Annotated in this window: 50 protein-coding genes and 1 riboswitch (1 of these 51 cut by a window edge); of the genes, 18 read left to right on the plus strand and 32 right to left on the minus strand. The window is 61.9% G+C overall.

Annotated features, from left to right (window positions below):
• On the minus strand, positions 1-185 hold the 5' end (the start) of the coding sequence (locus H585_RS0112565; RefSeq protein WP_027368082.1) for an RsbRD N-terminal domain-containing protein. Its footprint begins 361 nt before the window's first position; only the first 185 of its 546 coding nucleotides appear in the window; it begins with the start codon at positions 183-185; the stop codon falls past the left edge of the window.
• 351 nt (positions 186-536) lie between these two features.
• On the opposite strand from H585_RS0112565, the gene H585_RS0112570 reads away from it, so the two are divergent.
• Positions 537-1133, plus strand: a complete 597-nt coding sequence (locus tag H585_RS0112570; protein WP_027368083.1) for a VOC family protein — start codon at positions 537-539, stop codon at positions 1131-1133.
• Between the two features lie 33 nt (positions 1134-1166).
• Entirely contained in the window at positions 1167-1874 is a 708-nt protein-coding gene (sfsA, locus tag H585_RS0112575; RefSeq protein WP_027368084.1) for a DNA/RNA nuclease SfsA, read from the plus strand.
• Positions 1875-1922: 48 nt separating this feature from the next.
• Here sfsA and csgH read toward each other — a convergent pair whose 3' ends face one another.
• The 6 genes from csgH to H585_RS0112605 all read right to left on the minus strand — a co-directional run bounded on the left by csgH (position 1923) and on the right by H585_RS0112605 (position 9976).
• Positions 1923-2204: a curli-like amyloid fiber formation chaperone CsgH gene (gene csgH / locus H585_RS0112580; RefSeq protein ID WP_244432540.1), complete on the minus strand. Its 282-nt coding sequence runs from the start codon at positions 2202-2204 to the stop codon at positions 1923-1925.
• 115 nt (positions 2205-2319) lie between these two features.
• Positions 2320-3519, minus strand: coding sequence for a CsgG/HfaB family protein (locus H585_RS0112585; RefSeq protein ID WP_027368086.1), 1200 nt, complete (start codon positions 3517-3519; stop codon positions 2320-2322).
• Positions 3520-3563: 44 nt separating this feature from the next.
• Positions 3564-3974, minus strand: coding sequence for a curli production assembly/transport component CsgF (locus H585_RS0112590; protein WP_027368087.1), 411 nt, complete (start codon positions 3972-3974; stop codon positions 3564-3566).
• A 19-nt stretch (positions 3975-3993) separates the two neighbouring features.
• Entirely contained in the window at positions 3994-4398 is a 405-nt protein-coding gene (locus tag H585_RS0112595; protein ID WP_027368088.1) for a CsgE family curli-type amyloid fiber assembly protein, read from the minus strand.
• Between the two features lie 481 nt (positions 4399-4879).
• Positions 4880-7561, minus strand: coding sequence for a valine--tRNA ligase (locus H585_RS0112600; RefSeq protein WP_027368089.1), 2682 nt, complete (start codon positions 7559-7561; stop codon positions 4880-4882).
• Positions 7562-7972: 411 nt separating this feature from the next.
• Positions 7973-9976, minus strand: coding sequence for a methyl-accepting chemotaxis protein (locus tag H585_RS0112605; RefSeq protein ID WP_027368090.1), 2004 nt, complete (start codon positions 9974-9976; stop codon positions 7973-7975).
• Between the two features lie 558 nt (positions 9977-10534).
• Here H585_RS0112605 and H585_RS0112610 point away from each other — a divergent pair.
• Together H585_RS0112610 and H585_RS0112615 are read left to right on the plus strand one after the other, a co-directional pair.
• Positions 10535-10768: a SlyX family protein gene (locus tag H585_RS0112610; RefSeq protein ID WP_014259580.1), complete on the plus strand. Its 234-nt coding sequence runs from the start codon at positions 10535-10537 to the stop codon at positions 10766-10768.
• Positions 10769-10793: 25 nt separating this feature from the next.
• Positions 10794-11810: an alpha-hydroxy-acid oxidizing protein gene (locus H585_RS0112615; RefSeq protein WP_014259579.1), complete on the plus strand. Its 1017-nt coding sequence runs from the start codon at positions 10794-10796 to the stop codon at positions 11808-11810.
• A 249-nt stretch (positions 11811-12059) separates the two neighbouring features.
• Here the strand turns inward: H585_RS0112615 and H585_RS0112620 are convergent, their stop codons facing one another.
• Both H585_RS0112620 and rfaD read right to left on the minus strand, forming a co-directional pair.
• Entirely contained in the window at positions 12060-13307 is a 1248-nt protein-coding gene (locus H585_RS0112620) for a BPL-N domain-containing protein (protein WP_027368092.1), read from the minus strand.
• Positions 13308-13572: 265 nt separating this feature from the next.
• Positions 13573-14559, minus strand: coding sequence for an ADP-glyceromanno-heptose 6-epimerase (rfaD, locus tag H585_RS0112625; RefSeq protein WP_027368093.1), 987 nt, complete (start codon positions 14557-14559; stop codon positions 13573-13575).
• Between the two features lie 190 nt (positions 14560-14749).
• On the opposite strand from rfaD, the gene hisH reads away from it, so the two are divergent.
• Together hisH and hisF are read left to right on the plus strand one after the other, a co-directional pair.
• Entirely contained in the window at positions 14750-15391 is a 642-nt protein-coding gene (hisH, locus tag H585_RS0112630; protein WP_014259575.1) for an imidazole glycerol phosphate synthase subunit HisH, read from the plus strand.
• Entirely contained in the window at positions 15381-16160 is a 780-nt protein-coding gene (gene hisF, locus H585_RS0112635; protein WP_014259574.1) for an imidazole glycerol phosphate synthase subunit HisF, read from the plus strand. The genes hisH and hisF overlap by 11 nt, the downstream gene beginning before the upstream one ends.
• 275 nt (positions 16161-16435) lie before the next feature.
• Here the strand turns inward: hisF and H585_RS0112640 are convergent, their stop codons facing one another.
• Positions 16436-17428, minus strand: coding sequence for a membrane protein (locus H585_RS0112640; protein WP_027368094.1), 993 nt, complete (start codon positions 17426-17428; stop codon positions 16436-16438).
• Between the two features lie 117 nt (positions 17429-17545).
• Positions 17546-17914, minus strand: a complete 369-nt coding sequence (locus tag H585_RS0112645; protein WP_014259572.1) for a response regulator transcription factor — start codon at positions 17912-17914, stop codon at positions 17546-17548.
• Between the two features lie 140 nt (positions 17915-18054).
• Between H585_RS0112645 and H585_RS0112650 the strand changes: the two genes are divergently transcribed.
• A complete protein-coding gene (locus H585_RS0112650; protein WP_244432541.1) occupies positions 18055-18375 on the plus strand; it encodes a hypothetical protein in 321 nt (106 codons plus the stop codon).
• Here the strand turns inward: H585_RS0112650 and H585_RS0112655 are convergent.
• The 7 genes from H585_RS0112655 to H585_RS0112685 form a co-directional block, all read right to left on the minus strand.
• Entirely contained in the window at positions 18372-21296 is a 2925-nt protein-coding gene (locus tag H585_RS0112655; protein ID WP_027368096.1) for a response regulator, read from the minus strand. The genes H585_RS0112650 and H585_RS0112655 overlap by 4 nt on opposite strands.
• A 39-nt stretch (positions 21297-21335) precedes the next feature.
• Positions 21336-22412, minus strand: coding sequence for a chemotaxis-specific protein-glutamate methyltransferase CheB (cheB, locus tag H585_RS0112660; RefSeq protein ID WP_027368097.1), 1077 nt, complete (start codon positions 22410-22412; stop codon positions 21336-21338).
• 391 nt (positions 22413-22803) lie between these two features.
• On the minus strand, positions 22804-25137 hold the full coding sequence (locus H585_RS0112665) for a hybrid sensor histidine kinase/response regulator (RefSeq protein WP_027368098.1): 2334 nt from the start codon (positions 25135-25137) through the stop codon (positions 22804-22806).
• A gap of 4 nt (positions 25138-25141) precedes the next feature.
• Positions 25142-26917, minus strand: coding sequence for a methyl-accepting chemotaxis protein (locus H585_RS0112670; RefSeq protein WP_027368099.1), 1776 nt, complete (start codon positions 26915-26917; stop codon positions 25142-25144).
• A 207-nt stretch (positions 26918-27124) separates the two neighbouring features.
• On the minus strand, positions 27125-27655 hold the full coding sequence (locus H585_RS0112675; protein ID WP_014259566.1) for a chemotaxis protein CheW: 531 nt from the start codon (positions 27653-27655) through the stop codon (positions 27125-27127).
• A 12-nt stretch (positions 27656-27667) separates the two neighbouring features.
• Complete coding sequence (locus H585_RS0112680; RefSeq protein WP_027368100.1) at positions 27668-29164, minus strand: CheR family methyltransferase; 1497 nt, start codon at positions 29162-29164, stop codon at positions 27668-27670.
• Between the two features lie 4 nt (positions 29165-29168).
• Positions 29169-29648 carry a chemotaxis protein CheW gene (locus H585_RS0112685; RefSeq protein WP_014259564.1) on the minus strand — a complete coding sequence of 160 codons (480 nt, stop codon included), beginning with the start codon at positions 29646-29648 and terminating at the stop codon, positions 29169-29171.
• Positions 29649-29840: 192 nt separating this feature from the next.
• On the opposite strand from H585_RS0112685, the gene H585_RS0112690 reads away from it, so the two are divergent.
• Positions 29841-31484, plus strand: coding sequence for an NAD+ synthase (locus H585_RS0112690; protein ID WP_027368101.1), 1644 nt, complete (start codon positions 29841-29843; stop codon positions 31482-31484).
• A gap of 200 nt (positions 31485-31684) precedes the next feature.
• Here H585_RS0112690 and H585_RS0112695 read toward each other — a convergent pair whose 3' ends face one another.
• Positions 31685-33187, minus strand: coding sequence for an ATP-binding protein (locus H585_RS0112695; protein WP_027368102.1), 1503 nt, complete (start codon positions 33185-33187; stop codon positions 31685-31687).
• Positions 33188-33529: 342 nt separating this feature from the next.
• Here H585_RS0112695 and H585_RS0112700 point away from each other — a divergent pair, with 342 nt between their 5' ends.
• Positions 33530-33712, plus strand: a complete 183-nt coding sequence (locus H585_RS0112700; RefSeq protein WP_027368103.1) for a hypothetical protein — start codon at positions 33530-33532, stop codon at positions 33710-33712.
• A gap of 141 nt (positions 33713-33853) precedes the next feature.
• On the opposite strand, the gene H585_RS0112705 is transcribed toward H585_RS0112700, so the two are convergent.
• From H585_RS0112705 to H585_RS22560, 3 genes are all read right to left on the minus strand, one after another.
• Positions 33854-34303 (minus strand): SRPBCC family protein, encoded by a 450-nt coding sequence (locus H585_RS0112705; protein WP_027368104.1) that lies wholly within the window; start codon positions 34301-34303, stop codon positions 33854-33856.
• A 38-nt stretch (positions 34304-34341) separates the two neighbouring features.
• The gene (locus H585_RS0112710) at positions 34342-34749 is read right to left on the minus strand and encodes a VOC family protein (protein ID WP_027368105.1); all 408 of its coding nucleotides are present in this window, start codon (positions 34747-34749) and stop codon (positions 34342-34344) included.
• Positions 34750-34957: 208 nt separating this feature from the next.
• The gene (locus H585_RS22560) at positions 34958-35248 is read right to left on the minus strand and encodes a hypothetical protein (RefSeq protein WP_027368106.1); all 291 of its coding nucleotides are present in this window, start codon (positions 35246-35248) and stop codon (positions 34958-34960) included.
• Between the two features lie 258 nt (positions 35249-35506).
• On the opposite strand from H585_RS22560, the gene H585_RS0112720 reads away from it, so the two are divergent.
• Both H585_RS0112720 and H585_RS0112725 read left to right on the plus strand, forming a co-directional pair.
• Positions 35507-35734, plus strand: a complete 228-nt coding sequence (locus tag H585_RS0112720) for a type II toxin-antitoxin system Phd/YefM family antitoxin (protein WP_027368107.1) — start codon at positions 35507-35509, stop codon at positions 35732-35734.
• On the plus strand, positions 35724-36110 hold the full coding sequence (locus tag H585_RS0112725) for a type II toxin-antitoxin system VapC family toxin (RefSeq protein WP_034627974.1): 387 nt from the start codon (positions 35724-35726) through the stop codon (positions 36108-36110). Before H585_RS0112720 ends, H585_RS0112725 begins: the two co-directional genes overlap by 11 nt.
• Before the next feature lie 32 nt (positions 36111-36142).
• Here the strand turns inward: H585_RS0112725 and H585_RS0112730 are convergent, their stop codons facing one another.
• From H585_RS0112730 to H585_RS22565, 3 genes are all read right to left on the minus strand, one after another.
• The gene (locus H585_RS0112730; protein WP_027368109.1) at positions 36143-36874 is read right to left on the minus strand and encodes a DUF5677 domain-containing protein; all 732 of its coding nucleotides are present in this window, start codon (positions 36872-36874) and stop codon (positions 36143-36145) included.
• A gap of 74 nt (positions 36875-36948) precedes the next feature.
• Positions 36949-38973 (minus strand): ribonucleoside triphosphate reductase, encoded by a 2025-nt coding sequence (locus tag H585_RS0112735; RefSeq protein WP_244432544.1) that lies wholly within the window; start codon positions 38971-38973, stop codon positions 36949-36951.
• Positions 38867-39673: a radical SAM protein gene (locus H585_RS22565; RefSeq protein ID WP_244432542.1), complete on the minus strand. Its 807-nt coding sequence runs from the start codon at positions 39671-39673 to the stop codon at positions 38867-38869. The genes H585_RS0112735 and H585_RS22565 overlap by 107 nt, the downstream gene beginning before the upstream one ends.
• A 16-nt stretch (positions 39674-39689) precedes the next feature.
• Positions 39690-39869, minus strand: a riboswitch (cobalamin riboswitch).
• Between the two features lie 673 nt (positions 39870-40542).
• Between H585_RS22565 and H585_RS0112745 the strand changes: the two genes are divergently transcribed.
• Together H585_RS0112745 and H585_RS0112750 are read left to right on the plus strand one after the other, a co-directional pair.
• The gene (locus tag H585_RS0112745; protein WP_027368111.1) at positions 40543-41016 is read left to right on the plus strand and encodes a Fur family transcriptional regulator; all 474 of its coding nucleotides are present in this window, start codon (positions 40543-40545) and stop codon (positions 41014-41016) included.
• Between the two features lie 92 nt (positions 41017-41108).
• A complete protein-coding gene (locus H585_RS0112750) occupies positions 41109-41603 on the plus strand; it encodes a rubrerythrin family protein (protein ID WP_027368112.1) in 495 nt (164 codons plus the stop codon).
• 188 nt (positions 41604-41791) lie between these two features.
• Here the strand turns inward: H585_RS0112750 and H585_RS22570 are convergent, their stop codons facing one another.
• From H585_RS22570 to H585_RS0112770, 3 genes are all read right to left on the minus strand, one after another.
• Positions 41792-43027, minus strand: a complete 1236-nt coding sequence (locus H585_RS22570) for a tetratricopeptide repeat protein (protein ID WP_081678658.1) — start codon at positions 43025-43027, stop codon at positions 41792-41794.
• Positions 43028-43341: 314 nt separating this feature from the next.
• A complete protein-coding gene (locus H585_RS0112765) occupies positions 43342-45396 on the minus strand; it encodes a putative bifunctional diguanylate cyclase/phosphodiesterase (protein WP_027368113.1) in 2055 nt (684 codons plus the stop codon).
• A gap of 91 nt (positions 45397-45487) precedes the next feature.
• A complete protein-coding gene (locus H585_RS0112770; protein ID WP_005989359.1) occupies positions 45488-45883 on the minus strand; it encodes an FxsA family protein in 396 nt (131 codons plus the stop codon).
• 97 nt (positions 45884-45980) lie between these two features.
• Between H585_RS0112770 and corA the strand changes: the two genes are divergently transcribed.
• From corA to H585_RS23415, 5 genes are all read left to right on the plus strand, one after another.
• Complete coding sequence (gene corA, locus H585_RS0112775) at positions 45981-47045, plus strand: magnesium/cobalt transporter CorA (protein WP_027368114.1); 1065 nt, start codon at positions 45981-45983, stop codon at positions 47043-47045.
• Positions 47046-47071: 26 nt separating this feature from the next.
• Positions 47072-47278, plus strand: a complete 207-nt coding sequence (locus H585_RS0112780; RefSeq protein ID WP_005989363.1) for a hypothetical protein — start codon at positions 47072-47074, stop codon at positions 47276-47278.
• 160 nt (positions 47279-47438) lie between these two features.
• On the plus strand, positions 47439-47834 hold the full coding sequence (locus tag H585_RS0112785) for a response regulator (RefSeq protein ID WP_014259547.1): 396 nt from the start codon (positions 47439-47441) through the stop codon (positions 47832-47834).
• A 203-nt stretch (positions 47835-48037) separates the two neighbouring features.
• Entirely contained in the window at positions 48038-49114 is a 1077-nt protein-coding gene (locus tag H585_RS0112795; RefSeq protein ID WP_027368115.1) for an aldo/keto reductase, read from the plus strand.
• On the plus strand, positions 49101-49442 hold the full coding sequence (locus tag H585_RS23415; protein WP_138708189.1) for a hypothetical protein: 342 nt from the start codon (positions 49101-49103) through the stop codon (positions 49440-49442). Before H585_RS0112795 ends, H585_RS23415 begins: the two co-directional genes overlap by 14 nt.
• A gap of 48 nt (positions 49443-49490) precedes the next feature.
• Here the strand turns inward: H585_RS23415 and H585_RS0112805 are convergent, their stop codons facing one another.
• The 4 genes from H585_RS0112805 to H585_RS0112820 are packed head-to-tail and all read right to left on the minus strand — an operon-like array spanning position 49491 to position 54868.
• Positions 49491-51683: an ATP-dependent helicase gene (locus tag H585_RS0112805; RefSeq protein WP_027368116.1), complete on the minus strand. Its 2193-nt coding sequence runs from the start codon at positions 51681-51683 to the stop codon at positions 49491-49493.
• Positions 51683-53248, minus strand: a complete 1566-nt coding sequence (mnmE, locus tag H585_RS0112810; protein ID WP_027368117.1) for a tRNA uridine-5-carboxymethylaminomethyl(34) synthesis GTPase MnmE — start codon at positions 53246-53248, stop codon at positions 51683-51685. Before mnmE ends, H585_RS0112805 begins: the two co-directional genes overlap by 1 nt.
• A 16-nt stretch (positions 53249-53264) precedes the next feature.
• Positions 53265-54572, minus strand: a complete 1308-nt coding sequence (locus H585_RS0112815; protein ID WP_027368118.1) for a type II toxin-antitoxin system HipA family toxin — start codon at positions 54570-54572, stop codon at positions 53265-53267.
• Positions 54569-54868, minus strand: coding sequence for a helix-turn-helix domain-containing protein (locus H585_RS0112820; protein WP_244432543.1), 300 nt, complete (start codon positions 54866-54868; stop codon positions 54569-54571). The genes H585_RS0112815 and H585_RS0112820 overlap by 4 nt, the downstream gene beginning before the upstream one ends.
• Between the last annotated feature and the right edge of the window lie 463 nt (positions 54869-55331).

Here is a 55331-nt window from a genome sequence, read left to right on the forward strand (position 1 = left end):
GACACAAGACCTTCCACCATGCCTTCCAGCGAAGCATGGAAGATGTGGCACACGGGATTGGTGAAGCGGTCCTTGTTCTTCTTCCAGATCTTCTGCGTTTCAGGGGGAAAGGAGGATAGCAGATGGTCGAACCACTTTTCGACCACGGCTGCCTTGTTCTCTTGGATAAATACTGAAAGCTGCATGTATGTATTCCTGGCCGGCGTGTGTCAAAATTCACATGAGCGCCCGCGCCGGCCTGAAGGCGGTTGCGCTCGCCGACAAGGTCAAGGGTACGCCACGGCCCTTCTCGGCAAGTCATCTGCAGCAAATATAGCTGCTTGGAGCGTCACTTGCTCAACATGCTCAGGGGTAGTGCTTTGGTGAATTTCCCCGCCCCGTGTTGCACAATGCGTTGACCATTAATTTGAAGGTGCGTAGAGGATAAAGCAGCGCCTGTCAAGGAAAGCGCGGCTTTGGTCGCCCCGGCGGACGCTACGGAGCCATGGGGTAGACAAGCGATAGCGCGGCCAAGTCAGACAAGATCAGGGGGAAGCGTGGTCAGCTATACCGGCATCAACCACCTGGCCATGGTTACCGGACATATGGACGCTACAATCCGCTTCTGGCGTGACCTGCTCGGCATGCGTCTGGTGGCCGGGCTTGGTCATCCAGGGTATCGCCACTACTTCTTCGAGATATCCGCGCAGGACATGCTGGCCTTCTTCGAATGGACCGGGGCCGAGCCCGCTCCCGACAAGGATCACGGCGCGCCGGTCAAGGGCCGGATCGCCTTCGACCATGTGTCCATCGGCGTGAGCGGACAGGAGGACCTATGGGAGATCAAGGCCCGGCTGGAGGCGGCCGGCTTCTGGGCTTCCGAGGTCGTGGACCACGGGTTCATCCACTCCGTGTACTCCTTCGACCCTAATAACATCGCCATCGAGTTCAGCGCAAGCTTGCCAGGCGTGGATCTGCGCGTGCGGCCGGTCATGGCCGACACGCAGCCGTCCGCCATCGCCAGCGAAGGCGCCGGGCCGCAACCCGGCCATTGGCCTCAAGCCAAGCCCGTGCCCAAGTCGCAACGCCGGCTCCATCCAGGCTACGGCATGCGGCTCTTCGGTGAGGGCGGCGACGAAAATCAGCCTGTATAAGGCCCAGGCCTGCCACCCGTCCGACAAGCGTACATGCAAGACATCCTCCTGCCCTTCCCTCCCGGCACGACGCGGGCCGTGTTCCTGCGCCGCGAGAAACGCTTCCTGGCCCTTGTGTCCCTGAACGGCCGCGAGGTCTGGACGCACACCAACAATTCCGGTTCCATGCTCGGCCTGTTGCGTCCCGGCAGCCCGGCCCTGATTTCCCCGGCCGCGGGTCCGGGCCGGAAGCTGGAATGGACGCTGGAGGCGCTTCACTGCGACGGTTCCTGGATCTGTGTGAATACCCTGGCCCCCAACAGAACGCTCCGCGCTGCATGGCAGGCCGGACTGCTGCCCGAGGCTGCAGGAACGACGAGCTTCCGGGCCGAGGCCAAGGTCGGAGACAGCCGCCTGGACGCCCTGCTCTCAGGCCCTGGCGGCGACATATGGGTCGAGGCTAAAAACGTGACCCTGGAATTCTGCGGCACGGCCTGTTTTCCCGACGCCGTGACCGAACGCGGGCAAAAGCACCTGCGCGAACTCATGGCCCTGGCCACCCAGGGCCTGCGGACCGCTGTCTTCTACTTCGTGCCCATGGCCTGCGCCGAGCGCTTCGCGCCGGCGGACTTCATCGACCCGAACTACGCAGCCCTCTTCCGCGAGGCCTTGAGCCGCGGCGTGGAGGCCTGGCCTTATCGCGCCCTGGTGGATGAACGCGGCATCCGCCTTGACTGTCGACTGCCCCTGGCAGGTTGTTGAAAAGTCTATGGCCGGGTCACGACCAGCGCCAAGTCAAGCCGAGCTGAGTCAGGGATGAATCAGCTCGGCGGAAGCGACATGCCCATCCATTCTGAGCCGCAGGACCACCGAAAGCACGTCCTTGCTCCCAACGGACAAGCGCAGGTCGGCCAGCGGAGTTTCGCCCACCAACGCAAGCTTGGCGCCGGCTTGGCGGCTGCTGGCCACCCCCCCCGCCCCGCGCTTGCAGACCTGCAGCTCGTAACTCACCCGGCCTTGCAGCTTGGAGACGCATACGGCCTGCACATGCAGCAGGCCATTTTGCGTCGTGGAAACCAGCTTGCCTTGCAAAACGTCCTCCTCCTGGCCTTCGGCCCAGGCGCATACAGCCAATAAAAGCAACAAGCCCAACAGAGCGGCCCACATGCCGGGCCCAGACCCGCATGAAGCCGTCCTGCGCATGGCCCTACCTCACCAGCTCGGGCTTGGTGGCCTCGAGTCGTTTGCTGTTGGCGCAACCCACGTCGTAACCCAATGAACAACTCTTGCGGTAGTCCAGCAAGGCCAGCCGGTAATCTCCATTCCGCTCGTAGACGTAACCGCGGTTGTTGTAGGCCAGGCCGTTGTTTTGATTGAGCGTGATTGCCCATTCGGCATCCTTCATGGCCCGATCCAACCTGTCCGTCTGGGCGTAGGCTTCGGAGCGGGCGGCGTACAAGGCGTCGTTGTATGGGTCCAGACCCAAACCCTCGTTGGAGCTTTCGATGGCCCTGTTCCACTCCTTGCGTTCCAGCGCGCTGCGCGAACGCTGCAGCAGATAGGTGGACCTCTCGCGGTTCACGTCCCCGTTCTTCTCGGACAGGTAGGCCTTGATGACTGGAGAATTCATGTCCGCCGGATCCTTCAGATCCCATAGCCCGTCCAGGATGCCTTCGATGATCAGGCTAACGACCGCCTTCTGCACTGCCTCCATGACGCACATTTGCGGCGGCTCGTTGGTGGAGAGGCCGGCCTCGATCTCCAGCAGGCGGTCGATTTCGACGTAGCGGAACACGCCCACCTTCACCTCGGCGGAAAGTACTGACTTAGAGGTGGACACGGACTGCACGATGGCCCCGCTGAGCACGTCCGAGGCCCGCAAATAGAGCGTGACCTGATCCTTGCGGTATTGCGAGGAGCCGCCGATGCCATGGTACTCAGCGCCGAGTCCAGCGGAGGTCAGGTTCGTCTCGTAGGCCACGATGCCGCCGTCGAGCATGAGCGGCGCGTGCAGCAGCTCTGGCAGTTCCGTATCCTTGCCTATGTTGGCCCGGATAATCTTGCGCTCGGTGATCAGGTTGTTGAAGGACTCGCGCTCCACCGGAACGAACCAACCCGAATCCCGCAAGGCGTCGATGAGCATGGCCGTGGCTCCCTGGGTCACGGCCGTGGAGAAGCTGGATACGTTCTCCTGGAATTTGTACTGCCCGGTCTGGTCCCTGAAGCTGTAGACCGCGACAATGATCTTGTCCTTGGGCTCGGGCAGCCCTGCAAGCTCACGTTGGGTAAGGGTCTTGTAGCCCAGGGAGGGCGCGCTGAAGGTCCTGGCGTTCGGCCCTACGCAAGCAGTGAGCAGGAGGGCGAGCGCAGCGTAGGCCAGGGTCGGCCTGAGAAGAATATTTCGCATTCTTGCCTCGGACTGAACTGTGGAGTGTGCAACCGGAAGGTCACCTAGAAAACCGGGACCTCGACCACCGTGCTGTCGCCGCTCAGGCTATCCGTCACCGCGACCTTGATCACCTTGCCGTTGTTGTCGATGGAAATGACATAACTGCCGATGGTATAGGTCCCATTGGAGAGGTTGCCTTCGTCGCCAAAGGCGTCCTGCACGATCTTGTCCGCAATAAGGCCAAGCACCCTCCTGTTCAGGCCATCCTCAAAGTCGCTGAGAGGGTCTTCCTCATATTCGTCCTCGGCGAAGCGCTTCTGGGAATCAGCCTTGTTGAGCAGGAAATTGCCGATCATGGGATCCCCCCCGAAGCTGGGATTGGTGAAACCGAAGACCAGCTCGGTGGCGGATGCGGTACTCGGCATCGCAGCCAGGGCCATGCACAGCAACGAAACAACAAATATCGTCCTCATGAACGCACCTCCCACGATGCTAGATGCCGGTGCCGGAAAGTTCGGGCGCGACTTCTTCAGCGCCCGTTATGTTTTGGACAACATGGCGGAAGGAAAGTGCCACGGCTCGGTCGACTTCCGCGCGCACATCCGACCCCCTCTGGCTGATCATTCCGACGTAGGCTACTGATCCGCCCACCAGCACCTGCAGCTTGCTCATAGCGCGTCCGCTAGACTCCTCCGTGATGACAATGTCGCTGATGGGAATTCCTTGAAACGAATTCCAGACTCTACAGAACCTTTGATAGAAATCCTGGCCGACACGCGTGTACACATCATTGATGATGAGCTGGTCTTCCAATTCCGCCGCCCATGCCGGACATGCCGGCAATACCGAAATGTAGCCGCTCCAAAAGATGGCCAGTAGAACAATTGTCCGCTGCATGCTGATCTCCCGCCTAAAGAACAGGGCCATGGTCGTTAGCGGCCCTGCCGGTTAAAAACATTTCTTCCGCATACTCTTGGCGCAATTGCTAAAACCGCCCGCTTGATCGTGGCTGCGTTCCTGCCTACTACCTCGCCCAACATTTTCGATTTCCCTCGCCTGCCCCCCATGGGCGGCTTTAGAGATTCTTGCTGATTGTATATGCGTGGGCATGCTCTCCGAACAATTGTACTAAAGATTGTTTTTACTGCTCCAGATGTAGAACTTTAGTTCTAGGGAAGCAGTCGGGACATGCGCCATACACTCATGCGCCATGGCGAATCGAAATGATGCTCCGCGGTCATCTCGCGATCATCTCGATGACGGGTAGGTCAGAGCCTGGAAAGCAGGTAAGGCGCTCGGATATGGACGGGCGCTGATAAACGAAAAAACCCCCGCCGGACATTGTCCGACGGGGGTCTGATCAGTAATCAGCCACGCTTTAGCTCATGACGCCGCGCAGCCGTTCCTGGAGCTTGCCGAGCTTGTCCTGGCGCTCCTTGGCGGCGGCGAGCTTCTCCTTCTCTTTTTCCACCACGTCCTGGGGCGCTTTGGCCACGAAGTCCTTGTTGGCCAGCTTGCGGCTGACGACCTCCACGTCTTTGGAGGACTTGGCGATCTCCTTGTCCAGGCGGGCCAGCTCGGCCTCGAAGTCCACGGCTCCGGCCAGCGGCACGAACAGCTCGCTGCCCTGCACGACCTGCGAGGCCGAGGCCTTGGGAGGCGCGACGTGCGCGCCGACCTCCAGTGACGTCACCCGGGCCAGGCGGCGCATGAATTCCGCGTTGGCCGTGAGCGTGGCCGCATGCTGCTCCGAGGCGGGACGGACCATGACGGACAGGTCCTTGGACGGCGCGATGTTCAGTTCGCCGCGGATGTTGCGCACGGCCACGATGGACTCCTGCAGCAGGCTCATGGCCGACTCGATATCCGGACGCACGCATTCCGGCCGCGCCCCCGGATAGGGCATGGCCGCGATGTCGTCCCCCGTCGTGGCCGGCAGGTGCTGCCAGATCTCCTGGGTCACGAAAGGCGTGACCGGATGCAGCAGCACCAGGATCTCGGATAGCGTCGTCCACAGGACCAATTGCGTTTCGGCCTTGCGCGCCGCGTCGTCGCCGGTCAGGTCGGACTTGGCCATCTCCAGGTACCAGTCGCAGAACTCGCGCCAGACAAAGGCGTACAAGGTCTGCGCGTAATCGTTGAAGGCGTAGCCCTGGATGGCGGCGTCCACCTCGGTCTTGACCTGCTCCAGGCGGCTGAGAATCCATTGGTTGTGCAGGCTGCCGCTCGACGGAGTCGCCTTGAGGGCGGCCTCGCGCTCTTGCGGCGCTTGCGGAGCCCACTCCTCCAGGTTCATGAGCGTGAAGCGCGCGGCGTTCCACAGCTTGTTCACGAAATGGCGGTAGCCCTCGATGCGCGCCTCGGACAGCTTGATGTCCCGGCCCATGGCCGCGAAGCTGGTCAGCGTGAAGCGCAGGGAGTCGCAGCCGTACTTCTCGACCATGTCCAGCGGGTCGATGACGTTGCCCGTGGACTTGGACATCTTCTTGCCTTCCTCGTCGCGCACCAGGGCATGCAGGTACACGTGATGGAAGGGCACCTGCTCCTGGAAGTGCAGGCCCATCATCATCATGCGCGCGACCCAGAAGAACAGGATGTCGAAGCCCGTGACGAGCACCGAAGTGGGATAGAACAGCCCCAGCTCGCGGGTCTTGTCGGGCCAGCCCAAGGTCGAGAACGGCCAAAGGGCCGAGGAGAACCAGGTGTCCAGCACGTCCTCGTCCTGCATGAGGCCGCTGCCGCATTCCGGGCATTCATCCATGTCCGTGCGCGAGGCGAACTGCTTGTAGCAGCCCTGGCAGTACCAGACCGGGATGCGGTGGCCCCACCAGAGCTGGCGCGAGATGCACCAGTCGCGGATATTATCCAGCCAGTCGAAATAGGTCTTGGCCCAGGCCTCGGGGAAGATCTTCGTATTGCCGAGCTCCACGGCCGCGCGAGCCTTGGCCGCCAGGGGCTTGACCGCCACGAACCACTGCTTGGAAACGTTGGGCTCCACCGTGGTCTTGCAGCGGTAGCAGGCCGTCACGTTATGGTCGTAGTCCGTCTCGGCCTCCAGCAGACCCTTGGCCTTGAGCTCCTCGACGATGGCCGTGCGGCACTCCTCGGCCGTCATGCCCACGAAGCGCTCGGGCGAGTTCTCGTTCATGCGCCCTGCGTCGTCGATGACCTTGAGCATCGGCAGCTCGTGCTTGCGGCCAATCTCCCAGTCGTTCATGTCATGGGCCGGGGTGATCTTCAGGCAGCCCGTGCCGAACTCCATGTCCACATACTTGTCGGCGATGACCGGAATCTCGCGCTCGGCGATGGGCAGCAGCACGTTCTTGCCGATGAACTGCTGGTAACGCTCGTCGTCCGGATGCACGGCCACGGCCGCGTCGCCGAGCAGGGTTTCGGGCCGCACCGTGGCCACGGTCAGGGAGCCCGAGCCGTCGGCCAGCGGGTACTTTATCGTGGTCAGGGTCGTGGTGCGCGGAACGTACTCGACTTCATCGTCGGCCAGGGCCGTGTGGCAGCGCGAGCACCAGTTGATGATGTACTCGCCGCGGTAGATGAGCCCCTGCTCGTACAGGCTCACGAAGACCTCGCGCACGGCGCGCGACAGGCCCTCGTCCATGGTAAAGCGGGCGCGCGTCCAGTCCACGGACGCGCCGATGCGCTTGATCTGGTTGTGGATGCGGCTCTCGTATTCCTGTTTCCACTCCCAAACTTTCTCCACGAACTGCTCGCGGCCCAGGTCGTCACGGGTCTTGCTTTCGCCCAGCAGCCGGCGCTCCACCACGTTCTGGGTGGCGATGCCGGCATGGTCCGTGCCCGGCACCCACAGCACCTTGCGTCCCTTCTGGCGCTGATAGCGGCACAGCACATCCTGCAAGGTGATATTCAGGGCGTGGCCGATATGCAGGGCGCCGGTGACGTTGGGCGGCGGTATGACGATGGAATAGGGCTCTCCAGGGGCGTCCAGATCCGGGCTGAACGTGCGCTCGGCTTCCCACTTATCGCGCCAGCGGGCCTCGACTTCCTGGGGCTCGTAGCCCTTGGCCAGGGTCTTCGCGGTCATATGCGTCTCTCCTCGTGAAACGGCCCCATGCGTGAATGGCGGGGCCGGAAATGACGTCGCGCCCACAAAGGAGCGCGTAAGGGTCGGGTCGAATTCCATGCCTTTACACCACGAGCGGCCATCTGCCAATATCCTGGGGAAGGGCTCCGCCCTCCCCCCAGCCCCCACCCGCCAGGGAGCGAGGCCCCCTGGACCCCGCGCCATTTGCTGGCGGCTTCGGCCCGCATCCGGCGGGCCGACCAAGTCAGCGCACTTCATCGGCAGGTTGCCCTGAAGCAAAGGAGAGGAGCGAGCCGATCAACACGGCGCACTCCTCTCCAGTTCCATGCTTGCCTTAGGCAGCCTTTGCGTCAAATCTTACCAGCGTGCTTCTTTCCGCCGTGGCCCGCCTCGGTCCACCTCGGCAAATACCTAGAATTTCTCGAATTCCAGATCCTCGTTACCGTGTTCATCACGCGACACCTGCATATCCTTCATGCGTAGCTGGATGGTGCCGGACGAGCTGGGCTTGGTCGTCGCCGGATGCTGTAAGGGCTTGAAGTTCCTGGCAGGGCTGGACAGGGCGGACGCACGTCTCGCGCCGCTGCCACTGACATTGTCGAGCCTGAAGAAGGCGATGCTTTGCTGAAGCTGTTCGGCTTGACTGGAAAGCTCTTCGCTCGTGGAAGCCGTTTCCTCGGCTGCCGAGGCGTTCTGCTGCACAACCGAATCCAACTGCTGCAAGGCCTTGTTGATCTGTTCCGCGCCCGAGCTCTGCTCCTGGCTGGCGGCGGCGATCTCCTGCACAAGCTCCGCGGTCTTCTGGATATCCGGCACGATTCGCCTGAGCATCTCACCAGCCTTCTCGGCCACCTGCACGCTCGTGCTCGACAAGTCGCTGATTTCGCCGGCGGCAGTGCCGCTTCGCTCGGCGAGCTTGCGCACTTCGGCCGCGACCACCGCGAAACCCTTGCCGTGCTCACCCGCACGGGCGGCTTCAATGGCGGCATTCAGCGCGAGCAGGTTGGTCTGACGGGCAATCTCTTCAATGATGGAAATCTTATCGGCGATTTCTTTCATGGCGCGTACGGTCTGCCCCACGGCTTCGCCGCCCTCGCGGGCATCAGTGGCGGTCTTGATCGCGATCGCTTCGGTCTGGCGGGCATTGTCCGCGTTCTGATGGATGTTGGCTGCCATCTCTTCCATGCTGGAGGAGACTTCCTCCACGCTGGCGGCCTGCTCGGTCGCGCCCTGGGACATGCTTTCCGAGGTCGAGGAGAGTTCCTCGCTGCCCGAGGCCACGTTATCAGCCGCGCCGCGTACCTCGGTCACGATCTCGCGGAGCTTCTCGACCATGCCATTCAGGGCCAAGGAGAGCATGCCCATCTCGTCGCGCTGGGTAACGCTGAGCTTGGTTGTGAAATCACCGCCAGCGAGCTTTTTGGCGAACTCCACGCCCTGGTTCACAGGGCCGATGATGCTGCGCACGATAAGCAACGCAGCGATGATGCCAAGCAGCAGAGCGACGGCCGTCCCAGCCACGATGGCCGTATTGGAGGTGGAAATCTGGGCTTGCATCTTCTGCTCCTGCCCTAGCAGCAGCGCCTCGCCCTTCTCATTGAGCTTCCCGGCATTCGCGACCATCTGTTTGCGGGCCTCTTCCTGCCGAAGAACGTTCTCACGAAATTTGGCGCCGGCGGCGGCGTATCGCTCGACGGCCTTGTCGAGCTTGTCGGCGAGCGCCTGAACCTGCGGCACCCCCGCCCCCTTGGCTCTCCACCTTTTGATGCCTTCGATCTGCGCCGTGAGATCCCTTTGGAAATCGGCCCATGTCGCGTCCGATTTCCTCATGATAAAATAAATCGCGGAGATGCGCATGAGCAGATAGCTGCGCGAGACGTCCTGGTTGAAGCTGTCACTGATGCTTGTCCACTGGATTATCTCGCGCGCGTTGTCGCCCGCGCGCTGCAGGGCCGGAGCCACCAGTTTGTCGCGCACCTCCGCGCCTATGGCGAAGAACTCCGTGTTTACATCGTACCAGACCTTGAATTGCTCGGCTGTTGACTCGTTGAGCGCCGCGTATTCGCCAAAGGCTTTCTCATAGGCTTCAACCGAGGCGATCACCTCATCCAATTCCTTGATATCCTCAATGTCGGCGAAGGACGCTTTGGATTGCGCCACGAACTGCTTCAACTCCAGCATGGATTTGGCCGCGGCGGCTTTGTCTTCCGCGCGCCCTGCGCTCATGTAGTCCTTGACCACGCCTTGAATGTCTTCCATCTCCAACATGGCGGTAGTGACGCTTTGGACCTTGGAGGTTCTGTCCGAAACACTGGACAATCCATACATGCCCATCACCGCGACTGTTAAGGTCAGAACGAGCACGAGGCCGAACCCGAGACTGAGTTTGCTCTTGATGTTCAGGTTCTTGAACATAGACATCCCTCCAAGTTTCCTTTGCGGCGAATTGACTATTAAGCCCAATTCAATGTAATAACATTAAATATTTGTTGTGTTGATTAGACAATCAACCGCAACAAGGCCAGACTTTCCATAACGCCCACTATTATATCTACAGTAATGATGGATCCATCTAGGCACTATAATCAAGAATAGTCAATCTGCTTCGTATGGAGGGGCGTTTCACATTGTATGCAATAGGCGAAAGCCTCTGCTGCAATCAAAACACAATTGCGGCCATTGCATATAGCTTATGTTGATAACAGCCTATCGAATTACATAAGCTTGATACGAAGAATGGATAAACGTATTTAATGCGCATATTTTAACATCTAAAGTATTATCTGACCTGGCCTCATTCAAAACGCATTCCCAGGGCAGAAAGGCAAACTCGGGCTATATCCGCCGGAACCAAACGCAAGGAAGGTCGGCGAGCGCCGGGTCCATGGAATCGCCTATCCCCTTTGCCATCGGAGGGCTGGGCGGTTAGAGTATGGGCCAACCCGCTGAGGAAGCAGCCAGGAGGTATTACGTATGGCCAGGACGACCGAAGAACGGCTGGAGTGGCTCGAAACCACCTTGGCCCTCCAGGATAGGACAATCGAGCAGTTGAATGAGGCGCTCATCGCGCAACAGCGAACGATGGACCGCCTTGAGAACGGGGTCCAAGCCCTAGCCGACAAGCTGCGGGCGTTCGACACGCCCATGGAGGAGGGAGAGGCCGAGGAGCCGCTGCCTCCGCACTATCAAATGAGCGGTCCCAAGTGACGAATTGAGAAGGAGTGAATTCAGCATGGAGATGAAGGAAGTGCGCGCCTCGGCGCGGGAGTTGATGAAGGGATTCTGTCGGGTCTGTCCCGTATGCGACGGTCGAGTGTGCGCCGGCGAGGTTCCGGGCATGGGTGGCCTGGGCACGGGTGCGTCCTTCCGGGCCAATGTGCAGGCGCTGGCGGATGTGCGCTTCGACATGCGCCTGTTGCACGACGCCGCGACCCCTGACCTGTCCGTGACCGTGCTGGGCAAGGAGCTGGCCCTGCCCGTGCTCGCCGCGCCCATCGGCGGCGTGTCCTTCAACATGGGCGGCAAGCGCAGCGAAGAGGAATATGTCGCGGCGGTGCTGCACGGCTGCCGCGTGCGCGGCACCCTGGGCTGCTCCGGCGACGGCGTGCCCTCCTTCATCATCGAGGCGGGCCTGAAGGCCCTGCGCGAACTGGGCGGCGAGGCCATCCCCTTCATCAAGCCCTGGGAGGATGCCGAGCTCTACGAAAAATTGGGCAAGGCCGCCGAGGCGGGAGCGCGCATCGCCGGCATCGACGTGGATGCCGCCGGCCTGGTGACCCTGGCCAAGATGGGTCGGCCTGTGGGTCCCAAGTCATCCGCCAAGCTGCGCGACATCATCGACCGCTTCCCCATGCAGTTCATCCTCAAGGGCATCATGACCCCGGACGAGGCGCGCAAGGCCCGCGACGCGGGTGCGGCGGGCATCGTGGTCTCCAACCATGGCGGACGGGTGCTGGACTTCACGCCCGGTGTGGCCGATGTGCTGCCCAAGGTGGCCGCGGCGGTCAAGGGCGAGATGGTCGTGCTGGCCGACGGCGGTGTTCGCAACGGCGTGGACGTGCTCAAGATGCTGGCCCTGGGCGCGGACGCAGTGCTCATCGGCCGGCCCTTCGCCGTGGCGGCCGTGGGCGGCCTGCAGGACGGCGTTACGGCCTACCTGGATCAGCTCGCGGGCGAGTTGCGCTCGGCCATGGTGCTCACGGGCACGGCCAAGGCCTCGCAGGTCGATTCCGGCATTCTGCATCAGTAAGATGCCTCCGGCGGCCAAAGGGGCGCCGCCCCTTTGAAAACCCCGCCAGGGGTGACGCCCCCCTGGACCCGCGATGTGTGAAGGAATGCCGACAAAGCTCGGCATTCCTTCACATCGAGTCATCTTCGCTTGAGCGAGCGTCCGGAATCCATCCCGCGCGAAGCGGGCAACATTTCCGAATATAAGGGGTCCAGGGGGCCGTGCTCCCTGGTGGGTGGGGTTCGGGGAGGGCAACGCCCTCCCCGATTCTTATTTGCAGGGCAGTACCAGGCGGGCCAGTTCCTCCAGCACGGGCAGCATCTTTCCGTACAGCCCGCCCGAGCCGGGCGGCGGTCCGAACAGGGCCGCGCGCTGCTGCTTGAGGCCGGTCAGACACACGGCGTCGGGAGCCGAGGCCAAGGTCATGGCCAGCCGCTCGGCCAGCAGGTAGCCGCTCAGGCCCTGGTGGAACAGGCGCATCGTGCCGGTGAAGCCCGTGGCTTGAGCCCGCCAGAAGTCAGCGGCCACGTCCGTGGGCTCACAGGCTTGGATCTGGCGCACAAGGGCGTAAAGGCTGCTGATGCCCGCGCCCGGTATGCCGCGCCGCCAGCCAAGCAGCCAGGGATTGCGCCAGAAGAGCAGGAAGTGTTCCTGGCCAAGGCGCACGATGTCGGACAACTGCCCGGATGCCTCCGCAAGGGCAGGATCGTCCCAGCGCACGGGCAAGCCCTCCAGGTCCCAGGCGGGCACCTGGCTTCTCGCGACCTCCAGGCCGCCAAGCACCCTCAGCAGATGGGCCAGCCAGCGGTTGGCCTCGGCCGAAGCCGGTGTCTCCAGGTGCGCGTAGGACAGCACGGCGCGGCCCCGACCCAGACGGGTTTCCACCACGCAGGGCTGGCCGGCCATGAAGTGCGGCCACAGGCGCACGCCGTACATGTTTTGCCAATCATCAAGCGTTTCTTCCGGCAGGCTGGACAGCGGGATATCCGCGACCATGAGATCCGGACCGGGGGTTTCGTAGGCCGCCAGAACCCTTACGTCCGGATTTGGCGCGGGATTGAAGCGCGCCGGCCACCATACCGGCAGAAGTGGGGCTTCGGTCAGCCCCTCTGGCATGAGCTCGCAACGTTCGTCGGCCAGGCGCACGTGCATGTGGCCGCTGACGAAGTGCTGCATGCGGTCCGTGAAACCCTTGCGCGTCCAGGGACAAAGGTCCAGCCCGCCGGCTGTGAGCGCCAGGCCGGCCCCGCCGCAGAAGCCCAGGTAGGCCCCGCCCTCGGTCACATAGCGCCGCACCGCCGCCAATCCCACGGAACCAAGGTGCTCGGCCTTGCGTCGCGCCCAGCCGCCGGGAACCAGCAACATGCGCGGACGCTGTTCCAGGAACACCGGTATTTCTCCAGCCCCGGCCAGCACGGCGGGCACGCCCAAGGCTTTCAGAGCCCGCCACGCGAGCAGGCCCCAGATATGCGATTCATCCCATAGCACGAGCACGGATTCGGACAAATGTTTGGACATACGGCCAGGGACGTATCAGGCCAGCGCCAAGGGGGCAAGAACCGGCAATCGAAAGGAAACTTGGAGTGAAACGCAATCTGCTCTACAGCGGCTTGCAAATGAAATGTGGGTCCAGGGAAATCATTTCCCTGGCGGGTGAGAGTCTGAGAGAGGGCGGCGCCCTCTCTCAGTTGATATGCAATGCTCTCCGGCTGGGCTTTGATAACGTGCACAAGCGGAATGCACGGAAACGGAACACCGGAAGCGTTCGAAAACGGATAAGCTGTTAATTGCCCAGGAAGGAATCGTCCTTGGCCAGATAGTTGCGCACGTAGTCGGCCACGCCATCCTCCAGCGTGGTGAACGGCTTGTCATAGCCGGCCCGGCGCAGCTTTTCCATGGGCGCTTCGGTGAAGTACTGGTACTTGCCGCGCAGGATCTCGGGCATGTCGATGTACTCGATGACCGGCGCCCTATCCATGGCCGAGAACACTGCCCTGGCCAGATCGTTCCAGGTGCGGGCCTGGCCCGTGCCCACGTTGAAGATGCCGTTGACCTCCGGATGCTCCAGCAGCCAGGCCATGACCTCCAGGCAATCCTTGACGTAGATGAAATCGCGCATCTGACCGCCGTCGGGGTATTCGGGCTTGTAGGACTTGAAAAGCTTCATTTTTCCGCCAGTTGGGCCGCTGTCGCCGATCTGCGCGAAGGCCTTGCAAATAACGCTCTTCATGTCCGCCTTGTGATACTCGTTGGGGCCGTAGACATTGAAGAATTTGAGGCTGGCCATCTTGTCCATGAGCCCGCCGCGCAGAGCCCACATGTCCACGAGCTGCTTTGAGTAGCCGTACATGTTCAGCGGCTTGAGCCTGGACGTGGTGTCGTGGTCGTCCGAAAACCCGAGCGCGCCGTCGCCATAGGTCGCCGCGCTGGAGGCGTTGATAAAGCGGATGTTCCGCTCAGCCGCGTAGCGCAACAGGACCTGCGTATAGCGATAGTTGTTGTCCATGAGGTAGTCGGCGTCACGCTCCGTGGTCGAGGAACAAGCGCCCATGTGAATGATGGCCTTGGCGTGCAGATCCTCGTCACCCAGCACGAGCTTGAGGAACTCCTGCTTGTGGACGTAGTCGCGGTAGGTCAGGTTGACCAGATTCTTCCATTTCTCGCTCTCGGCCAGATTGTCCACGACGAGAATGTCCTCGATGCCCATCTGGTTCAGCTTCCAGACCATGGCGCTGCCGATGAACCCGGCACCGCCGGTGACGATATGCATTGCTCACTCCAATCGGATGCGGATTATTCTGATAAAATGTCCCAGCCCGGTTTCATAGCGCACCCCGCCGCGCTTTCCAACCCTCTTTCCGGGAGCTGGCCCGCGCCTCGAGCTTGTCTTGACGTGACGGATATGCTTTTAAGGGACTTCCTCAGTCGTCGTCCAACCTTCCTGTCCGGAGGACCGCAGCATGTTGGCCATTCTCGACTATGAAGCCGGCAACCAGACCTCGGTGCTCAGGGCCTTGCGCCACCTGGGCATACCCGGCGAAATAACCCGCGATCCCGCCGTCATCGAGCGCGCCAGCGGCATCATCTTCCCTGGCGTGGGTGCTGCAGGGCAGGCCATGCAGAATCTGACGAACTCCGGTCTGGACCGAGTGCTCCGCGCGCAAATCGAGCTGGGCAAGCCGCTGCTCGGCATTTGCGTGGGCTGCCAGATCCTGCTGGACTACAGCCAGGAAAACGATACCGCCACCATGGGCGTTGTTCCGGGCGAGTGCGTCTTGTTCAATCCGGCCCTGACCGATGAGGATGGCCAACCCATCCGTGTGCCGCACATGGGCTGGAATTCCGTACAGCGCAAGGCGCCCTGCGAGCTTTTCGAGGGCATTGCGGACGACGCCGAATTCTACTTCGTGCACTCCTACTTCCCCAGCCCACGCTCCGAGTACGTGCTGGCCACCACGACTTACGGCGTGGAATTCTGCTCCGTGCACGGACGACGCGGCATGTGGGCCGTGCAGTTCCACCCGGAGAAGAGCGGCCGCCCAGGCCTGGCCCTGCTGCGAAACTTCCACCGCTACTGCCAGGAGGCCCAAGATGCTCAGTAAACGCGTCATCCCCTGCCTGGACGTACGCGACGGCAGGCTTACCAAGGGCATCAAGTTCAAGGGCAATGTCGACATCGGCGACCCGGTGGAAACGGCCAGGCTCTACTACGAGCAGGGCGCCGACGAGATCGTTTTCTACGACATCACGGCCAGCTCCGATGGCCGCTCCATCATGCTCGACGTGGTGGATCGCGTGGCCAGCCAGATATTCATCCCATTCTCCGTGGGCGGCGGCATTTCCACCGTGGAGCACATGCGCGCCGTGCTCCTGGCCGGCGCCGAGAAAGTCTCGGTCAACTCCGCCGCGGTCAAGAACCCGGACATCATCTCCAAGGGCGCGGCGGCCTTTGGTTCTCAGGCTATCGTCGTGGGCATGGATGTGCTCAAGGTCGACAAGAGCGAGCAGATCCCCTCGGGCTATGAAATCGTCATCCACGGCGGGCGCAAGCGCATGGGTCTGGACGCCATCGACTGGGCCAAAACCGTGGAAGCCCTGGGCGCCGGAGAGTTGTGCGTCAACTCCATCGATGCCGACGGCACCAAGGACGGCTACGAACTGACCCTGACGCGCATGGTCTGCGAAGCCGTGACCATCCCCGTCATCGCCTCGGGCGGCGCTGGCAACCCGCAGCACATGGTCGAGGCTGTCACCCAGGGCAAGGCCACCGCCGCGCTCATCGCCTCCATCGTGCACTACGGCGAATACACCATCCCGCAGCTTAAGCAGTACATGTCCGGCCAGGGCGTGAAGGTACGCACGGTCTGGTAGATTAAAGCAGCCTGTGAATGAAATGTGGGTACAGGGAAATCATTATCCCTGGCGGGTGAGAGTCCGAGAGAGGGCAGCGCCCTTTCTCGGGTAAAATGCAAGTTGCTTTAGATTCCTCAGCGGCCGGGGGAACATGACTCTTCCCGGCCTCCCGATGCTCGCGGCGCGGAGTGTTCAGAGACGAATGCTCCGCGCCGGCATTTTGATGCGCTGGAAAGCTTCCCAGGCGTTAACAAATTTTGCTCGATCTCGCGCAGGCCCCACCATGCCACGCCTTACGCCACGCTACGGCCCAGACGCCTTTCGAAGGCCGGGTCGGCCATGCGGCGGGTCAGGCGCACCAGCAGCGCCACCGCGGCCAGGGACAGCAGCAGCCGGCCCCAGAGAATGCCCGAGGTATGCGCGCCGAGCAGCATCATGAGCAGCGTGTCCTCGAACAGAGAGTGGCACAGGCCCATGAGCGACACGGCGTAGAACACGTCGCGCTTGCTCACGCTGCCGGACTTGGCCTCGTGAATGATGAGGCCGCCGCCGTAGGACAGGCCCATGGTCAGGCCGACGATGGTGATGGTCGAGGCCGTGGGGCCGATGCCCAGCAAGCGCAACAGCGGGCCGAGCACGCGATTCATGGCCTCGGTGGCGCGGATGCGCTCCAGCAGGCGCACGAAGGCCACCAGGCCCAGGATGATGAGGAAGATGGACGCGAAGTTGCGCGCCTGCCCGATAACCCAGGCGGTCAGTGACGTGTCGGCCTGCGCCGCCGGCTGCCAAAGCATTCGCGCGGGCTCCTGCAGGACGTCGAGGGAGGAGTAGGTCGTGTGGAGGATCGCTCCGAAAGCCAGGGCGCCCAGGAAGCGCAATCCGAGCTGAAAGCCGAGACGCGTGCCCGAGCGCTGGGCGATGCGCAGCTCCACGGGCAGGCCGTGGGCCACCAGGATCATGGTCGAGAGCACGGTGACCTGGGCCACGCTGAGGGGCTCGGCCAGGGGCAATGATGCGAAGACCAGGATGCCGGAATAGATATTGTTGAGCATGGCCGTGGCCCAGACCAGGCCGATCTCGGCGGGCAGGCCCACCAGGCCCATGAGCGGAGCCAGCGGACGAGCCAGCCAGGCGATGGCGCCAAGCTCCTGGAGAACCTTCACGGCGATGACCACGGGCACCATGATCTTGAACAACTCAAGGCTGATGCGCAGGGAATCGCGCACGATGCGCGCCAGCGATGCACCAAGGGAAGGGCGTATCGTGGAGGCGTTGGGTGTATCCATGGTCGGTCCGGAGGGTTGCGGGTATGGGGTGCCCGCGCTTATAGCCCCCGAGGGCATGAACGGCAAGACCGCGCTCGGGGCGCGGCCTTGCTGGAAAACGAAAGGTCCGTAGTTGGATCAGGCCATGGCAAGGGTGCTGACCGTGGTTATGAGCGCGTCACGGCTGATGGGTTTGGCCAGCACCGCATTGGCGCCGAAAATCTTGGCCAGGTCGAGATAATCCAGCCTGCCGATGGAGCCGCCTCCGGATATCGCCAGGATCTTGCAGGGTGTCTTGCGTCCCTTGATCTCGCGTATGGTCTCGAAACCGTCCTTGCGGGGCATGAAGATATCGACGATAACCAGATCGGCGGGACCGCTATCCAAACGTCTCAGGGCTGCTTCTCCATCTTCGGCCTCGCTTACATGAAAGCCTTCCTTCTCAAGGAAACGACGCAGGAACGTGCGGATGGCGGCGTCGTCGTCGATGACAAGAATGTTGTGCATGGTCAGCCTCCCTGGAATGTAAGACAGTACCCATGGAAGGCCAGCTATAGCATACTTTGAAATGGTGACAATCAGTTTTTGGTGACACGATGAATGATGAAGTCAAGAAGCTTGCAGCGATAATTGAACACATGACTTCCATGGCAAGAAAGCATGCTGCTTCGCACTGCGAACTTGGCTGGTGGGTCGTGCTGTGTGGCGGTGCATTGGAGCCTGACGATTTCGACCAGCGTGAGCGCATGCGCGAGAGATTGGTGGAGCTTGTGCGTGAACTCGGCATTGCGCTGCAGGAGCATGTCTGGGTCTGGGACGAGCTCAACCAGGCCCAGTTGGTCGTCGGGCGGTTTCCGTCCTACGAACAGGCCATGGACACGGCCGAGCTCCTGAGCGAGCGTATCAAGAACGTCTGTGACGGCGTGGCGGTGCGGGTCATGCAGGAACTGGAGGAAGGTCGAGGCTAGCTTTCGATATAGGCGCGCATCCTTTCGCAGATGCGCGCGACCATGTCCTTGAGCTCCAGGAAATGCTGGCGTGCCGGCTCGGCCTCGCGCTGCCTGGACGCGGACTCCAACGCTCCCGCGACCTCGCGCAGCAGCGCGGCCCCGACTGTGCCGGCAGCGCCCTGGAACGCGTGGGACTCCCTGACCATCTTTGTGTAATCCTGATCCGTTATGGCCTGCTCCAGACTGGCAAGCTTATTTGGCGCGTCCTCTAAAAAGGTCTTGTAGAGCACGCCGAGAAACTCGTTGTCGCCCTGGAGCCGATCCAGGGTCTTGCGCACGTCGAGTACGGCGTCGTCCTCTGGCGCGTTATCGACTTTATGGGGCTGGGCCGGGTGCGCAAGCTCCGCAGCCGCGTCGCGCCGCTTAGCCAACGCCGCGCGCATGACCTTGAACAGTTCATCCTGATCGATGGGCTTGGACACGTACTCGTCCATGCCGGACTCCAGGAAGCGCTCGCGGTCGCCCTGCATGGCGTGCGCGGTCATGGCCACGATGGGCACATTGCGCACTTTGGCATAGGCCGGGTCGTTGCGGATGATCCGCGTGGCCTTCACGCCGTCCATTTCGGGCATCTGCACGTCCATGAGCACCAGATCGAAAGGCTCGGCCGCAAGCTTGTCCAGAGCCTCCCGACCATTGGCGGCAGTCGTGGTCAGACAGCCTTGCCGTTTCAGGAGGATGCTGGCGTAGTGCTGGTTGACCAGATTATCCTCGGCCAGCAGTACGCGCAGTCCCATGAGTGGGTCCGCCTGGCCCGGCTGGCCTGGCCGCTGGGCTTGGACCCGAGATTCCGGCTTGGCCGTGATGGGTGCGATCGCCCGCTCCAGAGCCACGGTGAAGTTGAAGGTGGCTCCCTGTCCGATCGCGCTCTCGACCCAGATGGCGCCGCCCATGAGTTCCACGAGCTGCCTGGAAATGGCCAGGCCAAGGCCCGTGCCTTCGTACTGCCGGCTCAGGGAACTGTCGCCCTGGGTGAATATGTCGAAAACGCGTTCCTGAAGCTGCGTATCGATGCCGATACCCGTGTCGGCGACCGAGAACAGCAGCTCGAACTTATGATCCGGCTCCTGACCCGACGGTGTGTGCGATGTCGCGGTCGGCAGCACGTCGATGTCGATGCCGCCGCTCGGCGTGAACTTGATGGCGTTGGACACCAGATTGAGCAGCACCTGGCGCAGCCTGCCCGCATCGCCGTGCAGGTGTTCGGGCACGGCGGGATCGATGCGCAGAGTCAGGTGCAGGCCCTTGGCTTCCGCCTGCATTTCCATGGGTTTCAAGGCCGCCTGCAGGATCTCCCGCAAGCGGAAGTCACTGCGCTCGAGCTCCAGCTTGCCGGCCTCGATCCTGGAGAAATCGAGGATGTCGCCCACAAGGGTGGCCAAAGCGTCAGCCGAGGCCTTGACCATGGACAGGTACTCGCGCTGCTCCCTGTTAAGGCCCGTGCGCAGGGTCAACTCGGTCATGCCCAGGATGCCGTTGAGCGGGGTCCTGATCTCATGGCTCATGTTGGCCAGGAATTCGCTCTTAACGCGGCTGCCGGCCTCGGCAGCCTCCTTGGCCCGAACCAGCTCGCGTTCCAGGAGCTTCTGGCGGGTGACGTCCTGCACCGTGCCGAGGATGCGCGAAAGCTTGCCCGTCGCATCGAATTCCGCCTCGGCCTGGCACAAGCCGATGCGCTCCACTCCATCCTGGCGCATGAAGCGGAACTGCAACTCGAAGGGAGTCCCGCGCCTGGCGGTATCGAGCAGGCATTTCACGAAGGCCTGGCTGTCTTCGGCATGCAGATGCCGCAGCAGGAAGTCTCGGCCGGGCTGCACCGATCCGGGTTGATAGCCCAGGATGCGGTACAGCTCGTCGGACCAGATGAACGCATCCCCTTTGGACAGCCATTCGAAGCTGCCGAGCATGGCCAGATGTTGGGCCTTGGCCAGATTGGCCTCGCTGCGCCGCAGGGCCTGTTCGGCGCGCTTGCTCTCGGTGATGTCCATGTGCGTGACCACGGCCCCGCCGCGGTCGCTCATGGGGCTGGCGTACAGGAGCAGCCAGCGTTGCTGTCCGTCGGATTGCACGCACAGCTCGCTGCTGAAACTTTTGCGCGTGCCGGCGGCGACTTCGTGCACGGCGGCGGCGACGCTGTCCAGCGCGATATCCTCGCTGCACAGGCCTTGGCGCGCGATATGCCCGAAAGTTCGGCCCAGGACGCCGGGAATCAGGGGCGAGTCGCGTCCCATGTGCTCCCAGGCCTCATTGGTGGCCGTGATGCGGCCTTGGGCATCCAGAACCATGATCTGCGCGGGCAAGGAGGCTATGACCGCGCGCAACAAGGCTTCCTTTTCGGCGAGATTCTTGTTGGCCCGGTCCAGGGCCCGGCTCTGGATTACGGCGTTCTCGTAGGTGGACAGGAGCAGGTCGGCCATCTGGCGGGCATCGGCGGAGACGTGGTGCCGCTTGCCGCCGAAGACGATATCCAGCTCGGCCTTCTGGCCTTTCGCGCGGCGCAGGTCCAGCTCGGACATAAGTTGGCGCACCCGCCCTAACAGCAGATCTGGATCATAGGGCTTGGTCACGAAGTTGGTGGCTCCGGACTTGAGGCCCTTGAGTATGTCCTCGGGGTCCGCAAGGGTGGTCAGCAGGATCACGGGGATGTGCGCCAGCTTCGTGCTGGCGCGGATGCGTCTGCACAACTCGTAGCCATCCATTCCGGGCATGAGAATGTCGCTGACGACGACCGCGGGCGGATTCTCGTCGGCCAAAGCAAGGGCCTCCACGGCCGATGCGGCCACGCGCACGGACAGCCCGCTGCCAAGCAGCAGTTGCTCCAGGCGCAGGGCCTGGGTAGGGCTATCCTCGACGATGAGGATGTATGCATGGTCAGGCATGCAGGCTGGATACCCGAATCCGGTAACAGGTGGCAACGTCTATGTGAACTCGCTCAGCAGACCGATCAGCATTCCCGCTATTTCCTCCTGCGGCAGGACATGCACGGCCGCTCCCAGGCGGACGGCCTCCCGTGGCATGCCGTACACGATGGACGTACATTCGTCCTGGGCGATGGTCACGGCGCCGCGCTCGCGCATGAGCCCGAGCTCCAGGGCTCCGTCCCGGCCCATGCCCGTAAGTAACACGCCCACGGCGCGGCTGCCCAGAAATTCAGCCACGCTGCGAAAAAGTTGGCCCACGCAAGGCCGCAGGGTTCCTTCGGGCGGGGCGTCGCTCAGGCGCAACGTGTTGCCGCGGGCCACCAGCAAGTGGTGGTCGTCGGGTGCGAAGTAGACCGTCCCCGGCTCCATGGCCTGGCCATGAGCCGCGATGCACACGGTCAGCTTGCTGACCTGGTTGAGCCAGTGCACCAGGCCGGGCAGGAAGCCGCGTGAGATGTGCTGCACCACGACGATGGGCGCGGGAAAATCCTTGGGCAGGCCGGAGAGGATGGCCCGCAGGGCCTGGGGACCGCCCGTGGATGCGCCCATGGCCACCAGCTTGCGCTTGAGCAGCCCTCGCTGCCTGGGAAAAGCCGTTTTGGTACGGTCTGCGGATTGAGTGCGGCGGCGCACAACCTCGACCTCAGCCATGAGCTTGATGGTCGAGACGAGTTGCTCTCGCCGACAGGCGAAATCCGGAGTGCCGAAACGGGGCTTCTCCAGGATGGCCAGGGCTCCGGCGCCCAGGGCGTCAAAGGTCTTGGCGACCTCCTCGGGGGCCCACTGGGCGCTGACGATGACGATGGACGTCGGCGTGCTTGCCATGATGGCCCGCGTGGCCGCGATGCCGTCCATCACGGGCAGGCTGATGTCCATGGTGATGACGTCGGGCCGCAGGCGGGCGGCCAGTTCCACGGCCTCGGCCCCGTCAGCGGCTTCGCCCGCGACCTCGAAGCCGCCGTCGCTCAGTATGTTCCTCAGGAACTCGCGTACCGAGGGCGAATCGTCCACGATGAGGACCCGGATCGCGGCACGCGTTTTCGCCGTGTCGGCCCTGGAAGGGGTGTTGGACATGTCGTGGCACTCCTGCGGTTGCAAGGCCGCGGACATGGTTATATTAATAACCGCATGCGAAAAATAGCGCCAGCATCCCGTTGAAACGAGTTGCTGGTCGTAATTGTCTGCCGAACGTCAGGAATGTGAAATATCCGTGGGCAATGGTCGGGCCTTGCGCGACCATTGCCAAGTCGAAGCCGTGTTGACGGCCTTCTATAACACTCCGTTCAACCCGAAAACGGGCTCTGCGCCGGCAGCCGGCTTTTCCGCCCGCAGCAGCGCATTAGAGCATTTTGCTTTTGAAAATGCTCTGCAAGCCATGCGTCGGCATGGCTTGCCGCCGTGTAGGCGTAGGCGCAATTCACTTGCGCCGTCAACGCCGGAGCGGGCGTCTTAAAAGCAATCTGCTCTAGGCGAGCCTGCGCACCGTTTCCAGCAGATTGCCCTGGTCGAAGCTGCTTTTGACGATATAGGCGTTGGCCCCGGCGTCCACGCCGCGTTCACGGTCGGCCGGCGAGTCGAGGGAAGTGACCAGGATCACGGGCAGCGCGGCCAGGACCTTGTCCTCACGGATGCGCCTGGTCAGCTCCAGCCCGTCCATGCGTGGCATCTGCACGTCGGAAACCACTACGTCCGGGAGCTCTCCGCGCAATCTGACCAGGGCTTCCTGGCCGTCCACGGCCGTGAACACGCGGTACCCCGAGGATTCGAGCACGGCCTTGAGCAGCATGCGCGAGGTTACGGAATCCTCCACCACGAGCACAGTCTTGGGCTTGGGCGGCTCCGTGCGAACCGGTCGCTCCACGGCGATGCGACCGCTCAGGCCCGAGGCCACCAGATCGGGCGTGTGCAGGATGGCGGCCAGGCTCCCGTCGCCCAGCAGCGTGATTCCGGCCACGTTTCGCACACGCCGGAGCTGGCTGCCCAGGGATTTGACCATGACTTCCTGTTCGCCGAGCAGCGCCTCCACGCGCAGGGCCAGCCGGTTTTGGCCTGCGGCCAGGACCAGGGCCTGGCTGTTCCGGCTCCCGGCCTCGGACGCGTCATCTCGCTCGGTGCGCTCAATCATGGGCAGACCCAGGATCGCGGCAAGATCGACCAAGGGCAAGGTCTGGTCGATGTACGGCACCGCCTCGCGGCCTTCGATGTGCAGGGTCTCGTCCTTTTCGAGCAGAAGCACGCGCTCCACCCCGGATTTGGCCAGCAGAAAAGTCCGGCCTCCGGCCAGCACCGCCAAGGCCGGGAAAGAGCTGAACGACAGCGGCATGGTCATGTGGAACGACACGCCTTGGCCGGGCCGGGTTTCCAAACGCAGGGCGCCGCCCAGCCGCTCCACGCGCTCGTGGGCGATGGCCAGGCCCAAACCCCGGCCCGAAATGTCCGTCACGGCCCGCCGGGTGCTCATGCCCGAGCGGAAGATGAGTTCCAGGCCTGCGTCCTGGTCCAGGCTTACAGCCTGCGCCGCATCCAGTAACCCGGAGTCCTTGGCGGCCTCCAGCACCTTGTCCCGGTCGATGCCCCGGCCGTCGTCGGCCACCACGACCTCCATGCGATCCTGTTCCAGGGGGCGCACTCGTACGCTGATATGGCCCTGCTCGGGCTTGCCGACGCGTCTGCGCTCCTCGGGCGTTTCGATGCCGTGGTCCACGGCGTTGCGCAAAAGATGCAGCAAAGGGTCGTGCAATTGGTCGAGGATGCGCCTGTCGATCTCCATGTCCTGGCCTTCGATGGCGAGATCGACCTGCTTGCCGAGCTCGTGGGCCAAGTCGCGAATCATCTTGGGAAAGCGTTCCAGCAGCCGCGAGAAGGGCAGGGTCAGGGCCTGCTTGAGATCATCCAGCAACGTGTCGACCTTGAGCGTCATGTCGCGACGCTTGGCCGCAAGTTGCGCGGCATGGGCTTTAGCTTCGGCGTTCAGCTCGGCAGCCAGCTCCGCTGCCTGGGCAAGCCGGTCAGCCAGTTGTTCGTCCGGGCCGCCGCGTCCTCGCTGGTCAAGGGTCGCGGCCATGCGCTCCAGGAGCTTGCGCAATTGGAGCGCCGTGGTTTGCATGAAGCCCGCCTCGTCGGCCAGTTTGGACATGGCTAGCTTCTCGGGCAGGAACTCCTCGCAGTCGCTCAGGAGGCGTTCCAGGCGATCCGAAGGCAAACGCAGCATCTGGCTCTTGTCCTGCCCTGTCCAGGCCGCGCCTGCAGCGACGGCGGATGGTGCGGCAAGTGCGACAGGCGCGGCGGACGGAGCGGATGGTTGGCCTGGGGGCTGGGCGACATGCTCGACTGCCTCCGTGACGACTGCCTCCGCCGCTGGCGGCTCGCGTCCCTCTGCCGCGGCCGCGAGCTCGGCCGCCAGCCTGCGCAGCATCGGGTCGCCCGGCGGCGGCAAGGTCGTGTCGTCGGACTCAGGATCAAAACGGGACAGCAAGCTGCGCAGGACCTTCAGCGCCTTGTGCAGGAGATCGAAAAACGCAGGAGAGGGGCTGATGCGGCCGGCCTTGAGCTCGCCGAGGGCGCTTTCCAGGGGTTGGCAGACCGTCTCCAGGGCCGGTGCGTCCACGGTGCGCGAGGCCCCCTTGAGACTGTGCACGTCGCGGTAGAAAGTCTCCAGCCAGGCGGCGTTTTCCGCATTCAGCGGGCCTGGGCCGATAGCCTCCAGAGCCATGAGCGCGGATTCCATGGCCGATAGCCGTTCTTCGGCCTCGGCGGCGAATGCCCGGCGCAGCTTGCGCAGGAAGGCGGCCTCGCCCATGCCCCTACACCTTGTAGCGTTCAACGAGCTTGAGCAGGTCCTTGGCCAAGTCCGAAATGCCCCTGACCGACTCCTCAAGCTGGTTGGCGCTGTCGAGATTCTGGTGGCTGGCCTGACGGATGTTCTCCATGGCCGTGTTCACTTGGTCCATGCCCACAAGCTCCTCCCGGCTGGAGGCGGCTATCTGCGTGGCAGCCAGGCCGGATTCCCTGACGCTCTCGGACAAGGTCAGGATGGCTTCGCGCGCGGCCGATGCCTTGTCGCGACCGGAAGCGACAGCCTTGCCGCCCTCCTCGGTGGCCATGACCGAAGTCGCGGTGGCCTTCTGCATTTCTTCCAGGCCGACGCGGATCTGGCGGATGGCTTCCTTGGACCGCTCGGCCAGGCTGCGAATCTCCGCGGCCACCACGGCGAAGCCCTTGCCCTCCTCGCCGGCCCTGGCGGCCTCGATGGAGGCGTTGACGGCCAGGATGTTGGACTGCTCGGCCAGCCCGCGCACGGCGCTGGTGATGTCGCCGATGTCCTGGCTCTTCTCCGAGAGGGCCACGATGTTCTGGGCGATGAAGTCCATCTTGTCCGTGATGAGGCGCATGCCCTCCAGGGTGCCTTCGCTGGCCTGAATGCCCTGGCGGGTGATTTCAGCCACGCGCTGCGCGCTGTCGGCCACGAAACGGGCCTTTTCGTTGGAGAGTTGGGCGGTCTGCCTGGCCTCGGCCACGGTGGCCGTGGTCTCGGTTACCGCCGTGGCCGTTTCCGACGAGGAGGCCGAGAGCTGGGCGGTGGAGGCGGAAATCTGGCCCACGCTGGAGGCCAGCACGGCCACGGCGTCGCGGGTCTTGCCCGCCAACTCGCGCAGGTTGGCGGTCATGGATTTGAGGGCCTTGCCCATGATGTCCCGCTCGGATTGCGGCTGCACCTCCAGGGTCAAATCCCCCTGGGCGATGTGCTCCATGCTCCTGGCCACGTTCAGCAATGACGCGCTCATGCGCGCGAAGGAACTCTGCAGAGCGCCGATTTCGTCCCTGCGCCGGCTGCTGTCCTGATCCAGGCGCTGCCCGAAGGCCAGCCCATGGCTCAGATCGCCCTGGGCGATTCTGTCCGCGGCCGCCACCACCTGTCGCAGGGGCGCGGTCACGGAACGGGCGATGACCAGAGCCATGAGCAGTCCGGTCAGGATGGCCGCTCCGCTGATCAGGATCAGCACAAGCTGGTTGCGCTGCAAATGGCCGGTAGTGGTTGCGTATATCTCACCGGACCGACGGGAAATCTCGGCTTCCAGCGCGTCGAGCCCCTGTTGGAACTTATTAAGGTTAGGCAAGGCCTCGGTTGCAAAGACCTCTTGAGCCTGCTTGGCGTGTCCTGGGCCTGCCTGGCGGTAGATGGCGAAGATGCGTTGGAACGACTCATGGATAAGCCGGTGCGGCTCCTCCAGAGCATTCAGCAGGGGGTTGGTGCTCGGGGCCAGCTCTTCCATGGCTTGCCGACCTTGCCCATAGTACCATTTAGCGAAGGGGCAGGCCCGATGGTCGATAACGACCTCCGCGTTCGCCAGGTTCTGGAACACGAGGCCTTCGCTGAGCGCCAGGGTCCATTGCAAATGGTTGATCACCCTGTTTTTGAATTCCGAGGCCATGGTCTCAAAACGGGTGGCGAGCGCGGCGTCGTCCAGATTTTCCCGTTGCGCCTTGTGGCTGACAAAGGCGATGGTCAGCAGCAGCGCCAGCACCGCGCCGAAGCCGATAGTCAGCTTGCGTCCAAGGTTCAGGTCGTTCCAGGACATGCAAGGCTCCTTGGGCCAGGACAATCCGGCCGGATTCCGTTTGTCGGCGGCTGGCGCGCCGCCCGATTATCACAGGTCTGCTAGAGCAGATTGCTTTTAATACGCCCGCTCCGGCGTTGACGGCGCAAGTGAATTGCGCCTACGCCGAAGCTAGCGGCAAGCCATGCCGACGCATGGCTTGCAGAGCATTTTCAAAAGCAAAATGCTCTAAACACGCTCCTCGACCAGCAGGTTCTGGTCCGTCAGCAGCGCATCCCCATCGAGCAGCAGCCAGCCCTGCGTTGTCACGCCCCGGCACAAGGCCGCCAGCGCCAACGGCAGGTTGGCCGGCGCGGGAAGCTTGTCCGTCTCGGCCAGGGATTGAACTCCCAGCACTTCGTCGGCCAGCAGGGCCGTTTCCAGCCCATGACCCCGTGCGATTACCACCGCCGGCGTTTCCGGGACCAAACCGGGGTCAAGGCCCAGAAACAGCGGCAGATCCATTATCGCCACCACTCGGCCGCGCAGGGCGGTCACGCCCATGATGAAAGGCGGCACGCAGGGAATGGGCGTCAGCCCGCCAAGAACCTGGGCCTCCAGGACGCAGCTTGTCTCCAGGCCGAAGATGCGCCTGGAGCGGCGGAAAAACAGCCATCCAGCGAGGTCTTCCGCGGCTTCGGCCTTGGGGCCGTGGCGTCGGGCCAGCCTGGCGGCCCGGGCCTTGAGAATGGCTTCGCGAATCTGGATGCCGTCGTCCATGGCTTACCCGGTTTACCCAATCATGGCTTGGATGATCTCCGTGATCCGGCCCGCGGTCATGCCTTCGGATTCAGGCACTATCCCCTCGCGGTCCAGCCCCTGGAGCCCTGCCAGTGCGTTCTTCAGGCTCCGCCTGCTCTCCTGCTCGCGGCCAAGTTCCTTGAGCAGCAGGCCCAGGGAAAAGTGGGCCAGTAAAAAGCCCGGCTCCAGGTAGAGGGCCTTCTGTAGAGCCTCCACGGCTTCCTTCAGTCGGCGTAGCTCCTGCAGGATGACCGCCAGCAGGTAGTGATGGGCCGCGTGCATCTTGTCCGCGGCAATGGCCTCGCGGCAAGTCCGCTCGGCCAGCGCAAGATCTCCCGAGCCCGCCAGCATCCTGGCCGTAAGATTGGCCAACAAGCCGCTTTGGGCCGGAGACAGGCCGCTCCGGTCCACCGAGGCCAGACGCTCTCCGGCCTCGGCGTAGCAGCCGCGCTCAACAGCCGCGCGGGCCTCATGCAATGCTTGTTCGATAAGCGATGCCTCGCCTGCGGCTTTTCTGTCAAGGAGACCCGCCGCCGGCAGGGAATCCTGCACTGGCAGCGCAGGAGGACCGGCAAGGTCCGGCTCGGTCGGCTCAGGCATCGACGTAATGTTGGGCGCAGGCTGCCCGATCCGGCAGGACTCCCGGCAATAGAGAATGCCGCGCTCGTTCAGGTCCACACTAAACAGTCCGCTGCTCGTCACCAGGCTGCCTTCGCTGGGCCCGACCACCAGCAGGCCGCCGTCCACCAAGCAGCCGTGCAACTTGGTCACGACTTTCTGGCCCAACTGCGGCGAGAAATACATGAGCACGTTGCGGCAAAGGATGAGGTCCTGGGCGTTGGTGCGGTTCTCCAGCGCCGGATAGGCGTCCACGGCCAGATTGAGACAGGCCAGGCTGACCATGGAGCGGATGTCCGGGCTCAGCTCCCAGACCTCGTCGGGCAGGCTGCGGAACCAGGCGTTGCGGATGCGCGACGGAGTGGCCCGGAAGGACCATTGCCTGTAGATGGCGCGCTGGGCCTTGTCCAGGAAGCGCGGATTGAGGTCCGTGGCCAGGATGCTCACCGGCACCTGTATCGCGCCGCGCATGAGTTCCTTGAGCAGAATGGCCACGGTATAGGGCTCCTCGCCGGTGCAGCAGCCGGCGCTCCAGATGCGCAGGGGACGACCTTCCCGGCTGGCGCGGCGGAGCAAGCCGGGCAGGACCTCCTCGCGCAGCAGGTCCAGCAGCCGCTTGTCGCGAAAAAAATACGTCTCGCCGATGGTTAGCTGCCCGGCCAGATTGTCCAGCACATGGCGGTTCGCGCGACCCGCAAGGATCTCCTCCACAAGCGCCTCCGGGCCGTTGCGGCCCAGTTCGACCGCAGCCCTGGCCACGCCGCGCAGCAGGTCCTTGTGACGCTCGACCGGGAAGTGCAGCCCGAGATATTTGCCGACAAAGCGGCTCAGCCGCTCCATGGTTTCGGGGGATAGGGAGGAGGAAGGCATGGCGCTAGGCGTCGGCCTGCTCCCGGCGCAGGCCGGAGGCCGCTTCGTCCAGGGCTTGCGCCTCCTCCAGGGAGAGCAGCCTGGCCAGGTCGTGAATGAGCACGATTTCGTCTTCCAGGCGAGCCACGCCGTCCAGGTACTCCAGGCCGGGCCAGATTTCGCCCGCCAGAGTGATGCACGAGGCCATGGCCTCGCGCACGCCTTCCACGGCGTCCACCAGCAAGGCCAGCAGGCGACCCGAGGCGCGCACGAGCAGGAAACTGTCCGAGACGCGCAACTCGCGCGGGGGCAGGCCGAAGCGGCGACGCAAATCCACCACGGGAGCCATGCGCCCGCCGATGTCCACGGCGCCCAGGATCACCTCGGGCGCGCCCGGCAGGGACGTGACCCATGCCGCGCGTTCGGCGCTCAGCACATCGCGCAAGGGGACCGCGAAGCGGTGGCTGTCCAGGCTGAAGAGGACATAACGGGTCGGCTTGGCCACTCTCCGCCCTCCTTGCGGCGGAAGCGGGGCACTCTCGCGGCGGGATGCCGACCAGGTGCGCCCGCCTGCTCCGGCAGCGGAATCAGCATATTCACTACACGCCACCGGCTTGGGCAGCAAGCGCACGTGAAGGCAATAAACAACCGATCCACGGCGTTGCGCGTCTGCGGGGCTTGATCTATGGTGCTGGCCATGCGGCTCGGACTTATCCAGCTAAACCCCACCGTGGGCGACATCGAAGGCAATGCCGCGCGCATCGAGCAGGCCGTGCGCCGCGCCACTGCCCAAGGCGCGCGCCTGTGCCTGACCTCGGAAATGGCCCTGACCGGCTATCCGCCCAGGGACTTGCTCCTGTTCGGCTCCTTCGTACGCCGCGTGACGGAAGCCCTGGAAGATCTTGCCCGCAGGCTTGCCAACGAGGCTCCCGTACTCGTGGGCACGGTGGAGGCCAATCCCGGCCCCTGCGGCAAGCTCCTGCGCAACGCGGCCGTGCTCCTGGGCGGCGGGCGGTTGCGGCACTCTTTCCACAAGACGCTCCTGCCCACCTACGACGTATTCGACGAATCGCGCTACTTCGAGCCTTCGCAGGAGCCCAAGCTTTTCGAGCTGGACGGCCTGCGCATGGCCGTGACCGTGTGCGAGGACATCTGGAACGACAAGGACTACTGGCCCAGGCGCAATTACGCCTTCGATCCGCTGGAGGCCTTGGCCAGCCAAGCGCCCGACGTGATCCTGAACCTGTCGGCCTCGCCGTTCCATTTAGGCAAGCAGGCCGAGCGCGAGCGCATGCTCGCGGCCATCTCCCGCAAATACAAGGCCCCGCTGGCCTACGTGAACCAGGTCGGCGGCAACGACGACCTGATCTTCGACGGCCGCAGCACGGTCTTCGACTCCCAGGGCCGCATCCTTGCCCGCCTCGCGGCCTTTGCCGAGGATGTCGCCGTGGTAAACCTCGCGGCCTCCCCGGTGCCGCTGCCGGCCGATCTCTCGGGCCCGGCCGATGCACTGGAAGCCCTGGTCATGGGCACGCGCGACTATGCGCGCAAGTGCGGCTTCAAAAGCGCGCTGCTGGGCCTTTCGGGCGGCATCGATTCCGCGCTCACCGCCGCCGTTGCCGCGCGCGCCCTGGGACCCGACAACGTGCTGGGCGTGCTCATGCCCTCGCCCTATTCCAGCCGGGGCAGCATCGACGACTCCCTGGAGCTGGCGCGCAATCTGGGCCTGCGCACCCTGACCCTGCCCATCGCCCCGCTCATGGCGGCCTTCGAGCAGACCCTGGAGGAGCCCTTCCGCGGCCTGTGCCCGGACGTGACCGAGGAGAACATCCAGTCGCGCATCCGCGGCAACCTGCTCATGGCCCTGTCCAACAAATACTGCTCCATGCTGCTGACCACGGGCAACAAGAGCGAGCTGGCCGTGGGCTACTGCACCATCTACGGCGACATGTCCGGCGGACTGGCGGTCATCTCGGACGCTCCCAAGACGCTGGTCTACGCCATGTCCCGCCAGCTCAACGCGGACTCGCCCACGCCGATCATTCCGGAGTCCATCCTGACCAAACCGCCCTCGGCCGAGTTGCGTCCCGGCCAGGTCGACCAGGACAGCCTGCCGCCTTATGATGTGCTCGACGCCATCCTGGCCCTGCACATCGAGGAACACCGAGGTTTGGAGGAGATCGTGGCCGCGGGCTTCGACGAGCCCACGGTGCGCCGAGTGCTCAAGCTGGTGGCCATTGCCGAGTTCAAGCGCCGCCAGGCCGCGCCCGGCCTGCGCATTACCCGCCGGGCTTTCGGCACCGGCTGGCGCATGCCCATCGCACGACGCTGGACTTTTTAAGGTATCTTGCATTTGACCTGAGAGAGGGCGCCGCCCTCTCTCAGCCTCTCTCCCGGCAGGGAGCGGCGCACCCTGCACCCCCATTTAATTTCATCTGCAGGGTGCTGTAAGCCGGGAGAGAGGCGCTGCCCCTCTTCCAGCCCTCACTCCGTCAAGAGTCTATCCGAATAAAGCCGGGTCCGTTATATTGGCTGCCTGCCTTATGATCGCCTGCCCTTCTTTTCGAACACTCGCCTGATCACGCTTTCCAGCTCGTCCGGATCGATGGGCTTGGAGATGTAGTCGTCCATCCCGGCGGCAAGCAGATGCTCGCGATCTTCCTTGAGGGCGTATGCGGTCAGGGCGACGACAGGAATATCGGGATCACCGGCCTGCCCTCCCCGAATGGCCTTCGTGGCTGCTTCCCCGTCCATCTCCGGCATGCGCACATCCATGAGCACCAGGTCGAACGTGTTGCTGGAGAGCGCCTCCAGGGCCTTTGCGCCGTTCTCCACGGCAGTCACGCGGTGGCCCTTCTTCTGGAGCAGCTCCACGGCGACGAGCTGGTTGATTTCGTTGTCTTCGGCCAGCAGAATTTCAAGGCCCCGCAGACCCGCCTTCTCCGCTTCGGCCCGCGTTGGCTCCGGCATTTTCGCCTGCTCCGCGCCAGCCAGGCCGAACAGGGCCGTGAAGAAAAAATGGGAGCCTTCGCCGAGTGAACTCTCCACACCGATTTCGCCGTCCATCATTTCCACCAGTCGTTTGGAGATGGCCAGCCCCAACCCTGTGCCGCCGTATTTTGCCAGATTTTCGATATTGGCTTGGTAAAAGCTGTCGAACACATGCTTAATGCGGTCCGGCGCGATGCCGATGCCTGTGTCGCGCACCGAGAAGCGTATGCGGACACGGCCATCGCTCCCCTGGCCGGCATCTTCCACGTTGACCAGGATGCGGCCCTGATCGGTGAATTTGATCGCGTTGCCTATCAGATTCGTGAGCACCTGCTTCAGGCGGACCGCATCGCCCACAAGCCGCCTCGGCACTTCCGAATCGATGCCATGGCGCAGGTCCACGCCTTTCCTCTCCGCAATGCCCTCGAGAGCCTCGACGACATCGGTAACGCATTGATCGAGATCGAATGGTATCCTCTGCAACTCGAATTTCCCGGCCTCTATCTTGGACAGATCCAGGATATCGTTGACGATGTCGAGCAGATTAAGCGCCGATTTCCTGCCCATATCCAGATAATTACGCACGGAAGTTGAAGGCTCCTTCATGAGCGCCAGCTCGATGGAGCCGATGATGCCGTTCATGGGCGTGCGGAGCTCATGACTCATATTGGCGAGGAAATCGGATTTGGCCTTGTTTGCCGCTTCGGCTTGCGCCCTGGCGCGCAACAGCGACTCGGCGAGCAGGGATATCATGATGTTGCTTATGATGAAGATGCCCATGCCCAGCCAATCGATGACATCCTCGATTATCAAGAACCCTGTTGGCTCCAGCCAGACTGCGGCAAGGAAAGAGGCAAGGGCTGTAGCCAGCAAACCGGCGTAAATTCCGCCAACCATGGCGGCGATCATCACTGCGGGATAGAGCGTAACAAAGAGGACGCGCGGCTGATGAGAGCCAATGATCAATATTCTGAGCCAGGCGGCGACGAGCACAACCAGGATGGCAATGAGTAATCGCAGCCACAACGAGCGTACAGTCCGAATATGGATCATGCATTTCTCTCGTTAACGCGCAAGCTCAATGCCTGGTTGCGTCCGTGCCTTTTCTCCGGCGGATGTATCTATACTTTCCAGACTCTTCCTTGCTATATCGCATCCAATTATAACTTATACGCCACCCCTTATCGCTTTCAAGAGCTTCTTTTCTGCTACAGTGCAAGACGAAAAGAAAGTGCAGATGCGTGGGCAAGTTGAAGATAGCAGACGGGCCGTTTTCCGTAATCCACACGCCCGCCCGCCTGTTCGGACATGCCGCGCATGGTGTTTGTACTCCCGAGCCTGTGAGTTCTAGCATGGATTGAACAATACTCAATGTTCAGCCCATGGAGTAGCGTCATGTTATGGATAAGTCTCGTGCAGATCGTTCTTGTCCTTGGCCTGGCCGTGAGCGGATTCGAGTATTTCATGAAGCGCAGGAGCGCGGAGGGCGAGGAGAAGAAGACCTTGGCCGTGCATTTACTGATCAGGATCGCAGTGCTGAGCGCGGCCATGTTCGGGTTGGATCACTTTTTCGGGTAGATGCGCGGGCGTGCTTGCGCGGGAGTAGATACTCCCGGCAATGCACGCGATGGATTATCGGTCCGCACGTTCGACGGGCGCAACCGTTCACGCTCGGAAGCCGGCATCGGACCGTCCGCGCCGGGCGGATTCCTCTTCCTTCTACATCGTGCTTTCCGACAGCTCCTTGATCTTCCTCACTGCCTTGTCCCACGACTTCGGGATGGAATCGAGGTACTCTTCAGGAAGCTCCTGCTCGATAGTCAAAGTCGTTTTCCCGTCCTCTTGAGACAGGGTATAGTTCTCCTTGCAGCCTCGCCATTTCATTGCTTCAGGGCTGCTCTGGTCCTCTTTTCCATTCATGATGACTGCCTGGTGCTCGATGGAAAGCAGCTCGGGAGGCTTCTTGGCGACAAGCTTGCCCACCAGGCCCATGCCGCTGCCGTCCACGAATGCGATTCTGCCGCCAACGTTCCAGTCGCCTTCCGCGTGCGACCCTTCGCTGAATTCCGCATACCAGACCCGCGTGAACTCGTCCCGCAGCAGCACATCCCAGACCTTATCCCTGGGCGCGTTGATCGTGACCGTCTTTTTCATCATCTCCTTGCTCATGTTCATACCTCCTGGGGTTGGCGGATTCGTTATAACCATCAGGCTTGAGGCATCGCGGCCATGTCCATGTATATGATCTCCCACTGGTGCCCATCCAGATCGGCAAAGCTGTGCCCGTACATCCAGCCCTGGTCCATGGGCTCCATGTAGACCGATTCGCCGGCCTGCCGGGCCTTGCTCACCAAATCATCGACTTCCGCCCTGCTGCCCGCGTCCATGGCGATCAGGACTTCCGTGCTATTCCTAGCGTCGGAGATCTCCTTCCTGGTAAATGTCTTGAATAATGGCTCCGTCAGAAGCATCGCGTAGATATTCTCGCCGATTATCAAACAGGCTGCATTCTCGTCGGTGAATTGCTCGTTGAATCCGAAACCGAGCTTGCTGAAGAACTCCTTGGATTTATCGAGGTCTTTTACCGGCAGGTTCACGAAGAGTTGCTTCGCCATCCTCATCTCCTTTGTCTTTTGCTGACAGCATTTCTCTAGCTGCATCAACGCTTGGGGATGCATATCGCCATGGCATGGCGCTGTCCGGCGGCAAGCCGGTCGGATTCGTCAACGTAGCAGGAGACGGGATTTACGTCACTCGGCGGGGTCGATTGGAAGGCTTGTTCGTATATAAAGGGGGACGGCTCTCACCGCCCCCTATCCCGGCCTAGCGGCCGGTCACAAAGACGCCGAACGTCGGTCCGCCAATTGCCACGTAGTGGCCGCCAGCGGGTCTGCGGGAACGGGACTCGTTGTGATGGTAGTGGTGCACCTCTCGGTACTCTTCACGTCTTTCGTGTCTGTGTTTTTTCTTCCAGTGTTTGTGCTTGGGTCGATGACGGTGGTCATCGTGATCACAGCCGTTGTTGACGATGACGACCTTGTCGGCGAAGGCGGGTGCCGCGCTGAGGGTTACAAGGGTAAACGCCAGTGTGAGTGTGATCAGCAGGATGCGCACGATTGTACCTCCTTTTGACCTTCACTGAGCAGGCGCTGTACCATGATTGCGTTTGCTAATCGCATTAAGTGGATGAACATGGATTAGCGGGTTAGGTCACAGCGGTGGGAAGCTGCTGCACACTGTGCAAGATGCAGGCTTTTGCACGTCAGGTGTGCGTTTTGTTGCACGGGGCAAAAGGAGCTTACGCATGTCCGCTTGACCGATTTTGATCCGATCCATATGGTTGGCTAACAGACTTAGCCAAGGAGGTGGCCAATGGCACAAATCGTCAACATGCATGAGGCTAAGACGCAACTCTCGCAACTCGTAGCCAGGGCGGAAGAAGGCGAAGAGGTCATCCTCGCCCGCAACGGCAAGCCCGTGGTCAAGCTCGTCCCAGTGGAGGAAAAGCCGCGCATTCCACCCGCCGGACTTTTCGCGGGAAAGATAAAGATGTCTGAGGACTTCAACGAGCCGCTGCCGGACGAATACTATGGCCTCTAGGCTGCTCCTGGATACCTGCGCGCTTCTCTGGTGGTTCGGCAATCCCGGCAAGCTCAGTGCGGCGGCGCGGCAAGCGATCGAGGAAAGCGACCTGCTCGTCTCGGCAGTGTCCGGCTATGAAATCGCGCTCAAGATCAATCTGGGCAAACTGGAGTTGAGCATGGACCTGGGAGAACTGTTGGTTGCGGTCAAGGCGTATCCAGGCATGCGGCCCCTGCCAGTGACCATGGAGCACGCCGCCATGGCCGGCGCGCTGCCGTTCACACACAAGGATCCGTTCGATCGGATTATTGTTGCGCAGGCGAAGGTGGAAGGAGTGAAGATTGTTACATCGGATGCGGTGTTTGAGGAGTATGGGGTGGGGGTGGTTTGGTAGAAGCTATACCATAAAGCATGGAAACGTTATTTTTATTCAATACCGTGTATTTCTCTAAAACTAAGCATATGCTTAAATAGAGATTTATGCTCCTCCATTTGATCTAAACTAATTAAAACAACCTCAATTGCACCGAACAAAATAGTAATCAATAGACTGAAGAAAAACTTCAGATCACTATCGTCAATATCTTTGAAGACAACTATTGCTGCCTTGTCGCCTTCAACCTCCAAATGCCTTTGTTCAAGCCTTGATATATTATTATGAGAATATGAGCAGAGTAGCATATTGACTATTTTAAAGTTTGCTTCGCAGTTAGCTTTTTCAAATTTTTCTTTACTGAATAATCGCGAAAAACCTTCTTGAGATAGTTGCTTTTGTTCCTCTTGGCTTTCTATCTGATATTTATTTGCCAACTCTATGTCTAACTTGGCACTTTCATCATTACTATTTTGAATAATCTTAGCAGCCTCAATGCGCTCCCAAGCGTATGCCGCTAGCGCATGTTTTATGTAATTACTATCATTTTTTGCTGATCTTAAATCTACATATGCTTCCAGCATAGATCTTAATACAATTGGAGTGGAAGTATAATTACCCTCCTTAATAAGAATGTAAACGCCATTTGCTTTCTCGAGTATGTTTGCTAGCAGGGTAAACATATAAAGCTGAGATATTTCTTGATGGTAAATTAGCCTCTCAGACATCCCAGCTACTTCGTTGTACAGCTTAAGGAAATCTTCACACGCTCTTTCACGATTCATATCCACTCCGATTCAAAAGGAAGCCGGCTTTCGCCGGCTCCCAGTTTTCTTCAATTCGCCTTCCCCCTCTAACCTCAGCACATCGAATCCACGCCCTCATACACCAACCTATCCGCATACTCCGCCTGCTTGCCCTTATTCCACTGGCTCACCGGCCGGTAGTACCCGACAACCCGCGTATACACCTCGGTCTCTCCGCCGCACTCGGGGCACTGCTCTTGCTCTCCGGCGATGTAGCCGTGGCTCTTGCAGATGGAGAAGGTCGGGGTAATGGAGATGTATGGGATTTTGGTCTTGGTCAGGGCGCGCACGATGAAGTTCTTGAGCGCCTTGGTGTCGGTCACGGCCTCGCCCAGGTAGGTGTGGAACACGGTGCCGCCTGTGTACAGCGGCTGCAGCTCGTTCTGGTGCTCCAGGGCGTAGATGATATCGCTGGACTGGCCCACGGGCAGCGTGGTCGAGTTGGTGTAATACGGCGTGCCGTTGCCCGAGGTCTGGATGTCCGCGTACAAGTTGCGGTCGATCTTGGCCAGCCGGTAGCTGGTGCCTTCGGCGGGCGTGGCTTCCAGGTTGTACAGGTTGCCGGTCTCTTCCTGGAAACGGCTGGTGACCTTGCGCAGGTGGTTCAAGGTGCGCTGCATGAGGCGGATGCCGGCCGGGGTTTCGATGCCCTTGCCCAGCAGGTTCAGGCAGGCCTCGTGGCCGCCCACCAGACCGATGGTCGAGAAGTGCGCCTTGAAGCCGTTCTTCAGGTAGCGCCTGGTCCAGGGGAACATGCCCCGCTCCAGGTTCTCGTTGACCATCTTGCGCTTGAACTCCAGGGAGTCCTTGGCCATCTCGGCGTACTGCTCCACCTGGTCGAGGAAATCCTCCTCGCCTTCGGACAGGTAGGCCAGCTTGGGCAGGTTGAGCGTGACCACGCCGATGGAGCCGGTCAGGTCGCCCGCGCCGAACAGTCCGCCGACCTTGTTGCGCAGTTCGCGCAGGTCCATCTGCAGGCGGCAGCACATGGAGCGCACGTCCTCGGGCTTGATGTCCGAGTTGATGAAGTTCTGGAAATAGGGCGCGCCGTACTTGGCGGTCATCTGCAGCAGCAGCTCGCCGATCTCCGTTTCCCAGGGAAAGTCGGAGGTGATGTTGTAGGTCGGGATGGGGAAGGAGAAGATGCGCTTATGGTAGTCGCCCGCCAGCATGACCTCCAGGAAGGCCTTGTTGATCCACTGCATCTCTTGCTCGTACTCGCCGTAGGTCGAGTCCTGGAGCTTGCCGCCGATGATGACGGCCTCGTTGGCGATGTGGTTCGGGCACTTGAGGTCGAAGGTCAGGTTGGTGAACGGGCTCTGGCCGCCCCAGCGCGAGGTCGTGTTCAGGTTGAACACGAACTTCTGCATCATCTGGAGCACGTCGTCGTAGTTCAGGTTGTCGTGGCGGATGAAGGGCGCAAGATAGGTATCCACGTTGTTGAAGGCCTGAGCGCCGGCCCACTCGTTCTGCAGCGTGCCCAGGAAATTGACCATCTGGCCCAGGATGGAATCGAAGTGGCGCGCGGGCCCGGCGCAGGAGCGACCCTCGAGGTTGAAGCCCTCGATGAGCAGATCGCGCAGGGACCAACCGGCGCAATAGCCGGCCAGACCAAAGGACAGATCGTGGATGTGGAAGTAGCCGTGCTCGTGGGCGGCGCGGATCTCCTCGGGATATTTCTCCAGGGCGTAGCGGGCCTGTATGGTGCCCGAGAGGTGCAGCATGAGCCCCTGGAAGGAGTGGGTCATGTTGGCGTTCTCGTTCACCCGCCAGTCAGCCTTGGTCAGATACTGGTCGATGGTCTCCGTGATGTCCAGGTAGGCCTGCTTGTGCGCGCGCAGCTCGCGGCGCTTCTCGCGGTACAGGACGTACTTCTTGGCCACGTCGTAGAGCCGGTTCTCCATGAGCACCAGTTCCACGGTATCCTGAATCTGTTCCTGCTCGGCAACGTCCAGGCCTTCGAGTTTCTTCTCAACCTTGCAGGCGAGCCTCTTGGACAGGATGGGGTCCTTGATGCCGCTGGCCTTGAGGGCTTTGAGAATGGCTTCGCCGATGCGGTCCGTGGACCACGTTTCCAGTCGTCCGTCCCTCTTGCGAATCTGTAGCGGCATACGTTCCCCCCGGAGCGATGTAGTTCTGAATAGTCAGGTTGAAGCCGGCCGGCAGGTAGCCGCGCGCGGTCTCCACGTCGGTTTCTGTGAGCAGCGGAACATGGGTAAGGCGGAACATGAAGGCTTCGGGATGCTGCTCGGCCAGCCCGAAAATGGACGAGAGCAGGGCCTTGGACGTGGCGGCCGAAACCGCGTCGCCCGTGAGTTGCGGATACAGCTCGAAGGGGCCCTTCACGTCCACGGAAAAGGCCTGGGCCAGGCCGCGATTGAGGATTTCGAGCAGCACGTCGGGACGCATGCCGTTGGTGTCCACCTTGACGGGCAGGCCGTAAGCCCGCAGGTCGTCCAGGAAGGGCAGCAGGCCCGGGTCGGCCATGGGCTCGCCGCCCGTGACCACGATGCCGTCCAGCCAGGCCGCGCGCTTTTTAAGAAAGCCGCGCACATCCGGGCCGAACAGCACTGGATGGCGCTCGGGCCGCCAAGCCAGACCAGCGTTGTGGCAGGTTGGGCAGCGCAGGTTGCATCCACCCATGAACAGGACGCAACTGGCGCGCCCCGGCCAGTCGCAAAGGCTCAAGGGCGTAAGCCCGCGCAGGTTGCCCCAGGCGTTCTTGTCTTTTTCCATAAGTATTATGAGCGGCGCAAAGCCGCGCTCCCTGACCGGCATCCGCGTGCCGGCCGCAGGTTGAGGTTGGCCTCGGGCAGGTCTTCTGGCTCGCCCAAATCGGTCGCCTTCCCGGAGTCGCGCTCCAGTGGCTCCATGACCGATCATCTTCGCGGGCTTACAGCGGCGGGACCGCTCCGGATTCGCACCGGATTCCCGTACAAGGCCCTCGCGGGCCACCCGAGGTATTCACAAATCCGCCCCCAGGCTCGAGGCGGGGGCGACATTCATGGTCGGAGGCCAATCTACCTCCACCAAAAAGATTTGTATAGTATCTGGACGGAAAAAATCATCCACACCATGCTATTCCAGCATCGACAGGCCTTTTTAACCGTCAACCCTCCAAGCCGACTTCCGGCCCGGATGTGCGTAAATGCAACAAGCGCACGAAATACATTAAATTTCTGCACATCAATGCGAAACAACTGCATTCATGCACACTTCACATATGCATTCCGACATGTTTTGCATTTTTGTTCTGTCCATTACACGTGGAATAGTCGCTCATCGAAACCGAGGCTGACTTACCAAACTCAGCGTCCAATGCGCCTAATGCTCCTGATCCGCTTGGCCAGCCTTCCCGCGCATGGCCGGCCATTGGCACTGCCTGCGAGCAGCTCACAAAAGTGTCATGCGGAAGTGGTCTCGCGGCTCCAGCCAACCTCGGGCTGATCCAGAAGTTATTAACCTTCTTCCGAACAGGCTTGCCTTTTCCCTTGCCACTGCTATTCTATACTAGCTAAGAACGAGTCGGGATGCCGAAGAGCCGATCAAGCAGCCGGCCCCGCGAAGCAGAGGTCCGCCTCTTGCGGCGCATGCAAGCTTGAAGAATTTTAGCAGCGCACGCGCAGCGGCCGTATAAGGAGAAGAATATGCACATGACCGAGGAGCGCGACCTGTTCGGTCGAGCCTGCCGCGAAGCCGGGCTCAAGCAGACGCCCCAGCGGATGGAGGTGTTCCGCGAGATCCTGGCCGCGCGGGATCACCCCACGGTGGAGGCGCTGCACGGGCGTATCCGCGAGCGCATGCCCAGCCTGTCCCTGGATACGGTCTACCGCACCCTGGCCGCCTTCGAGCGTTGCGGCCTGGTCTGCCGGGTGCGCTGCGCTTCAGGCGAGGCGCGCTACGACCAGGCTGTGCGGCCGCATCAACATATGGCCTGTACGGTCTGCGGCGTGGTAACGGATTTCTCATGGCCGGAGTACGAGGCCATGGACCTGCCCCGGTGCGTGAGCGAGTGGGGCCAGCCGAGCGTAGTGCATCTGGTTGTGGAAGGTGTATGCCAGGCCTGCACTGCTGGCCGGGAAGAAGATGCGAAAGAAAACGCTTGCGTATCTGCGGACTAATCGATAAATACTCCTTACGAGTTAGGTTTGATTCTTAATTACTGCAAACAACACACGTCACGCAGTCATCCCGTGACCATAAGGAGATCATCATGTCCAAGACCGAAGAGAACCTGATGGAAGCCTTTGCCGGTGAGTCCCAGGCCAACCGCAAGTATCTCGCCTACGCCAAGCAGGCCGACAAGGAAGGCCATCCGCAGGTGGCCAAGCTGTTCCGCGCCGCGGCCGAGGCCGAGACCGTGCACGCCCACGCCCACCTGCGCGTGCTGGGCGCCGTGAAGACCACGGCCGAGAACCTCAAGGACGCCGTGGCCGGCGAGACCCACGAGTTCAAGAGCATGTATCCCGGCATGATCGAGACGGCCAAGGCCGAAGGCAACAAGGCCGCCCTGCGCTCCTTCGAGTTCGCCAACACCGTGGAGAAGACCCACGCCGACCTGTACCAGAAGGCCCTGGAAAACCTGGGCAGCAACAAGGAAACGGACTACTGGGTCTGCTCCGTGTGCGGACACACCGTGGAAGACGAAGCGCCCGAGAAGTGTCCCGTCTGCCAGGCGGCCAAGAAGGCCTTCTTCAAGGTCGATTAGATATTTCCTCCCCTCGCCTCCCTTACACCGGAAAGGCCCGCTTCACGGCGGGCCTTTTCTGTTGGCAAGCTTAGCAGCTTTAAGCAAGACTTATGGTATCGCCAGAGTCATCCGTTGCACGGGCAACTAGGGCGCTGCATCCGACGACAGAAGCTAATTTGAGACATAGCGGCAACTATAGACTGATTCTATAATCCAGAAGGGGTTATGCCGCTCTTGTACAGCTCCAGGCTTTGCTCAAGCCTCACGGCTTCCTTGATATTGCCATTTCGATGGGCCAAATTAACAGCTTGTTGCCCGACTTCCACGGCCATGTCGAATAGACCTGTCATGGCGTACACACTAGCCAGCGTGTCCAAGGAAGCGCAATCCTCACCGAGGGTTAACTGCACAGCGATAACGGCATGGCTCAAGGCTTCCTCCATATTACGCAACTGAGGAGGATTTGCTGTTGCATAAGTGAAAGCCAAGTTATTGTGAGCTTTTGACAACTTAGGATCGATACGGATCGCCATTATATAATCCTGAATAGCTTTCTGATGATTGCCTAGGATGTCATAGGTCAAACCCCGGTTGTAATACACTTCGCTATTGTCGGATTCGAGCTCAACTGCTTTACTAAAGTCGGTGAGCGCTTGCTGGTGCTGGCCCATTCTTGCATGGGTCAATCCGCGATTATTATATGTTCTACCCAGCCTTGGGTTGATCTTGATGGCTTTACTGTAGTCTGAGAGGGCCTGCTGGTATTTTTCTATTTTACTATATGTGCCACCCCTATTGCTATACGCCCAAGCAAGCATGGGATCAATAAGAATTGCTTCATTATAGTCAGCAATAGCCTTTAGGTATTCACCAAGCTCATGATAAGCAAGCCCGCGATTGTTATATGCTAATGCATATTTTGGATTATATTTTATTGCTGTATTAAACATCTCAATTGCATGAACATATTCTTTTTTAACATAGTGGTAATGGCCGATGCTTACGTATGGATGTGGATTGCCAGGATCAAGGAAGATTGCCTTATTCCAATCAGCTATAGCCTGCTCGCTTTCGCCAATCTCAAAATATGAATTTCCCCGATCACTATACACCAATGATGAATATGGGTTTATAATTATAGACATATCAAAATTTACAATAGATTTGTAATATTCTCTGACATACGCGTAGGCAAGACCACGGCAATAATATGCATACGCCATTTCTAACTTGTTCAACTCTGGAACTTTTAAACATTCAGTAAAAAGATGAATTCCACGACCGGAATATAGTTCTTTTTCTGCCTGTAGGCATATGTCTTCCTCAAATATGGCAGCGGTGGAGTGCGTGCCCAGCACGAGTAATAATAATAACGCAAGTGTACAAATCCGCATATCACCTCTCACCCAGCCGACATCAAACTCATTGACACCAAATTGCACTAATCTACCTTTATCTAACCCATGAAAAGCTCCTAAACTTATTTAAACTAGTCTTGGCAGCAATGACTATTATAATAAATTGTTATGTGCATCATTATGGTTCTGCATAGGCATCCAAAGTGCCTTCTGATGTCGAGATACACCTCCTTTAATATGTACTTCTGATTGCGGATGAGCTGAATCGGGGCGATCGAAAGTATACACTGAAGTTGTCAGCGTTTATTATGAATAGCCTTGCCGTAGCAGATAGGCCCATGATGTGACTATGGCGGGGAAGATTCGAAAATGTGAGGGCCGGCTTCTTTCTTTATCAGCTATAATTTCCGCTGCCTGAGCAGCTCCAGATAAGCTTCCGGCGGCAGGGGCTTGCTGAAGTAGTAGCCCTGGTACTCGTCGCAGCGCAGGCCCAGGATGAAGTTAAGCTGCTGGAGGGTTTCCACGCCTTCGGCGATGACCTTGAGGTTCAGGCTCTGGGCCATGGAAATGATGGTCGTGGTGATGGCGATGTCGCTCGGGTCCGTGGGGATGCCGCGGATGAAGGACTGGTCGATCTTGAGCGCGCCCAGGGGGAAGTGCTTGAGGTAGGCCAGGGACGAGTAGCCGGTGCCGAAGTCGTCGATGGCCACGGCCAGGCCCATTTCCCGGAGCCGCCGCAGCGTGGCCATGGTCTGGTCAATGTCCTGCACGAGGGAGCTTTCCGTGATCTCCAGCTCCAACAGGCGGCTGTCGAAGCCAGTGCGCTGCAGCACGCGCTCCACCATGCCTACCAGATCCTTCTGGCGAAACTGGCGCGGGGATAGGTTCACGGACACGTACTGTTCCGGAAAACCCGCATCCTGAAAAGCCCTGACTCGGCGACAGGCCTGTTCCAGGATCTGCTCACCCAGCGGCAGGATGAGGCCGGTCTCCTCGGCCAGGGGAATGAACTCGCCGGGAGAGATGACCGTGCCGTCGGGCTTGATCCAGCGCGCCAGAGCCTCGGAGCCCACCACCGAGCCGTTTCGCAGGCCCACGCGCGGCTGGAACCAGGGCTGGATATCGCCGCGCTCCAGGGCCTTGCGCAGCTCGCCTTCCATGGTCATGCGCCGCACGGCGCGCTCGTTGAGGGCCGAAGTATAGAGCTGGAAAGTGTTGCGGCCCTTCTCCTTGGCCCGGTACATGGCCATGTCCGCGTTCTTGATGAGCGTCTCGGCGTCATCGCCGTCGTCGGGATACAGGGCGATGCCCACGGAAGGCGTGACCGTCAGCGCGTGACCCTTGATGTGGAATGGGACGCGAAAAGCCTCCAGCAGGCGCATGGCCGTGGCGATGGCCAGGTTCTCGCTCTCCAGGGCCTCGACAAGGATCACGAACTCGTCGCCGCCCAGGCGAGCCACCGTGTCATCGTCGCGCATGACCTCCTTGAGCCGCGCGGCCACGGCCTGCAGCAGCAGGTCGCCCAGCGGATGGCCCAGGCTGTCGTTGATGTGCTTGAAATTGTCCACGTCCATGAACAGAAGGGCCACTTTCTGCCCCGAGCGGGCCATGTGCGTCAGGGACGTGGCGAGGCGATCCTTGAGCAGCAGGCGGTTGGGCAGGCCCGTGAGCACATCGTGATGAGCCTGGTGCCTGACCTTCTCCTGGCTGGCCTTGATCTCGGTGATGTCGTGGAACACGGCCACATAGCGCTGGAGCTTGCCCTGGCCGTCGCGCACCGAGCTGATGGACAGCCATTCGGGATAGACCTCGCCGTTCTTGCGCCGGTTCCAGATCTCGCCTTCCCACTGCCCGTGGTTGATCAGCGCCTGCCACATGGCCTTGTAGAAGGCATGGTCGTGCAGATGCGACTTGAGGATGCTCGGAGTCTGGCCCAAGGCCTCCTCGGCAGTGTAGCCCGTTATCTTGCTGAAGGCGGGGTTCACGAAGAGGATGCGCGCGTGAGAGTCGGTGACGGTGATGCCCTCGATGGCGTTCCGATAGACCTCGTCGGCCACCAGCCGCTCGTGTTCAGCCGCGCGCATACACGTTTCGTCATCAGCGCGGCGGCGGAGGACTCCGACCACATTGCCGTTCTCGCGCAGCAGGACGAGCGTGAAGGCCACGCACAAGCCATCGCGGGACACGAGGTGGACCGTGTCACGCGCTTGGCCGTCGGCCGCCAACCTGCCGAGCAGGCCTTGCAGGATGCCCGCGTCCCCTTCGGGCACGAGCTGGTCAAGATTCACACCCTCGGCGTGTGGCCCTTCCCGCCCCAGGAAGCGGCTCAAGAACGCGCCGTCCTCGATTGGCCCAAGATTTCCGTCCGCATCCAAGCTACACGTGAAATGGGCGTCGGCCAGGGCGATGAGGGCCTCGCGCAAATGAATATGCTCTTGTATTGTCTCGTCCATGTGTAAAATCCGACAGCATCAACACGCGCCAAGCCCGGTAGTCGGCGTGCCGCTGCGTCATGTGCGAAGTGGCGTTTGCCCTGGATTGGAATCAGGAATGGTGGTCGATGTCAATATACGTGCGGGTGGTGCGCTCCACGAGTTTGCGTTGCACCAAGCGGATGATGCGTTGCCGCAATGGAGGGATCAACAGACAGAATCCGACCGCATCGGTCAAGAAACCCGGCGTGAGCAGGAGCACACCGGCCAGAAGGATGAGCGCGCCGCTGACCAGCTCGCCCGCGGGCGCCACGCCCCGGCTCATGTTCTCGCGCATGCGCTCAATGGTCCTGAGTCCCTGCGATTTACTCAGGTAGGCTCCCAGGGCCGCGGTGGCCAACACCAGCGCAATGGTCCAGACCGGCCCCAAGCGCTGGCCCACGGCCAGGAGCAGGTACAATTCCAAGAGCGGGATGGCGGCGAAGAGAATAATAAGCCTGAACAGCATGTCGGCATTCCTTGGGCAATAATGTATCCCTTTGGCACGTATCGGGCCTGGGAACCCTGGTCAAGCGGAATCGGCGCTTGCGGCAGAAGGAGAAAGCATGGTCGAGGAGAGTAAGGACAGAGAAAGCACGGTCGGCCTGCCGCCCGGCACCATGCGGTACATAGGGCCGCAAAAGACCTTCCGTCCCAGAGCCGAGTTGGTGCACTACAGCGAGGGCAAGGCCACGGTGCTCGACGCCACGGACGTGTGCCCGCCCTTGCCTGCCGGCGGTGTGATCTGGATGCGCATGCGCGGACTGCACGACGAGGGCCTGGTCAAACGCGTGGGCGAGGCGTTCTCCTTGTCGCCCATGCTCCTGGAGGATGTGCTCAACACGGGCCAGCGCTCCAAGATCGAGGAACACGAGGATTGCCTGTTCATCGTGCTCAAGTCCCTGAGCTACGAGCCCGGCCCGACCGGCAAGGGCGAAGTAAGAGAGGAGCAGGTCAGCCTCGTCCTGGGCGATAACTACGTGCTTTCCTTCTCCGAGGGCGAGAACGGCCTGTTCGAGCCTATCTTGCAGCGGCTGGTCAAAGGCAGGAGCAAGGCGCATCGGTTGGAAGCCGACTACCTCTTTCTCATGCTCGTGGATACGGCCATCGACCACACGTTCCTGGCCCTGACCCGGCTGGGCGACGAGATCGAGGACATGGAGGAGCAGCTCATCGAGGAAAGCCTGCGCGCCGATCTGGCCGGCATATACCGCCTGCGCCGAGCCGTGCTGGCCATGAGCCGCTCCCTGTGGCCCCTGCGCGAAGTCGTCTCCATCCTGCGCAAGCCCGACCCGACCTTCATACGCGAGGAAAACCTCGTCTTCGTGCGCGACATATACGATCAGGGCATGCAGGCCGTCGAGACGCTGGAGGCCTTCCGCCAAGCGTTGACGGACATGATCGAGATCACCATGTCCTCCGTGACCATGCGCACCAACGAGGTCATGAAGGTGCTGACCACCGTGGCTACCATCTTCATCCCGCTGACCTTCATTACCGGCCTGTACGGCATGAACTTCGCGCACATGCCCGAGCTGGGCTGGCGCTACGGCTACTATGCCGCCTTGGCGCTCATGGCGCTGGTGGCCGGAGGCATGATCCTGTACTTCAAGCGCAAGGACTGGTTCTAAAGGTCAACCCCACCGCGGAGGAAAGCATGCTGCTCAAGGAATCCGAGGCCAAGTTCAAGTACTGTCCCCTGCTCAAGACCCACGACGACAAGCTCAAGTTCTGTCAGGCGGCCATGTGCATGATGTGGCGCCCGGCCGGCGAGGGGCAGGAAGGCCTGGGCTACTGCGGCCTGGCTGGCGCGCCCGTGCAGGTCATGGCCGTGCTGCGTGAGAGACGCAGCAAAGAAGAGTAAGCGGGTTGACATCACCCCTCAGGGGGTTATTCCTGGCATACATCCAAAAACTGGCGGCGCACCCGGCTTCCCGCCGGGGAGGATCGGGCGTGCCGCACGGCCTCCATCCTGCGATTACGCTGGATGACAAGATGCCAGGAAACCAACCCCTTGAGGGATCATGCGTATACTCATAATCGAGGACGATCCGGTCAGCGCCCTGTACATGCGGGAAACCCTGGCCGAATTCGGCCAAGCCGACCTGGCCGAGGACGGCCGCAAGGGTCTGCGAGCCTTCGAGCGAGCCCTGTCCAAACACCAGCCCTATGACGTGCTTTTCGTCGATCTCATGATGCCCCGCATGGACGGCCACCAGACCCTGGAAAAAATCCGCGCCCTGGAGAACGCCCTGAAGCTGGCGCCCCAGCAGCGGGTCAAGGCCATCGTGGTCAGCGCGTCCGAGGACCAGCGCCATGTGACGCGAGCCTTTTTCCGTGGCGAGGCCGTGGCCTACCTCAACAAGCCCGTGACCCGCGAGCGCGTGGCCGAGGAGCTGCATCGTTTCGGCCTGGCCTGAGTCGACTCGCTCCACCAAGGCCGCTTGCCCGGCAGGCGAGCGGACCTAGCCTCCACGTCTGGCAAACCTCTCTTCACCAATTCCGCCTTTAGTCGCCCCTCCAGGGTTCCCGTTTCCTGTCCAAGGGGGTAGGCTGGTCCATGGCCCGGCGCATGCCTGGCGCAACCAGCCGTAAACCGGCGTAAAAGCAGGTGGGAGGCAGCATGGCCATCAACCGACGTGACTTCCTGACCCTATCTGCCACGGGAATGGCCGCGGGCTTGGCGGCCTCGAGCGCTTTCGGCGCGGGGCCGGCCGCCGGTTCCAATCCCAACCTTGGTTCCGGAGCGGACTCGCCAAGCGCACCACCCCAGACCGTCCGCAAGGGCGACATGGTCTATCGCCGCTTCGGCGACAAGGACGAACTCATCTCGCTCCTCGGTCTCGGCGGCCACCACATCGGGCGCATCAAGGACGATCAGGACAGCATCCGCCTCATGCGCGCGGCCATCGACAACGGCATCACCTTCATGGACAACTGCTGGGACTACCATGACGGCCGCAGCGAAGAACTCATGGGCAAGGCCCTGCAGGACGGCTATCGCGATAGGGTCTTCCTCATGACCAAGTTCGACGGCCGCGACAGAAAGACAGCCGCCAGCCAGATGGAGGAATCCCTGCGCCGCCTGCGCACGGACCGCATCGACCTCATGCAGGTGCACGAGGTCATCCGCCCGCACGACCCGGATCTTGTTTTCTCCGAGGGCGGAGCCATGGAGGCGCTGCTGGAGTTCCAGAAAGCCGGCAAGGTCCGCTACATCGGCTTCACCGGCCACAAGGACCCCTTCGTGCACCGGCGCATGCTGGAAATGGCCGCCGAGCGCGGGGTGCGCTTCGACGCGGTGCAGATGCCGCTCAACGTCCTGGACGCGCACTTCCGCAGCTTCCAGCATGAAGTGCTGCCGCTGCTCGTGCGCAACGGCATCGCCCCTTTGGGCATGAAGCCCTTGGCCCAGGCCTACATTCTCAAGACCAAAACAGCCTCGGCCACGGAATGCCTGCACTACGCCATGAGCCTGCCCACATCCACGGTCATCACGGGTATCGAGAGCATGGAAATCCTGCAACAGGCCTTGCAGGCGGCCAGGAGCTTCAAGCCCATGAGCCGGGAGCAGCTCGCCGAACTTCTGTCCCGCACGCAACAGGTGGCCATGAGCGGCCGTTACGAGCCGTTCAAGACCACTTTCGAGTTCGACGGCACGGCCAAGCACCAGGAATGGCTAGGCAATGTCGGAGTATGAAGAATCGGGAAGGGCGTTGCCTGCCAGAGCGGCTCGTTCCTTCCCGAACACCACCCGCCAGAGCCCCTATCTGAAACAAGGCGACCCCCTGGACCTGCGCAACTTGTGCGCTGGCCGCCCAGGTGGTGCGGATAACTGGCGCAAGCGGCCGCAAGCCGGGAGAAACGACATGTGCTCCACGCAACGCCCGACTCTCAAGGCCACTCTGGACAATCTGCGCCAGCCCATGCCGCTGCGCGAGAAGCTGCGGCTCATCGCGCGCAACTTCTCGCTGCGTTTCAGCAAGCGCCAGGCCTGCTGCGGCCATCCGGGGCAGCCCGGCTGCTGACAATAGGGAATGTGCGCCCCGGTCGGGGCGCAAGGCTTGCCTTCTGGATCAGGCGTCTTCGAGGGTCAGGTATTCGGCCAGGATGGTCTTGATGCCGAAACCGGGAAAATTGATGCGGTATTTCCCGGGCGCGGCCTCGGCGATGATCTTGCCCCGGCCGTAGACGCGGTGCGTGCAGAAGCCGAGCTTGGTGTTGCGGATGCCGTTGCTGTTCGCCTGCGCATCGCCGCCAGCGGCGAATTCCGGCGCAGCTGAGCGGACGGAACCGGACGGCCGCCCGAAGGCCTGGTCCAGAGCCTGTCTACGGCCCATGGGCGCTCCGCCCCCGGCGCGGGCCAAGCCGCCCGAGAAGTTCTCCCGCCACTCCTCATAGCTGGACGGCTCCATCTCCAGCACGAAGGGGCTGGGCCGGGTCGGCTCGCTGCGCTCCAGACCGCGCATATAGACCGTCTCGGGCACGAACAGGGCCAGAAAATCCTTGGCCCGCGTGCAAGCCACGTACATGAGCCGGCGCTCCTCGTCCAAATCCTCTGGCCGCTGCATGGCCTTGCGCGAAGGGAAGCGGTCCTCCACCAAATCCAGCATGAGCACGGCCTTCCACTCCAGACCCTTGGCCGAGTGGATGGTGGACAGCACCAACGCGTCGTGAGCCGCTTCGCGGCTGTTGTCCTCGGGATTCTCCAGGGTCAGGTCGCCCAGGAAGGCCTCCAAGTCAGGGTAGTTGGCTGCGATGCGCGCCAGCTGTTCCAGGCCTTGCTGCCGCCTGGGATAATCATCCGGGTAGTCGCGGATGAGGATAGGCCCGTACCAGGCCATGACCTCGTCAAGCGCTGCCAGGGGAGCGGGCCGTCTGGCGCGCAGGCCGTCCAGCAGCCCGAACAGCTCGGTCAACTCGGGGAAGCGTTTGCGCGTCTTGGCCACGTGGGCCTCGTTGCCGGAGATGACCGCCTCGAACAGGCCTTGGGCGGTCTTGGGCCCCACGCCTTTGACATGCTTGAATACGCGCTGCCACGCAGGCAGATCCGAAGGATTGACCACCAGGCGCAGGTAGGCCAGGGCGTCCTTGATATGCGCGGCCTCGGAAAAACGGATGCCCCCATACTTCTGGAAGCGGATGCCCAGCTTGCTGAGCTGCACCTCCAGCCCATAGGACTGGTAGCCGGCGCGGAAGAGCACTGCTATCTCGTGCAGGGCGTACTTCTTCTGCAAATCGGCGATGAGCGACATGGCGATCTGGTGCTGGGTGGCGTCGCTCAGGGTGCGCACGAGCATCGGCTTGGGGCCGTCCTCGCGCTCGGTGAACAGATGCTTGTCGAACTTGTGGGCCGCGTGGCGCAGCACCTCGTTGGCCAGGTCCAGGATGGGCTGCGTGGAGCGGTAGTTCTGCTCCAGCCGTATGACCAAAGCTCCCGGGTACTCCTTGGGGAAGCGCAGGATGTTGGCCACGCTGGCGCCGCGGAAGGCGTAGATCGACTGGGCGTCGTCGCCCACGGCCATGACGTTGCCCTGTAGGCCGGCCATGAGCTTGACCAGCCGGGCCTGGACCTTGTTCGTGTCCTGGTACTCGTCCACCATGATGTAGCGGAAACGCTCGCGCAGCCGCTCGCGCACATCCTCCCGCTCCGTCAGCAGCCGCTCGAAGACGAACAGCAAATCATCATAATCCAGGAGCCCGTGGCGCTGCTTGATGGCCTGGTAGCCCTTGGCCATGTTGCCCAGGATTTCCAGGTAGGGCATCAGGTGGAAGGACTCCTGCTGCAGCACGCTCTCCAGATCCGTCTCCTTGTTGCGCGACTTGCCGATCAGCTCCAGGATGGTCTCCTTCTTGGGGAAGGAGCGCTCGGTGCGCCCGAGGCCCAGGGAGTCCTTGGCCTGGCCGAGGACATCCAGTGCGTCGGCGCGGTCCATGACCGTGAAGCCGCTCTTCAGATCGAAAAGCTGCGCATGCCGCCTGAGCTGGGCGTAGGCGAAGGAATGGAACGTGCCGCCGCTGACCCCGGTCAGCCCATGGTCAAGCAGCAGCGAGGCTCGCGCCAGCATTTCCTGGGCGGCCTTGCGCGTGAAGGTCAGCAGCAGGATGGATTCGGGCTGCACGCCCTGCTCCACCAAGTGGGCCAGACGATAGACGATGGTGCGCGTTTTGCCGCTGCCGGCGCCGGCGATGACCAGCACCGGCCCCTCAAGAGCCTGCACGGCCTCGCACTGGGCCGGATTCAATTCCCGCGTGAAGTCGATTGGCATTACTTTCCGATGCAGAAGGTGTCGAAGACGGCGTTCAGCACATCCTGGGGAGCTATCTCGCCGGTGATTTCGCCAAGGCGCATGCAGGCAGTCTCCAGCCGCACGCTCAACAGATCGTAGGGCACAGCGGCCTCGATGTCGAGAGCCAGGGCCTCAAGCTCGTCCAGAGCCTGGCACATGGCCTGAGCCTGCCGCACGTTGGGGGCCAGCTCGCCGGCCTGCGGCTCGCCGCCAGCGGCTTCGGCCAGCCTGCGCCGCAAGGTCGCCGTCAGCGCCTCGATGCCCGCGCCCGTACGCGCCGACACGGGCAAGGCGGGAAGAGGAAGAATGCCTCCGGCGGCCGGGGGGAATAATTCCCCCCGGTCCCCCCCCATTTTCATGTCCTCTGCCGCCAGAACCGGTCTGCCCTCCACACACTCCGGGCGATCAGCGCCCGGAGTGCGCGGGTCCAGGGGCGCGTCCGCCCCTGGTGGGTGGGGTCTGGGGAGGGCAATGCCCTCCCCAGGTTCGTCAGGGAGCTCGGGCGCGAGATCGATCTTGTTCAGTACGAGCAGCAAGCGTTGCGGGCCGACTTCGTGAGCCAGGGCGAGGGCGGCAGGGTCGGCGGGTTGACCGCCGTCGAGCACGAGCAGCACGAGATCCGCGCGTTCCAGCAACTCGCGGCTACGGCGCACGCCTTCCAGCTCCACGGCGTCAGCTGTTTCGCGCAAGCCGGCCGTGTCCACCAGGCGCACGGGCAGGCCGTCCAGGGAGATGGACTCCTCCAGCCAGTCGCGCGTGGTGCCCGGCGTGTCGGACACGATGGCCCGCTCGCGGCCGAGCAGCGCGTTCAGCAGGCTCGACTTGCCTGCGTTGACCGGGCCCGCGAGGACGACCACCGCGCCCTCGCGGAAAGCCCGCGTGCGTTCGTGGGACGTCAGCAGTCCGCGCACCTCGGCCATGACGGCCCGAACACCGGACAGGAAATCCTCGGGCGCAAGACAGTCCACCTCGTCCTCGGGAAAATCCACGGCCACGCACAAGGCGGCGCGTAAATGCTCCAGGCGCGTGCGCAAAGCCCGCACCCGCTCGCCCAACAGGCCAGCCAGGCGCGTGCGCGCCAGATGCGCGGCGGCGCGGTCCGGCGCGGCAATGAGCTCGGCCACGGCCTCGGCCTGACTCAGGTCCAGCCGACCGTTCAGGAAGGCTCGACGCGTAAATTCGCCCCGCTCGGCCAGCCGCGCGCCGAGCGCAAGCGTTGCGTCGAGCACTTCGCGCAGTACGGCCGAACTGCCGTGACAGTGCAGCTCCAGCACATCCTCGCCCGTGTACGAGCGCGGTCCGGGCATGAGTACGGCCAGGGCCTCGTCGATGGGGCTGCCCTGGGCGTCCAGGATCGCGCCGTGGTGAAGCATGCGCGGGGTGAAGTCGCGGAACGCCGGGCTGGTGGCGCGGAACAGGGCCAAGCCTATACGTCTGGCGTCCGATCCGCTCAAGCGCACGATGCCTACTCCGCCCTGGCCGGGCGGAGTGGCGATGGCAGCTATTGTGTCCTGTATATCTTGAGTATCGGTGTCGTGGCGCATTCTGGCGTTAGTTGCGCTACCGCGGCAGCAGTTCGCGTGCTTCGGGATCTGTTTCCCGTTCGGCCAAGCGGGCGCAGTCGAAAAGCCGCCGGAGCTGGCTCATGTCCGCCGGCGGAACCCCGGCTTCCAGGAAAATGCGTTCCCATGAGTCCACGAATCCAGCCACCAGCTCGCCGACGATGTCCTTGGCCTGCTTGCGGTATAGCCCGAAAGCCTCGCATTTGGATAGGGCGTTGGACAGGCTCATGAGCCCGCCCTGCGTCCCTGCGGACAGGTAGAGGTGCCTGGGGCCGTGGAAGCCCGGGACCACGTCGTAGAGCGGCGAAAGGCGCCAGCCTGTCCCGTCATGCAGGAAGCTGTGGTTGCGCAGGTGGTCGTCCTCGTTGGCCACTAGCATGTTGAAGACCATGCGTCTGAAGAGTTCCATCCTGTCGGCCTGCAGGTGGCTTGGCGAGCCGTGCACGTTCAGCGCCTGGACAATGCCCTGGTAGCTGTAGGTGCCGAGCTTGACCAGGCCGGTCGAGGCCCGGATGGCGGTGGCGGCGGAGATGATGTGCACGCGGTCGCCGCCGCTGCGGTCGAAGCGCTCCACGATGAAGATGTCCCGATTGCTCTGCCCATTGTCCAAACTGACAAGGCTCACCTCGGGCACACTCAGGCCCAGCGCTGCGGCAAGGCGCATGGTGGCGTATTCGACCCGGCAAACGTTGAAATCATCGCCCGCTGCCTTGAATTTGGCCACCGCATGCCGGCCGCAATGCATGCACAGCGACTTGGGCCGGGCACCGCCAACGGACGAACCCGTGGCCAGGTATTCCTTGCAAATGCGCGGAAGGTCATGGAAGCCCTCGGCCTGGAAGCGCTCGGCCGCATCGAGGAGCGTCTCCAGGTCCAACTCGGCGATCTCCATGAATCCCGGCTGCAGAGGGTAATCCCAGCGCGGGCCGTCAGGCGTGTCGCCATAGGCCAGCGCGCCGATGCGGTCCTTGGCGCCGGAAACGATGAGGTCGAAATAGGTCAGCGGAATGTTCTTTTCCGCGGCAACGGCCCCGAGAACCCTCTGCCCCCAGGCATCCGGCATCTGGTCCAGAAAGGAGGGAAAAATCCTGAAGCCGGTCGGGCTGTCCACAATGGTCTCGCCCACGGACAAGGGCAAGCTCATGGGATCGAGCGGGACCGCGTCCTTGCGCCGCAGGTAGTCCGGCTCGTACTGGAAGCGGCACTGCAGAACCTCTTCGCCCTCTTCGACCATGTAGAGCACTCCGGCCGGCACGAATCCGCCGGAACGCCAGACGAAGACATAGGCTCCATTCTCGGTACTCATTTGCGTCCTTTCTTCAGCATATCGGCGAGCCGCTTGGGCTTGCTGGCGCGGTTCGGCAATTTGCGGGCCTCAAGAGCCTGGCCTACCTTGTCCAACTCCGGCGAGGCAAGGTCCTTGAAGCGCTCGTCGATGCCCAGGACATTGAGCGTCCTGAGCAGAATGCCCATGCCCACCTCGGGCGAGCCCTTTTCCATCTGGATGATGGTCTTGCGGTTGACCATCGCCCGTTTGGCGAGGTCCGCCTGCGTGATGCCGCGACGGATCCGGGCGCGTCGGATGTCGGCTCCGACTTTCACCAGCGCCTCTTCGAGATCAGGCGGCAATTGTTGTACAGCGAGGCTGCGCATGTCCGCTATATTACTCCAAGACTAAGCTTATGTATAATATATAGGACATTTTTATCACGTCAAGCTTTGCTGTCAGCAATGTCCGTTAATAGTCACCAGCAACCTAAATAGGACCGGTATACTGGACAAACAGCAAGCGTCAGTCGGCGGAGACGGCATCTTCGCTCTTGGATGAAGGCCTTACGCGCCCAAAGGCAGCTGATAAGTGCCGCCCTGGCAACACACCGGGATCGTTCCCAGCCGCCGCGCGGTTGTCGCCCTGGCATGCCTAGGCAGACCGCCAGGATACGCAACCGGGCGGACGCAGATTTCAGGTCTAGAGCATTTTGCTTTTGAAAATGCTCTGCAAGCCATGCGTCGGCATGGCTTGCCGCCGCGTAGGCGTAGGCGCAATTCACTTGCGCCGTCAACG

The organism is Desulfocurvibacter africanus subsp. africanus DSM 2603, assembly GCF_000422545.1.
GTDB lineage: Bacteria > Desulfobacterota > Desulfovibrionia > Desulfovibrionales > Desulfovibrionaceae > Desulfocurvibacter > Desulfocurvibacter africanus.

Excerpts from the sequence above, each read along its gene's own strand:
- sfsA (WP_027368084.1), top strand. The coding sequence starts at position 1,167 with ATGCAAGACATCCTCCTGCCCTTCCCTCCCGGCACGACGCGGGCCGTG.
- H585_RS0112585 (WP_027368086.1), bottom strand. The coding sequence starts at position 3,519 with ATGCGAAATATTCTTCTCAGGCCGACCCTGGCCTACGCTGCGCTCGCC.
- H585_RS0112590 (WP_027368087.1), bottom strand. The coding sequence starts at position 3,974 with ATGAGGACGATATTTGTTGTTTCGTTGCTGTGCATGGCCCTGGCTGCG.
- H585_RS0112595 (WP_027368088.1), bottom strand. The coding sequence starts at position 4,398 with ATGCAGCGGACAATTGTTCTACTGGCCATCTTTTGGAGCGGCTACATT.
- H585_RS0112600 (WP_027368089.1), bottom strand. The coding sequence starts at position 7,561 with ATGACCGCGAAGACCCTGGCCAAGGGCTACGAGCCCCAGGAAGTCGAG.
- H585_RS0112605 (WP_027368090.1), bottom strand. The coding sequence starts at position 9,976 with ATGTTCAAGAACCTGAACATCAAGAGCAAACTCAGTCTCGGGTTCGGC.
- H585_RS0112610 (WP_014259580.1), top strand. The coding sequence starts at position 10,535 with ATGGCCAGGACGACCGAAGAACGGCTGGAGTGGCTCGAAACCACCTTG.
- H585_RS0112615 (WP_014259579.1), top strand. The coding sequence starts at position 10,794 with ATGGAGATGAAGGAAGTGCGCGCCTCGGCGCGGGAGTTGATGAAGGGA.
- H585_RS0112620 (WP_027368092.1), bottom strand. The coding sequence starts at position 13,307 with ATGTCCAAACATTTGTCCGAATCCGTGCTCGTGCTATGGGATGAATCG.
- rfaD (WP_027368093.1), bottom strand. The coding sequence starts at position 14,559 with ATGCATATCGTCACCGGCGGTGCCGGGTTCATCGGCAGCGCCATGGTC.
- hisH (WP_014259575.1), top strand. The coding sequence starts at position 14,750 with ATGTTGGCCATTCTCGACTATGAAGCCGGCAACCAGACCTCGGTGCTC.
- hisF (WP_014259574.1), top strand. The coding sequence starts at position 15,381 with ATGCTCAGTAAACGCGTCATCCCCTGCCTGGACGTACGCGACGGCAGG.
- H585_RS0112640 (WP_027368094.1), bottom strand. The coding sequence starts at position 17,428 with ATGGATACACCCAACGCCTCCACGATACGCCCTTCCCTTGGTGCATCG.
- H585_RS0112645 (WP_014259572.1), bottom strand. The coding sequence starts at position 17,914 with ATGCACAACATTCTTGTCATCGACGACGACGCCGCCATCCGCACGTTC.
- H585_RS0112650 (WP_244432541.1), top strand. The coding sequence starts at position 18,055 with ATGGCAAGAAAGCATGCTGCTTCGCACTGCGAACTTGGCTGGTGGGTC.
- H585_RS0112655 (WP_027368096.1), bottom strand. The coding sequence starts at position 21,296 with ATGCCTGACCATGCATACATCCTCATCGTCGAGGATAGCCCTACCCAG.
- cheB (WP_027368097.1), bottom strand. The coding sequence starts at position 22,412 with ATGTCCAACACCCCTTCCAGGGCCGACACGGCGAAAACGCGTGCCGCG.
- H585_RS0112665 (WP_027368098.1), bottom strand. The coding sequence starts at position 25,137 with ATGGGCGAGGCCGCCTTCCTGCGCAAGCTGCGCCGGGCATTCGCCGCC.
- H585_RS0112670 (WP_027368099.1), bottom strand. The coding sequence starts at position 26,917 with ATGTCCTGGAACGACCTGAACCTTGGACGCAAGCTGACTATCGGCTTC.
- H585_RS0112675 (WP_014259566.1), bottom strand. The coding sequence starts at position 27,655 with ATGGACGACGGCATCCAGATTCGCGAAGCCATTCTCAAGGCCCGGGCC.
- H585_RS0112680 (WP_027368100.1), bottom strand. The coding sequence starts at position 29,164 with ATGCCTTCCTCCTCCCTATCCCCCGAAACCATGGAGCGGCTGAGCCGC.
- H585_RS0112690 (WP_027368101.1), top strand. The coding sequence starts at position 29,841 with ATGCGGCTCGGACTTATCCAGCTAAACCCCACCGTGGGCGACATCGAA.
- H585_RS0112695 (WP_027368102.1), bottom strand. The coding sequence starts at position 33,187 with ATGATCCATATTCGGACTGTACGCTCGTTGTGGCTGCGATTACTCATT.
- H585_RS0112700 (WP_027368103.1), top strand. The coding sequence starts at position 33,530 with ATGTTATGGATAAGTCTCGTGCAGATCGTTCTTGTCCTTGGCCTGGCC.
- H585_RS0112705 (WP_027368104.1), bottom strand. The coding sequence starts at position 34,303 with ATGAGCAAGGAGATGATGAAAAAGACGGTCACGATCAACGCGCCCAGG.
- H585_RS0112710 (WP_027368105.1), bottom strand. The coding sequence starts at position 34,749 with ATGGCGAAGCAACTCTTCGTGAACCTGCCGGTAAAAGACCTCGATAAA.
- H585_RS0112720 (WP_027368107.1), top strand. The coding sequence starts at position 35,507 with ATGGCACAAATCGTCAACATGCATGAGGCTAAGACGCAACTCTCGCAA.
- H585_RS0112725 (WP_034627974.1), top strand. The coding sequence starts at position 35,724 with ATGGCCTCTAGGCTGCTCCTGGATACCTGCGCGCTTCTCTGGTGGTTC.
- H585_RS0112730 (WP_027368109.1), bottom strand. The coding sequence starts at position 36,874 with ATGAATCGTGAAAGAGCGTGTGAAGATTTCCTTAAGCTGTACAACGAA.
- H585_RS22565 (WP_244432542.1), bottom strand. The coding sequence starts at position 39,673 with ATGCCGGTCAGGGAGCGCGGCTTTGCGCCGCTCATAATACTTATGGAA.
- H585_RS0112745 (WP_027368111.1), top strand. The coding sequence starts at position 40,543 with ATGCACATGACCGAGGAGCGCGACCTGTTCGGTCGAGCCTGCCGCGAA.
- H585_RS0112750 (WP_027368112.1), top strand. The coding sequence starts at position 41,109 with ATGTCCAAGACCGAAGAGAACCTGATGGAAGCCTTTGCCGGTGAGTCC.
- H585_RS0112765 (WP_027368113.1), bottom strand. The coding sequence starts at position 45,396 with ATGGACGAGACAATACAAGAGCATATTCATTTGCGCGAGGCCCTCATC.
- H585_RS0112770 (WP_005989359.1), bottom strand. The coding sequence starts at position 45,883 with ATGCTGTTCAGGCTTATTATTCTCTTCGCCGCCATCCCGCTCTTGGAA.
- corA (WP_027368114.1), top strand. The coding sequence starts at position 45,981 with ATGGTCGAGGAGAGTAAGGACAGAGAAAGCACGGTCGGCCTGCCGCCC.
- H585_RS0112780 (WP_005989363.1), top strand. The coding sequence starts at position 47,072 with ATGCTGCTCAAGGAATCCGAGGCCAAGTTCAAGTACTGTCCCCTGCTC.
- H585_RS0112785 (WP_014259547.1), top strand. The coding sequence starts at position 47,439 with ATGCGTATACTCATAATCGAGGACGATCCGGTCAGCGCCCTGTACATG.
- H585_RS0112795 (WP_027368115.1), top strand. The coding sequence starts at position 48,038 with ATGGCCATCAACCGACGTGACTTCCTGACCCTATCTGCCACGGGAATG.
- H585_RS23415 (WP_138708189.1), top strand. The coding sequence starts at position 49,101 with ATGTCGGAGTATGAAGAATCGGGAAGGGCGTTGCCTGCCAGAGCGGCT.
- H585_RS0112805 (WP_027368116.1), bottom strand. The coding sequence starts at position 51,683 with ATGCCAATCGACTTCACGCGGGAATTGAATCCGGCCCAGTGCGAGGCC.
- mnmE (WP_027368117.1), bottom strand. The coding sequence starts at position 53,248 with ATGCGCCACGACACCGATACTCAAGATATACAGGACACAATAGCTGCC.
- H585_RS0112815 (WP_027368118.1), bottom strand. The coding sequence starts at position 54,572 with ATGAGTACCGAGAATGGAGCCTATGTCTTCGTCTGGCGTTCCGGCGGA.